This window comes from Pseudonocardia tropica (assembly GCF_040105315.1).
GTDB classification, from domain to species: Bacteria; Actinomycetota; Actinomycetes; order Mycobacteriales; family Pseudonocardiaceae; genus Pseudonocardia; species Pseudonocardia alni.
On record NZ_JBEDNP010000011.1, the window covers coordinates 1 to 57,671 of the forward strand.

The window sequence follows — 57,671 nt, forward strand, 5'->3', positions numbered from 1 at the left end:
ACCGAGGCCATCAACGGCCGACTCGAAGCCCTCCGCCGCAACGCCATGGGCTTCCGCAACCTGATCAATTATCGGATCCGGTCGCTACTGCACTGCGGAGCGCTCGCACTCTAAATCCGGAAGAGCCCCTAAATTGGGCGTGACTGGTAGTTCGGCGACTGCACCGAATGCTGACGATCTGACACCCATCCTCAAGCACGTGGCGACAGACAAGCTTGCAAGCACCCGAGCGAAGATCGCCAACACGGCGGCCACTCGCGACTTTCTTGAACTGGGCCTTCAGCTGCTCCGGCAGGATTTCCTCGGATTCGAAGGCAGCGAAATCGATACCGTGGACCACTGTCGACTATTCGAATCCGTGTCAGTCAAGCGACTCCTTGAGCTATCCGAGACTGCAGATCTAGCCCGATCCCAGCCTCGACAACTAACGCCGGCAATGTTTAAAGAACGATGGGCGCTGAAGAACCGATTCACGGAGGACCTGATCGCCTACCTCTTCCGCGCTACACCACAGGCCGCCTACATGGACACGGTGCGGCTCGTCACAGAGTCGCTTATTGAGAGCGAGAGCTTTGGCGGCCTCATACGTAAACTGGCGGCGAGCGAGATCGAGTTGGTCCTCTCCGACCCACTATTTGGCCTCCACTCCCTAGTGGAAGCCGCCCTTCCCAGTCACCCGAAGGTTCGAGAGTTCTTAAAGGCCCAGGAAGATACACTACTCCCGCAGTGGGCGGCGATCTACGAGAGAATCGCGGAAGCATACGGCCTTCAGTTAGCCGACGGATTCACCTGGCTTGATATTGCCATAATCTTCAACACGGTGATCAACGGCGCTCTCATGCATGCTCGGAGTAACGGCGAGGGCTCTCAACGTCTGAGCTCCGGCCAGGACACTCTGACGGTCGCCATCTTCGCGATGCTCCCTGCAATCCTTATAGCCCCCACGACCGACTGGGACAGCCTCTACGTCATCGCAGTCCAGCGGACCCGCACCTGACCTGAGGCTGCAAGCGGGGATGACCTCGACGCGCCTCACACGGGCGGGACCCGCTGACATTGCGGCTACTATGTGAGATGTTGGCGGGCATGCCAGGACGCCCCCGCCGTACAGCGAAGGCCGAGTCAGCCGCGCAGACACGTCTCGATCTCCTCGAAGCCGGTGCCAGCATCCTCCACGATCAGCCAGCAGGGGCGATCTTTTCGCAAGTGAAGGCATCCGAGGTCGCGCGACGCGCAAACCGGACGATTGGAGCCTTTTACCATCATTGGGATGACCAAGAGTCCTACCACCACGATCTCGTCTCGTACGCTTTGTCTGCTGAACGTCTATCGAGCACGTCCAGCGCCAGCAACTCCGTTATGGCCAGTATGGCCAGTGAACTCCCGATGGAGGAAATCGTGCGCCGCGGTGCACGCACCAATTTTGAGGGCCTTCGGGAGAGTTCATTCGTCCCACTATTTCTGACCCTTTGGGGAAGGCAGGCCAGCGACGACCACGTAAGACAACAGCTCAAACGGCACTACGAGTCGGTCACAGATCACCTCGTCGGCGTGTACGCCGATTTTTTCGAGTCCCAAGGGTGGGATCCTCGACCACCATTCACGATCAGAGACTTCGCAGTTACTCTCACCGCGCTGGTCGAGGGGCTGACAGTCAGATGGGCCGTAGACCCTGACGCAGTGCCACTAGAGATGCGTTCGGTCCAATCAAGCATGAGGGTTGAGCGCCAAGATGATCTTGATGCGGGCCCCTGGGACCTCTTCGGCATCGTCGTACTCGCACTGATCCCGTCGATGACGGTGCCCAGGATCAAACGCGACTCGGAACTCTGGGCGGATCATGAGGACGTGCGTGGCCTCGTCCGGCGACTGCGCGAGACGTGGGAGTCGATGGTCGGGCTGTCGCCACCCGCCGAGGCCCCCGACCACACCGCGCCAGAATCGGCTGACCACTGCGGCGCGGAGCCGCGCAGGACATAGACCTGCTAGTCACGAAATCTGGTCATAAACGCCAACGCAGAAGGCCCCCGGGACAAGTCCGGGGGCCTTCTGGCCGTTGTAGCGGGGGTAGGATTCGAACCTACGACCTCTGGGTTATGAGCCCAGCGAGCTACCGAGCTGCTCCACCCCGCGCCGTCCGGGACCGCGTGCGATCCCGTCTGTGTTGTGTCCCCACCGTACACCGGACGTTCATCGACCCTCCGAGGGGGGTCGCTCCCGGCGACCGGGCCGGAACCGGCGAGAACGAAGGCCCCCAGGAGATCCTGGGGGCCTTCGTGGGTGGTAGCGGGGGCAGGATTCGAACCTGCGACCTCTGGGTTATGAGCCCAGCGAGCTACCGAGCTGCTCCACCCCGCGCCGAACGGAACCGCGTGCATTCCGTCTGTGTTGTGGGAACGACCCTACACACCGGGCCGGACCCCTCCCGCAGGGGGGTCCGGCCCGACGATGATCAGCCGCCGGCGCCCTGGAACGCCGCGACCGCGCGGTCCAGCGCGGCCAGCGCCTCGCCCTGTCTGGCGAAGTCACCGGACTGCTGGGCCGCCTTGAGCTCGTTCAGCGCCGCACGGATCTGCTGCGCCGCAGTCGCCTGCGCCGCGTTGGGCGCCGCCGGGGTCTGGGCGCCCTGCCCGTTCGGCGTGGCCGGCGTCGTGGGCGTCGTCGGCCGGGCGGGCTGCCCGGTCGTCGGGGCGGCTCCGCCCGCGGCGGCACCGGCTCCGGCGCCGAACACCTCGTCGAGGGCCCGGGACAGGCTCGCGTCGTAGCCGAGCCGGTCGCCGTAGAACACCAGGACGCGGGCCAGCTGCGGGTAGGTCGAGTTGTCCTGACCGCCCGCACGCTCGATGTAGACCGGCTCGACGTAGAGCAGACCACCGGCCACCGGCAGCGTCAGCAGGTTGCCGTAGTCGATCGTGGTCTGGTTCTGCCGCAGCAGGTTCAGCTCGGAGGACACCTCGGGCGAGCCGAGGAACCGGGCCTGGACCTGCTGCGGGCCGAGCGTCTGGGTCTCGTTCGGCAGCTGCAGCACGGTCAGCTTCCCGTAGGTGTCCGGGTCCGAGCTGGCCGAGACGTACGAGGCGAGGAACTGCCGCCGCAGGCTCACCAGCGCGCTGGTGAGCTGGAACGACGCGCCCTGCTGCCCCGGCAGCCCCGCGTAGATGTAGTACGGCGGCTGCGCGTCCTGGCTGCCGCCGTTCCCGCCCTGCACGGTCGGGTCGGACGGGACGTCCCAGAACGACACGGTGGAGAAGAACTCGTTCGGGTCGTCGACGTGGTAGCGGGTCAGCAGCTCACGCTGGACCTTGAACTGGTCCTCCGGGTAGCGCAGGTGGGCCTGCAGGTCCGGAGTGATCGCCGAGCGCGGCTCGACCGTGCCCGGGAACGCCTTCTCCCAGGTCTGCAGCACCGTGTCGGACTCGTCGAAGGCGAAGAGCTTCACGGTGCCGTCGTAGGCGTCGACCGTGGCCTTCACCGAGTTGCGCAGGTAGCTGATCGTGTCGTTCGGCAGCTGCTGCCCGTTGGGCCCGAGCCGCGAGTCCGACGTGGCGTCACCCAGCTGCACGCGCTCGGCGTAGGGGAAGTTCTGCAGCGTGGTGTAGCCGTCGACGATCCACTGCACACGCCCGTCGACGACCGCCGGGTACGGGTCGTTGTCCAGCGTCAGCCACGGGGCCACCGCCTGCACGCGGTCCCGCGGGTTCCGGACGTACATGATCCTCGAGTCGGCGTTGATCGAGTTGTTGAACAGGATGTTCCGCTCGCCGTAGGCCAGCGCGAACACCGAGCGGTTGAACAGCCCGCCGATCGGGACGCCGCCGGCACCGGTGTAGGTGTACTGCGCCTCGTCGGAGTCGTACTCCCGCGGCGCGGTACCCGGCTCGGCACCGACGATCGAGTACTGGTTGTCGAGCAGCTCGCCGTAGTAGATGCGGGGCTGCTGGACGGGCACGAAGCCCTGCTGCTGGGTGTCGGAGACCTGGAAGTTCGGCAGGCCGCCGGAGCCGCCCGCGTCCTCCAGCGCCTCGTTCACCTGGTTCGCCGGCGCGGCCACGATCCCGTTGCCGTGGGTGTAGACCAGGTGCCGGTTGATCCAGTCCTGCTGGTTGTTGACCAGGCCGTTGGCGTTCATCTCGCGCGCCGCGACGACGTAGTCGCGGGTCGTGCCGTCGACGGTGTAGCGGTCGATGTCCAGGTTGGGCGAGAACCCGTAGAAGTTCCGCCGCTGCTGGAGCTGGGTGAACGTGCGGTTGAGCTTGCCCGGGTCGAGCAGCCTGATGTTGGGGATGGTGTCGGTGTCGGCCCGGACCTGGGCCGGTGTCGCCTCGGACGTGCCCGCGTAGGGCGTGATGTCGACCTTGTCCGGCCCGATGCCGAAGGCGTCCCGGGTCGCCGCGATGTTGCGTTCGATCGACGGGGCCTCGTTGACGTTCGCGTTGGGCGCGACGACGAACTGCTGCAGCACCAGCGGGAACGCCGTGCCGACGAGGATCGAGGAGACCACCAGCATGACCACGGCGACGGCCGGGATCTGCAGGTTCTGGCGGAACGCGGCGACGAAGAACGCCAGCGCGCAGATCACGGCGATGACCAGCAGGATCAGCTTGGCCGGCAGCACCGCGTTGAGGTCGGTGTAGGTGGCGCCGTAGAACGTCTGCGCGTTGCGGTTGGACCACAGCAGGTCGTAGCGGTCGAACCAGTAGGCGACGGCCTTGAGCAGCACGAACACCCCGGCGAGCACGGCCAGCTGGGCGCGCGCGGCGGTGGAGACGAAGCCGGAGCGGCCGGACAGCCGGATGCCGCCGAAGATGTAGTGGGTCACCAGCGCGAGCACGAAGCAGATCGCGACGGCGACGAACAGCCAGTTCAGGCTCATCCGCAGGAACGGCAGGGTGAAGGCGTAGAACCCGATGTCGTTGCCGAACTCGGGATCGGCGCGGCCGAACGGGGTGCCGTGCAGGAACATCTGCACGGTCTGCCACTGCGTCGGCGCCGCGAGCCCGGCGATCAGACCGATCACGACCGGCACGCCGACGGCGAACAGGCGCAGGCGCTGGATGATCGTGGTCCGGTAGCGCGCGACCGGGTCCTCGGGGCCGGACACCGGCACGAAGACCGGGCGGTACCGGTAGGCCAGCCACAGCGTCAGCGCGACCAGGCCGCCCACCACCAGGGCCACGACCCCGAAGAGCACGATCTGGGTGAACAGCCGGGTGAGCTGGACGCTCCGGAAACCGACCTCGCCGAACCACAGGTAGTCGACGTAGAAGTTCAACAGCCGTGAGCCACCGAGCAGAAGCACTACGAGGACGCCCGCGGCGACCAGCAGGATCCGGGTTCGGCGGGTCAGCGACGGCGCTCCCACAGGGGGCCGCATGGACGACACGGGCACACTCCACAGTTCGGGTACGACACGTGGAGAGCGCGGCCGGCTGGGGGGACGGCACGGTTCTCCGAGGGCAACTGTACGGAGGTTCGGTGAAGTCGCGGTCGGGTCCCGGCGTGTCGGGACGAAAACGACACATCGGACGGCTCTCCACCGGCGCCCCGGACCGCATCGTCGCAGGACGGACCGGGGTCGGGCGCGCCGTCGCCCTCGCACGATCGTAGGGTTCCGTCCCGTGGGCGTTCGATCTTCGACGTGGGTGACCGCGGTCCTCGTACTGCTGGCCCTCACGGCGGTCGGGACCGTGGTCCCCGCGCCGGTCGTCGCCCTCGGGCCGGGGCCGACCTTCGACACCCTCGGCGAGGTCGAGGGAACGCCCGTCGTCTCCGCGGAGGGGCTGCCGACCTACCCGACGACGGGGCACCTGAACATGACCACCGTCGGCGTCACCGACGGGATCTCGACGCTGCGGGCGCTCGGCCTGTGGGCCTCGGGCACCTACCGGCTCGCACCGCGCTGGTCGCTGTACCCGCCCGGCGAGTCCACCGAGCAGGTCACGCAGGCCAACCAGCAGGAGTTCGACGGCTCGATCGCGAACGCCGAGGCCGCGGCGCTGAACCACCTGCGCCTGCCGACCCGGGTCACCGTCGGCGCGCTGACCGACGACTCGCCGTCGGCGGGGGTGCTGGAGCCCGGCGACGAGATCCGCGCCGTGGGCGCCACCCCGGTGACCTCGGTCCAGGGCCTGCTCGACGCCATGGGGGCCGCGCGCCCCGGGCAGCCGGTCACCCTCACGGTCCGCCGCGGGGACGCCGCGCCGCGCCAGGTCACCGTCACCCCGGCCGCCCACCCGGACGACCCGGCGCGGGCCTTCCTCGGCATCACCCCGGCCACCTCCCCCGCCGAGGGGCAGGAGCTGGCCATCACCCTGGGCGACGTCGGCGGCCCCTCGGCCGGTCTGATGTTCAGCCTGGCGCTGGTCGACAAGCTGACCCCGGGTCCGCTGACCGGCGGCCGCTTCGTCGCCGGCACCGGCACCATCGACGCCGAGGGCCGGGTCGGGCCGATCAGCGGCATCCGGTTCAAGATGCTGAAGGCCCGCGAGGTCGGTGCGCAGACGTTCCTGGTGCCCGCCGCGAACTGCACCGAGGCCGCCGAGGACGCGCCCGACGGGCTCCAGCTCGTGCGGGTCGGGACCCTCGACGAGGCGGTCGGCGCGCTGACCACCCTCGACACCGGCGGTACGCCCGCCGGCTGCTCCTAGTTCCCCGGTCCGCTCGCAGCGAACACCGCCCCACCAGGCCCGATCCACCGGCTCTCGGGGCGGCGGCCACCCCCCGGGCCCGCGTACGGTGGACGCCATGAGCGACGTCCCCTTCGGCTTCGGCCCCGCCGACCGTGACCGCGACCGCGAGCCCGGCGACCAGCCCGACTCGGGTTCCGGCGACGCCTCCGGCACGGACGGGGGCGCGTCGGGCAAGGACGGGAAGGGCGAGCCCGAGGGCCCGAAGGACCCGTTCGGCTTCGGGTCGCACCCCCAGTCCGACGATCCGTCGGGTGCCTCCGGCGGCGCGGGCCAGAACCCGTTCGCGGCGTTCGGCACGGGCGGGATCCCCGGCATGCCGGGTATGCCCGGCGGGGGTCAGTTCGACATGAGCCAGCTCGGGCAGATGCTGTCCCAGCTCGGCCAGATGCTCTCCGGCAGCGGCTCCTCCGACGGCGGCCCCGTCGACTACGACCTCGCCGCCCGGATCGCCACCCAGCAGCTCGCGCAGTCGACGTCGTCGCTCACCGACGCCCAGCGCAGCGGGGTGGCCGAGGCCGTGAAGCTCGCGGAGCTGTGGCTCGACCCGGCGACGTCGTTCCCCTCCTCCGGCGGCGAGGTGAAGGCCTGGACGCCGTCGGACTGGGTGCGGGCCGGCATGCCGACCTGGAAGCGGCTCTGCGACCCGGTGGCGACGCGGCTGTCCTCGGCCTGGGTCGAGGGTCTGCCCGAGGAGGTCCGCGGCGCGGCGGGCCCGATGCTGGGGATGCTCGGCAAGATGGGCGGGATGGCGTTCGGCAGCCAGCTCGGCCAGGGTCTGGCCCAGCTCGGCAAGGAGGTGCTGACCTCCACCGAGCTCGGCATCCCGGTCGGCCCGGAGCGCACCTCCGCACTGCTGCCCGAGGCCGTCGCCCGGTTCACCGAGGGCCTGGACCGCCCGGCCGGCGAGGTCACGCTGTTCCTCGCCGCGCGCGAGGCCGCCCACCAGCGGCTGTTCACCCACGTGCACTGGCTGCGCGAGCGGCTGCTCGGCGCCGTCGAGGAGTACGCCCGCGGCATCACCGTGGACACCTCGCGGATCGAGGAACTCGCCCGCGGCATCGACCCGTCGAACCCGGAGTCGATCCAGGAGGCCATGCAGTCCGGCATGTTCGAGCCGGAGGACACCCCGCAGCAGAAGGCCGCGCTGGCCCGGCTCGAGACCCTGCTCGCCCTGATCGAGGGCTGGGTGGACACCGTCGTCGCCGAGGCGCTGACCGGCCGGCTGCCCGGGGCCGAGGCGATGCGCGAGACGATGCGCCGCCGCCGCGCCTCGGGCGGGCCCGCGGAACAGGCGTTCGCGACGATCGTCGGGCTGGAGCTGCGGCCGCGGAAGCTGCGGGCCGCGGCGGACCTGTGGAAGCTGCTGGGCGCCGAGCGCGGCGTCGAGGGCCGCGACGCGGTCTGGGCGCACCCGGACCTGATCCCGTCGGCCGACGACCTGGACGACCCGGCCGCCTTCGTACGCGGTGGCGCGGGCGGCGGGGCCGTCCCGGACGACCCGATCGCCGAGCTGGAGCGCCAGATGGCGGCCGACGCGGAGAAGAAGGCCGAGTCGTCCGGGACCCCGGAGGAGCCCGGGACCCCGGAGAAGCCCGCGGCGGAGGACACCGACGGCGAGGACGGGACGGACCGGAAGGACTCCTGAGCCCGGCTCAGGTCCCGGTCGCGCGGACCGGCTCCATCCCGGGGCCGAACCCACCGACCCCGCCGTCGGCGTCGGCGACCCCGTCGGTCTCGTCGGCGGTGGCCGGATCGCCGTCGACTCCGGTGATGCCGAGTTCCGCGGCCGCGTTGAGGCCCTCCAGGTAGCCGATGGCCCGCTCGGTGCGCGGGTAGCGGCGCACCCAGGACCAGAAGGCGTCGTCGTGCGCGGCGGACAGCAGGTGGGCCAGCTCGTGCACCAGCACGTAGTCGACGACCCAGCCCGGCGCGTCCCGCAGGCGCTCGCTGATCCGGATCGTGGCGTCGTCGGGGGTGCAGGACGCCCAGCGGGTGCGCATCGTCGGCACCCACCGGACCGACGACGGCCGCGCCCGCCCCTCGAGCCAGCGCTTCGACAGCTCCTGGCCGCGGCGCATCAGGGCCTCGTCGTTGTCGCGGCCCGGTGAGCGACGGCGGGCCTCGCTCGCCTCGACGCGCCGCACCATCTCCGCGACCCAGTCGCGTTCCTGCTCGGCGGACATCCAGCCGGGGATGAACACCACGAGCCGTTCCCCCTCCCGCCGGGCACTGACCATGCGCTTCCGGCGGGCGCTGCGTCGGACCTCTACCGGGGGACTCGCCATGGGTCCAGGGTAGGCCGCCCCGGTTCGCGGACGCGAACGGCGCGGACGCGTTCCGGCCCCGTCGCCGCACGGACCGGGCACCGTGGCGCCGGTGACCGGACTGCCCGCACGGCTCGCGCTCGCCGCCCACCTCGCCGTCCTCCCGGCCGGGCCGCGCGCCCGCCGGATCGGGTCCGGCCCACCGCGGGCCCGGCTGCTGGAGGAGCTGTCCCCCGCCGCGGTCGCCGCGCTGGACCGGCTCGCCGACGGCCCCAGCCCGACCGGTGCGCTCACCGGGGGCGACGACGAGGTCGCGGTGCTGCTCGCCGTCCTGTGGCGGGCGGGGCTGCTCACCGACCCGGACGTCGACGACCGGGTCCGGCGGCGCCGTGAGGGCACGCTCGTCGGGGTCCGCGGCGACGGCGCGCTCGCCGTGGCGGTCGTCACCGGGCTGGCCCGGGCCGGGATCGGACAGCTGTACCCGCAGGTCGGCGGCGTGACGGGCGCCGACGACGTACTGGCCGGGCTGCCGGTGGGGCCCGGCCGGGACCGCGGTCACGAGCTGTGCGCGTTCCTGCGCGACGCCGGTGTCGACACCGATCCGCCCCGGCGGGTGCCCGCGGACCTGGTGGTGCTCGTCGGCGACGGGCCGGTGCCGCCGGAGGCGCCGTCGGAGCACCTGTTCGTGGCCCTGCGCGACGGCCGCGGCGTGGTGGGGCCGCTGGTCCTGCCGGGCCGGGGGCCGTGCCCCGGTTGTGCGGGGGCGGCCGGCGCGGTCGGCGGGCCGTCGTCGGCGTCACCGCACGTGCTGGTCGCGACGGCGGCGGTGGCGGTCGGCCAGGTGCTCGCCGCGGTCGACGGGCCGGTGCGCGGCGGCCGCCCGCCCGCGTCGTGGGGAGCGGTGCTGGAGGTCGACGCGGACGCGGCGACGGTCGTCACCCGACCGGGGTTCCGACGACCCGGTTGTCCCTGCGGCACAGCGGCTGCGGCGGTACCGGACAGCGCACCGGGACCGACCGCGCCGTGCGGGACTCCCCCGGCCGGGTGGACAATCACCGTGTGAGCGACATTCCCCGAAGAACCGCCTCGCGCACCGCCAAGCTCGCCGGCCTCCCGCTCGGCGTCGCCGGACGTGCCGCAGCAGGGTTCGGGCGCCGTCTCACGGGTGGTGACCGCGACGAGATCGCGGCCCAGCTCGCGGCCAAGAGCGCCGAGCAGCTGTTCGAGGTGCTCGGCGAGCTCAAGGGCGGCGCGATGAAGTTCGGGCAGGCGCTGAGCGTGTTCGAGGCGGCCGTGCCCGACGAGTACGCCGAGCCCTACCGCGAGGCGCTCACCAAGCTGCAGTCCGCGGCGCCGCCGATGCCCATGGCCGACGTCGACTATATGCTCACCCAGCAGTTCGGGCGGTCCTGGCGGTCGCGGTTCGCCGACTTCGACGAGACGCCCGCCGCCTCGGCCAGCATCGGCCAGGTGCACCGCGCGGTCTGGAAGCGCGACGGCCGCGAGGTCGCGGTCAAGGTGCAGTACCCCGGCGCCGAGGAGGCGCTGCGCTCGGACCTGCGTCAGCTCGGGCGGATGAGCCGCATCCTGCAGCCGCTGGTCCCCGGCATGGAGATCAAGCCGCTGGTCGCGGAGCTCAAGGACCGCATGGAGGAGGAGCTCGACTACCGCGACGAGGCCGCGTACCAGCGCGAGTTCGCCGCGTTCTACGAGGACGACCCGGACGTGAAGATCCCCCGCGTGGTCGGGTCCGCGCCCAAGGCCGTCATCACCGAGTGGGTGCAGGGCCGCCCGCTGGCCTCGATCATCCGCGACGGCACCCGCGAGGAGCGCGACCACGCGGGCAACCAGCTGGCCCGCTTCCACTACTCGGCGCCGGACCGCGCGCACCTGCTGCACGCCGACCCGCACCCCGGCAACTTCGGGATCCTCGACGACGGCCGTCTGCTCGTCCTCGACTTCGGTGCCGTCGCCCGGATGCCCGACGGCATGCCCCCCGAGCTGGTCACGATGACCAAGTACGCGCTCGAGGGGCGCAGCGGCGACCTGATGGCGCTGATGCGCTCGGCCGGGTTCGTCCGCGACGGCGCCCGGATCGAGTCCGAGCAGATCCTCGGCTACCTCGCACCCTTCACCGAGCCGCTGGGGACCGAGAAGTTCCACTTCAGCCGCCGGTGGATCCAGAAGCAGGCCGAGCGGGTCGGTGACCTCCGCAGCCCGGAGGCGGCGATCGGCCGGTCGCTGAACCTGCCCCCGCGGTTCCTGCTGGTGCACCGGGTGACGATGGGGACCGTCGGCATCCTGTGTCAGCTCGACTCCCACGTGCGGCTGCGCGAGATCGTCGCCGAGTGGCAGCCGGAGATGTTCGAGCCGGACGCCCCGACCGGCTGACCCCTCCCCTCCGGTACTCCGGTCCTGCGGGACGGGGGTGTCCTGTCGTCGCTTTGCTCTGCTCACCGATACGCAGCAGCGCAGGTCGGCGCCGCGTGCGGGGCCGTCGGGGGCGTCGAGGGGTCAGGGGCGGACGCGGAGCCCGTCGAGCACCCGGTCGAGCGCGGCCCGCGCCGCGGCCCGGTCGTCGTCGCGCTCCGCGGTCCGGTCGTCGTCCCGCCGCCCCGTCGTGGTTCCGGTCCGCCGGTCGGTGGCTCCGCACCGATCCCGGCCGGTGACACCGGGCCGCTCCCGGTCGGCGCCGGCTCCGGGTCGCTCCCCACGGGCCGTGCCGGGTTCCGCGAGCCACATGGCGAGCTCGTTCATGGCTCCCGACAGCAGTCGGGCCAGCGGCTCGACCGGCTGCGCCGCCAGCTCCCCGCGCTCGACGAGATCGGTCAGCGCCTCGACGAGGTGCCGCCCCGACGACGCGGCGTCCAGCTCACGCCAGCGCGCCCAGCCCAGCACGGCGGGCCCGTCGACGAGCATGATCCGCGCCGCCGACGGCTCGGTGCTGGCGTCGAGGAACGCCCGGCACCCGGCGACGAGCCGTCCCCACGGGTCGGGCACCGCGTCCGCCGCGGCGACCACCCGGTCCGCCACGCGGCCCGCCACCCGCTCCAGGACCGCGGCGAACAGCGCCGTCTTGCCGTCGAACTGGTGGTAGAGCGCACCCTTGGTCACCCCGGCCCCGGCGACGACGGCCGGCAGCCCGACCGCGCCGTACCCGTCGCGGGCGAACAGGCGCTCCGCCTCGTCCAGCAGCGCCTGCCGGGTCCGCGCGCGTTGTTCGGACCGAACTCCCATGCCACCTCCCCGATTGACGTACCGAGGGTACGTCGGTACGTTTCACATACCGATGGTATGCGAAACGGGAGGGTGCTGTGCTCCACAGCTGCTATCCGGTCCTCGCGACGGCCGACGTCCCGGTCGCCCGCACGTTCTGGACCGGGCCGATGGGATTCGAGATCGTCTTCGACACCGACTGGTACGTCAGCCTCCGTCGCGGGCGCTTCGAGCTCGCCGTCCTCGACCGGGACCATCCGACGATCCCGGCGGCGTACCGCGGGCGGTCGGCCGGCAGGATGCTGGTGAACCTCGAGGTCGACGACGTCGACGCCGAGTGGGACCGTCTCGTCGTCCGCGGTGGGCTGGAGGCGCTGCTCCCCGTACGCGACGAGGACTTCGGGCAGCGGCACTTCGTCGTCGCCGGACCGGACGGCGTGCTGGTCGACGTGATCACCGAGATCGCGCCGTCGGCGGAGTTCGCCGACGCCTTCACCGGGTCGTCGGCGCCCTGACCTGCGGTGCTGCGTATCGGTGAGCAGAGCAAAGCGAGCAGGCACCCTCCCACCGGCGGACCGGCAGGTCCGGACACGACGGTGCCCCGCCCGGACGCGGGGTCCGGACGGGGCACCGATCGCATCGGTCGGCGGCGGGATCAGCCGGCGCGCAGCCGCGCCCGCTCGGCACGGGAGGCGGCCCAGGCCGCGACCCGGGACCAGCCGCGGCCCGCGGTGAGCCGGCGTGCGAGCCGGTGCTCGGCCGCAGCCCGTTGCGCCTCCTGCTGATGGGATCTCGCCAGCGCTTCCTGGATGAGCGTCATCACGTTCTCCTGGTTCACGAGGTGGGACGAACGGTCGGTGCGGGGAATCGGTCGCACGGCCGGTGCCGGCTTCAGGTCGTTCATGTCTCGGTCTCCTCGGGTCTGGTGGGTCGGCGGCGCCGCGGCGCGGGTCGCGCCCGAACGGCTGTGGTCAGCGGCTCGCGGCCAGGGCCAGTGCCCGGTCGCGCTCCAGGTCGGCCTTGCGGGGACGCCCCCTCGGGCGCTTGCGCGGGATCACCCGACCGTGGTCGAAGATCTCGCCTCCCCACACGCCCCACGGCTCGGCGCGCTCCAGCGCGCCGTCCAGGCAGGCCTGCCGGAGCGGGCAGCCGCCGCAGCGGGACTTCGCCTCCTCCAGCTCGGCCGGGGCCTCGGCGAACCACAGGTCCGCGTCGCCGTTGCGGCAGGGCAGGGCCGAGCCCACGCTCGGCACCGACCGCAGCCGCACCCCGTCGGGTCCGGCGCCGCCGCCGGACTGCTCGGTGATCATTCCGCCGTCACACGGAACGGATCGCACGTACACGATCGACCTCCTCGATCGAACTTCTCTGCAACTGGTCAGACCGGTCTGGTCAGGATCTGTCATCTCTCGGGACGGAATCGGGGACAAAAAAATCGGGGCCGCGGAACCCGTGTGCGTGGGTTCCGCGGCCCCGATGGGACTCGCTGGGTGCCGAGGGTCAGGTACCCCCTCGGCGTCCGGGAACGAACGCAGCTGTGCACTTGTCATCGAAGATCGGGCCGGCGACCGCGACCGGCATGCCGCCCAGCGGGTACACCTCACCCGTGGCGCGGAGCGTCGACGGCGCGATCAGCGCCACCCCCTGGTGGCGACGACGGACGCCGGACCCCGCGGTGACCGCGATGCCCGCGTGAGCGACGTCGTGCGCGACGACGGTCTGCTCCGGGACGCACACCGGGGCCGGGACGGACAGGGTGGTGCCGATCAGGTCGGTCGTGTCGATCGTGCCCATCTCGTCACCTCCTCCGGTTCCGCCCGCGGTCTCCCGCGCGACGCGCCTGTGTCGGGAGCATGGCGCTCCACCTGGTGCCGACGACACTAGAAGTGCTGCGCACGGCACTGCAACCGATTATTCGAAGTCTCGCCGGAAGTTCACGCCGATCCCTACCGAAGAGGGGGTCGTGCACCCTCCGCCGCGTGCTCGGCGAGCACCCGCAGCACGTCGTCGCCGTAGCGGTCCAGCTTGGCCGCGCCGATCCCCGGGATGCCCACCAGGGCCGCCGGTCCGGCGGGCCGCTGCTCCGCGATCGCGGTGAGCGTGGCGTCGGTGAGCACGACGAAGCCGGGCACGTCCTGCGCCTTCGCCGCCGCCGACCGCCACTGCTTGAGCCGGTCCAGCAGCTCCAGGTCCACATCGGACGGGCAGTCGCCGCAGCGCAGGAGCTTGGTGGCGGTGGCCCCGAACAGCGGGGTCCCGCAGACGCGGCACGTGGGCCGGGCTCCCCCGGGCCGGCGCTCGCCGGCCACCCGGGACGCCGGGTGCGAGTCCGGGATCAGTCCGTACAGGAACCGCGATCGGCGTCGCTTCGGCCCGCGCCCGGAGGCACGGGACAGCGACCAGGACATCGTCAGCACCCGCCGGGCGCGGGTGACGCCGACGTAGAACAGCCGGCGTTCCTCCTCGACGGCGGCCTCGTCGTCGCCGGCGTGGCCGATGGGGAGGGTGCCGTCGGCGAGTCCGACGAGGAACACCGCGTCCCACTCCAGGCCCTTCGCGGCGTGCAGCGACGCCAGCGTGACGCCGTTGACGACGGGCGCCTGCGCGTGGTCGGCGCGGGTCTCCAGCTCCCCGCACAACCGGCGAAGGTCGGCCTGCGGCTCGACCGCGGCCAGCTCCTCGGCCACGCCGACCAGCGCCAGCAGCGACTCCCACTGCGCGCGCAGCGTCGCACCCTTCGGCGGCTCGTCCGTCAGCCCGGCGCGGGCGGTGAGTACCGCGCGGGTGACGTCGACGAGGTCGGTGCCCGGACGCTGGTCCGGCGCCGCGGTGCGCAGCGCGAGCATCGCCCGGCGGATCTCGGGCCGGTTGAAGAACCGCTCGCCGCCGCGGATCTGGTGGGGCACGCCGGCGTCGGACAGGGCCTGCTCGAACGCCTCGGACTGGGCGTTGATCCGGAACAGCACCGCGATCTCCGACGGCTCGGTGCCGTCGTTGATCAGGGTCAGGATCCGGCCCGCGACGGCGGCGGCCTCGCCGGCCTCGTCGTCGTGCTCGGAGAAGTCCGGGTCGGGGCCGGGCGGGAGCTGCCCGATGAGCTGCAGCCGGGACCCGGCGGGCCGGTTGCGGGCGGCGCCGATCAGCTGGTTCGCGCAGCCGACGATCTGCGGGGTGGAGCGGTAGTCGCGCTGCAGGCGCACGACCGCGGCGTCGGGGAAGCGGCGCGGGAACTCCAGCAGGTACCGCGGTGAGGCCCCGGCGAAGGTGTAGATCGTCTGGTTGGCGTCGCCGACGACGGTGAGGTCGTCGCGGTCGCCGAGCCAGGCGTCGAGCAGGCGCTGCTGCAGCGGGGTGACGTCCTGGTACTCGTCGACGACGAAGCACCGGTAGCGGGACCGGAACTCCTCGGCGACGCCGCCGTGCTCCTCCAGCGCGATCGCGGTGTGCAGGAGAAGGTCGTCGAAGTCGAGCTGCTCGCTCGCGTTCTTCAGCTCCTCGTACGCGGCGTAGACCGCGGCCACCTGCTCGGCCGGGCCGGGGGTGTCGCGGCGACGACGGGCGACCTCGGCGGCGTAGTCCGACGGGGCGACCAGGGTCGACTTCGCCCACTCGATCTCGGAGGCGAGGTCGCGCAGCGCGTCGGAGTCGGTGCCGGCCCGGGCGCGGGCGGCCGCCTGGCCGACGAGCCGCAGCTTGCCGTCGAGCAGCGGCCACGGGCTGCCGCCGACCATCTGCGGCCAGAAGTAGCGCAGCTGACGCAACGCCGCGGCGTGGAAGGTGCGTGCCTGCACCCCGGAGGCGTCGAGCGCGCGCAGCCGGGTGCGCAGCTCCCCCGCGGCGCGGGCGGTGAAGGTGACGGCGAGGACCTGGGTGGCGGCGACGTGGCCCGAGGTCACCAGGTGGGCGATCCGCCGGGTGATCGTGCGGGTCTTGCCGGTGCCCGCTCCCGCGAGGACGCACACCGGGCCGCGCGGCGCGTGCACCGCGGCCCGCTGCTCGGGGTCCAGACCGTCCGCGCCGATCGGGGCCGCCGGGTCCGGCACGGCGCGGGTCGCACGGGCGGGGCGGGCGGTGGATCGGGACGGCACCCACCCATCCTGACACCCACCCCCGACGGTCACGGGTCGCCCGTCCCGCCCGTCCGGATGGCGGGCAGGTCACAGCGGGGCGGGAAGAATCCCGCGGGCGGGCCCGTTGCACCCGGTATGGCGGACCTGACGATGTACACGACCAGCTGGTGCGGCTTCTGCCGTCGTCTCAAGCTGCAGCTCGACCAGGCCGGCATCGGCTACCACGAGATCGACATCGAGCGCGAGCCGGACGCCGTGGCGTTCGTCGAGAAGGCCAACGGCGGCAACCGCACGGTGCCGACCGTCGTCTTCCCGGACGAGTCGGTCGCGACGAACCCCAGCTTCTCCGAGGTGAAGACCCGGCTCGGGGTCTGACACCTCCCCCGACCCCCACCACGGAGCGCGGCGGCCCGCCACCGGTACCTCACCGGGGGCGGGCCGCCGCGACGCGAGCGGGGTCAGCCCCCGGCGGCCGCCCAGGACTCCAGCATGGTGCGCGCGATCGAGACCTTCCCCGGCAGCATGACCACCGGCCCGCCGGTGGGGTCGGGCTCGTCCCGGGTGCCCCAGTCGCCGCGGGCCAGTGCCGCCCGCAGCGTGTCCCGGGTGATCCACAGCGCGTCGGCGATCTCGCCGTCCTGCGGGGTCAGTGACACGTCCGGGTCCCCGATCGCGTGGAAGCCGACCATCAGCGACCGCGGGAACGGCCACGCCTGGCTGCCGAGGTACCGCACGTCGGACACCGCGATGCCGACCTCCTCGGAGATCTCGCGGTGCACGCACGCCTCCAGCGACTCGCCGGACTCGACGAACCCGGCGAGCACCGAATAGCGCCCGGCCGGCCACACCGGCTGGCGGGCGAGCAGGACGCGGTCCGCGCCGTCGTGCACCAGGCAGATGATCGCCGGGTCGGTACGCGGGTACTCCTCGTGGCCGTTGTCGCAGACCCGGGCCCAGCCCGCGTCGTGCGGGCGGGTGCGGGTGCCGTCGATCGCGCAGAACCGGGCACGGTCGTGCCAGTTCAGCGTGGCGACCGCGCCGGTGAGCAGCCCGGACCCGAGCGGGTCGAGGAACGCGCCCGCGGCGCGCAGGTCGGCCCACTCCCCCTCGCCGGTGAAGATGTCGCTGTCGGCGGTGCGCTCGGTCCCGACCCGCACCGCCCAGTACGGGACGCCCTCGCGCTCGCCGAGCAGCACGGCCTCGGCCGGCGGCTCCGCGGCGACGTCGGTGCCCGCGCGGGTCCGGACGTGCCCGCCCCGGCCCGCCGCGTCGTCCCAGGCGGCGGCGTCGACCTCGCGGAACTCGCGGCCCGGCTCGACCTCCCAGTCCACCGGGGTCCGCCCGGACTCGTCGACGACGACCACGCGCGCCTTCGCCCAGGTGTCGCGCACGTAGCCCGGGTCCAGGCGCCGGTTCTCGTCGCGGGACAGCGCGTTGCGCGACAGCACCGGCTCCTCGGTCAGGGAGAAGTCCCCGGGGCTCATCGCCCGCCTCCGCGGACCACGCCGCCGAGCGCGGCGAGCGACGGCCCGACCACGTCGGCGTCACCGACGACCACCCCGGTGAACCGGGTCGGCGCGAACAGCGCGGTGGCGGCCGCGGCGACCTCGTCGACGGTGACCTCCTCCAGCCGGCGCGGCCGGTCCCGGAGCCAGTCGACGTCGAGCCCGGCGGCGTGCAGCGCGGACAGGGTGCCGGCCAGCGCGGACTGGCTGTCCAGCGAGATCAGCAGCGAGCCGATCGCGTAGCGACGGGCCGAGGTGACCTCCTGCTCGGTCGGCGGGACCGCCACCATGCGGCCGAGCTCGTAGCGGGTCTCGAGCAGGGCGGCGGCGGTGACGTCGGAGGCGACGTCGGCGTCGAGACCGAGCACCGCGCCACCGGGGACGAACTCCTGCCCGGAGTGCGCGCCGTAGGTGTAGCCCTTGTCCTCGCGGATGTTCTCCATCCAGCGCGAGGAGAAGTAGCCGCCGAACACGAGGTTCGCGAGCTGGAAGGCGGTGTAGCGCTCGTCGGTGCGGTCCAGGCCGGGCGCGGTGAGGCGCAGCTGGGACTGCACGGAGCCGGGCCGGTGGACCAGCTCCAGGTCGCCCGCCCGCGGCACCGGCGGGGCGGACAGCCACCGGGCGGGGTGGTCGCCGGTCCACCCCCCGAGCCGGCGGGCGACCTCGGCGATCGCGGCCTCGGGGTCGATGTCGCCGACGAGGACCAGGCTGGCCCCGTCCGGGACGACGACGTCGGCGTGCAGCTCCCGCACGCGCTCCGGGGTGACCGCGGCGACGGCCTCGGCGGTCGGCATCTCCGAGACGATGGGGTGGTCGCCGAAGCGGCGGCGCATCAGCGCCTCGCGGGCGACGGTGCGCGGCTGCGCGCGGGCGACGGCGATCCGCTCGGTCAACCGGGACCGCTCGCGGGCGACCTCGGCGTCGGAGTGGGTGGCGGCGGTGAGGACGTCGGCCAGGACGTCGAGGACCGTCGGCAGACCGGTGGCCAGCGCGGAGCCGCCCGCCTGCAGGTACTCCGGGTCGACGGCGACGCCGAGCTCCCCGCCGACCGAGGCCAGCGCGTCGTCGATACCGATCCGGTCGCGGCCCGCGGTGCCGGTCAGGATGGTCTCGGCGAGCACCTCGGTGCCGGCGGTGCGGGCGGCGTCGGCGACCGGCTCCGGCGAGGCGGCCGGGATGCGCAGGACGGTCTCGACCAGCGGGACCCCGGGGCGGCGCGCGGCCAGGACGGTCAGCCCGTTCGGCAGGGTCTCGGTGAGCACGTCCGGCAGCGGCACCTCCTTGGTGCGGCCGAGCGCGGGCAGCGGGCGCGGGCCGCGCTCGGTGCGGCCGATCTCCTCCGCGCTGCGGTGTGTGCGGGCGGCGCTCACGCGGAGCCCCCTTCGGTGTGGTTCACGGTGCCGGGACGGGTCGGGTCGCTCACGCGTCGCCGTCCCCGGTCGGTTCGTCGGACGGCTCGACCCTCAGCACGGCCCGCCCGGCCGAACGCAGCCGGGCGGCCGCGGCGGCGACGTCGGCACCGGTCAGGGCGGCCAGCCTGCCGGGGAGCTCCACGGCGAGCTCGGCGCGGCCGTAGAGCAGCTCGCGGGCGCCGAGCCCGAGCATCCGGTACATGACGCGGTCGTCCTCGCGGTGCAGCGCGGCGACCCAGCGGGCGGTCTGGCGCTCCAGCTCCTCCGCGCCGGGGCCCTGCTCGGCGAGACGGTCCAGCTCCTCGTCGACCGCGGCGGTGACCCGGTCCGCGGACACCTCGGCCGGGTGCACCGCGGTGATCGTGAAGGTGTCGGGGTCGCGGGCGTCGAACGGGCCGCCCATCAGGCCGTTGGACGCCGAGACGTCGGTGACCAGCCCGGCCCCGTCGCCGCCGCCGTGGACCAGGCGGCGCTGCAGCCGCGAGGCCTCGCCGTCGGCCAGGACGGTGGCGAGCATGGCGTGGGCCAGGTAGGCGTCGGGCTCGGCGGCCGGGTCGGGGACGCGGTAGCCGAGCGCGAGGGCGGGCAGCGGGGCGTGGGCGTCGGTCACGGTCTGCCGCCGCTCCGCGCCGGGAGCGGGCTCGGCGAACGACGGCCGCTGCGGGACGGGCCGGGCCGGGATGTCCCCGAAGTGCCGCTCGACCAGGGCGAGGGTGCCGTCGACGCCGTGCTCGGACAGGTCGCCGTGCACGGTGACCAGCGCGTTGCCCGGCGCGTAGAAGGTGTCGAAGAACGCGGCCGCGTCGTCCAGGCTCGCCTGCTCCAGCTCGGAGAAGTCGCCGTAGCCGTTGTGCGCGTTCGGGAAGGTGTCGTAGAGGACCGGCGGCAGCAGGATCCACGGGAACCCGCCGTAGGGGCGGTTGTGGACGTTGAGCCGGATCTCCTCCTTCACGACGTCGACCTGGTTGCGCAGGTTCTCGACGGTGAGCTTCGGGGCGCGCAGCCGGTCGGACTCCAGGAACAGCGCCCGCTCCAGCGCCGCGCCGGGCAGCACCTGGAAGTAGTCGGTGTAGTCCTGGTGGGTCGAGCCGTTGAAGATCCCGCCCGCGGACTGGACCTGCCGGAAGTGCTCCAGCTTCTCCAGGCTCTCGCTGCCCTGGAACATCAGGTGCTCGAACAGGTGCGCGAAGCCGGTGCGGCCCTCCGGCTCGGAACGGAAGCCCACGTCGACGTGCACCGAGACCCCGACCACCGGGGTGGCCGGGTCCGGGACGACGAGCACGCGCAGCCCGTTGGCCAGCGTGGCCCGGTGCAGCTCGAGAGCGGATTTGTCGGCGATCACGGACACGGGGGCGAGGCTATCCCCCACCCCCGACAACCTGCCCGGTCAGGCGTGCTCGGGCGGCAGGATCACGAACTGGCGCAGCCCGAGGTCGCGGTAGGTGACCGGGCCGCGCGGGCCGGGGGTGTGGTCGACGTTGATGCCGGTCTCGGGCAGCCCGAGCAGCTTGTAGCCGTCGAGCAGCCGGGACGGGGCGTTCCAGAACACCCCGGTGCCGGTGTAGCGGTCGATGAAGCGCCGGGCGACCTGCTCGTCGGCGGCGCAGATCGTCGCGGCCAGGCCGGAGGTCTCCCGGGCGGCGGTGTCGGCCGCGTCGTCCGGCCCGTCGACGACCGCGACGGTCACGTGCGCCTCCGCGCCGGAGTCCAGGGCCCACTCGTGGCCGAGCGGGTGGTCGTGCGGGGGCAGCGACAGCGCGACGCCGCGGGCGTCGAGCGCGGCCTTCGCGACCGGCAGCAGGGTGTCGTAGACGGGCCGGTCGACGAGCAGCAGGTTCAGCCGGTTGCAGACGCCGAGCCGGTCGGTCGAGTCGGTGACCAGGCGGGTGACGTCGGCCTCGGTGGCGCTGGAGTCGAGGTAGAGGACGCCGCCGCCGTCGGCGTGGGCGAGCACCCGGGTGCCCGCGGTGGCGCCCAGCACGGACAGCTTGCGGGTGACGTCCCCGGACCCGCGGACGACGACCAGCGGCACCAGGTCGGGCAGCCCGACCAGGGCCTCGGCGCCGGCGTGGCCGGGCAGCGGGACGAGCTGCACGGCGGCCTCGGGGAGCCCGGCGTCGGCCAGCGCGGGACGCAGCACCTGCTCGACGAGCGCGGTGGCGCTGCCGAGCGCGGCGGACCCGGTGCGCAGGACGGCGGCGCTGCGGGCCTTGAGGACCTGCGAGGCGACGTCGACGGTCACGTTCGGACGGGCCTCGAACACCGCGCCGATGACGCCGACCGGGATGCGCCGCTCGAACACCCGCTCACCGGTCTCCAGCGTGCGGACCGGCCACTCGGTGGGCGGCTCGGGGGTCGCGGCGAGCACCTCGAGCTGGGTGGCGATGCCGGCGAGCCGCTCGGGGTCCAGACGCAGCCGGTCGAGCAGGCCCGCGGCCATGCCGTTCCGCTCGGCGGCGTCGACGTCGGCGGCGTTGACGTCGAGCAGCTCGTGCGCCCGGTCCCGGATCAGCGAGGCGGCGGCACGCAGGGCGTCGTCGATCCGCCCCTCGCCCGCGGCGCGGACGGCCGGGGCGGCGGCCCGGGCGCGCTGCGCGGCCTCACGGACGGCGGCGAACTCGGGCGCCTCGGTCGTCTGCTGCGGGGTGGTCACGGTGCTGCTCACGCAGGTCAGGGTAGGCGGTCGCCGTCGCGGGCCCGAGTGGGTATCCGGGGAGGACGGCTCAGGGCGCAGCGGTCGGCACGGCGTAGACGACGATGTTCGACTCGTAGCTCCCCGCGGCCGGGTCGAACACCCCGCCGCAGGTGACGAGGACGAGCTGCGGGTCGCCGTCGCGGCGGAACACCTCGCGCGGGAGGTCGTGCTTGCCGTACTCGCGACGCGCGACGACCCGGTAGGTCGCGGTGCGGCCGTCGGCGCCGCGGACGGCGACCGGCTCGCCCGCGACGAGCTGCGGCAGCACCGACAGGAACCCGATGCCCTGGGTGCGCGAGTCGACGTGGCCGGCGATCACGGCGCTCCCGGCCGCCCCGCCCGGGAGGACACCGGGGGCCCACCAGCCGACCGTGCGCACCCGGTCGGGGACGACCATCCCGCCGTTCGGGGCGGTGCCGACCGCGTCGACGGGGGCGGACAGCCCGCGGGCGGGGAGCTCCAGGACGGCCGGGACGACCGGCGGCGACGCGGCGCCGGGCTCGGCTGCGGGCGGCGGGTAGACCGCCGAGACGGTCCACGGCTCGCGCGGCGCGATCGGCGCCGGGCCGGTGGAGCGGGGCGGGGGGCCGGTGCGGTCACCGGGGCCGGGGAGCGGGCCGGCCGGGAGCGCGGCGGGCGGGGCGGCCGGCACCGCAGCCACACCGGGGGGACCCGGCGCACCCTCCCCCGGCAACGCCGCGGCGTCGGGCACCCCGGTCACCGGAACCGGGTCGGGCGGCGCCAGGACCGGCAGCGCCCGGGCCACCGGCACCGCACGCGTCGCGGCGGGGACGGGTCCCGCGGGCACGGCGCCGAGGTCGCTCGCCTCGACGCGGGCGTCGGCACCGAGTGCGAGACCGGCACCGGCGCCCAGCAGGGCGACGCCGAGGAGCAGCAGCGCGGCCGCTCCCCGGACGCCCCCGGCCGGGCGCCGGCGCTGCGGAGTCACGCGCGGGCGCGACGCAGCCGGACGGCACCGGCGACGAGCAGCAGCAGCCCGGCACCGCCGAGCGCGACGGGCAGCGCGGCGTCGGACGCCGACGCGGCCTGGCCGCCGGTGCCGGCGTCGACGGCGGGCGCGCCGGAGCCGCCCTGGCCCGCGGCGTCACCGGAACCGGAGGCCGAGCCGGTGCCGTTGCCGTTTCCGGTGCCGGTGCCGGTGCCGGTGCCGGTGCCGGTGTCCGCACCGGGCGCGGTCCCGTCGCCGGACCCGGCGGCGTTCCCGTCGGTGCCGCTCCCGGGGTTGTCCGAACCGGAGCCCGGGGTCGTGGCGCCGGCCTCGGCCGCGGCCTGGTCCAGCTTGGTCTTCAGCTCACCCAGGTTCGTGAGCTGCGCCCGGGCCTGGTCGAGCTGCTCCGGCGGCAGGCCGGGCACGTTCAGCAGCTGCTGGGCCTGGTCGCTGAGCTGTCCGACCTGCTCCTGCGCGGCCTGCAGCCAACCCTGGTCGAACTGCTCACCGGTGCGGGCCTTGAGGTCGTCGACCTGGGACTGGACCTCCGGGGAGACCTGGTCGGGCAGCGAGACGCCGACCGACGACGCCAGCCCCCGCAGCTTGTCGTCGATCTGCTGGCCCTCGCCCTGCACCTGCGGCGCGAGCTCCTTGACCGTGTCCCCGACGCCCTGCTCCAGGCCGATGCCGCCGAGCGCGGCGAGGCCGAGGGCCTTCTGGTGCGCGTCGCCGAACGCCTGGCGCGGGTCGCCGACGCCCGGGACCTGCGGGAGGTTGTCGGGCAGGTTCGGCACCTGCGGCGTCTCGCCACCGCAGGCGGTCAGCCCGACGAGCGCGGTCGCGGCGACGGCGGCACCGACGGTGCGGCTGATCCGGCGCGGGTGGTTGGTGGTCGTACGCATCATGCGAGTCATCCCCCGGAGGTAGCGGTGTACACCTTATGGGCTATCGACTTAGTCCGAAGGTTGCAACCCGAACCACACGACGGGTCGCACACGGGCGGCGAGTGGCTATCGCGGACGGCTGAGCGGCGCCGGAGCCGACGGCGGCGGGACGACCGGGCCGACGTCGCCGTCGGGGGCCTCGTCGAGGTCGAGGACGACCGGGGCGTGGTCGCTGGGCGACTTCCCCTTGCGCGCCTTGCGGTCCACCCACACCGCCGCGCGACGGTCGGCCGGGCCCGACCCGGCCAGCACCAGGTCGATCCGCATCCCCTGGTCCTGGTGGAACCGGCCGGCCCGGTAGTCCCAGTAGCTGAACACGCGCTCGTCGGGCCAGCGCTCGCGCAGGACGTCGCGCAGCCCGGTCCCGAGCAGCGCGGCGAGCGCGGCCCGCTCGTCGGGGGTGACGTGGGTGGCGCCGTCGAACAGGGAGCGGTCCCAGACGTCGTCGTCGGTGGGGGCGATGTTGACGTCCCCGGCCACCACCGTCGAGTCCGGGTCGCCCGCCGCGACCTGGTCACGCAGCGCGGCGAGCCAGCGCAGCTTGTAGGCGTAGTGCGGGTCCTCCGGGCTGCGGCCGTTCGGCACGTAGACCGAGGTGATCCGCAGCCCGCCGCAGGTGGCGGAGACGGCGCGCGCGTCCGGCTCCGCCAGCCCGCCCTCGGTGAAGACGGGCTCGTCGGGCAGGCCGCGCACGACGTCGTCGAGCCCGACCCGCGACAGCAGTGCGACGCCGTTCCACCGGCCCCGGCCGTGGTGCGCGCTCGCGTAGCCGCGCTCGGCCAGGGCCTCGGCGAAGCCCGCGGCGAAGTCGTCGTCGGAGAGCTTGGTCTCCTGCAGGCAGACGACGTCGGGTTCCCGTTCGTCGAGCCACGGCAGCAGCCGCGGCAGCCGGGACTTCGCGGAGTTCACGTTCCAGGTGGCCAGACGCACGACCCGACCCTACGAGAGGAACCGCGTCACCGATCGCCGGATGCCCGCGACGTCCAGGCCGTGCGCCGCGTCGTGGTCGTCCGGGCTGCCGTAGCGGCGCAGCTCGGCGACGCCCACCCCGAGCCCGAGCACCCGGTGCCGCACGTCGTGCAGCGCCTCGGCCACCGGCCGCACCGAGGTGCCGGCCAGGTACGGCTCGACGAGCACGACGTCCGGCTCGGACAGCGTGGCGCGCAGCGTGGCCGCGTCGAACGGGCGCACGGTGGGCGCGTAGAGCACGGTGACGTCGAGCCCCTCGACGGCGGCCAGCGTCCGGTCCGCCAGCGGCCCGACGGCGACGACCGTCCCCCGGCCCCCACGGCGCAGCACCGTCATCGACGGCCCGGAGCCGTACGGCCGAGCGTTGGACGCACCCGACAGCCGGACGTAGACCCGGTCCTCGCCGGGCAGGGCGGCGCGCAGCTGCGCCTCGGCCTCGTCGGCGTGCCCGGGCACGTGCACGGTCCAGCCCTCGAGGGTGTCGAGCAGCGGCACGTCGCGCGGGCCGAAGTGGGTCTCCCCCGCGCCCGCCATGTCGTAGGACCCGCCGGCCGACACCAGCAGCGCCCCGACACCCTGATGGCCGAGGTCGAGCTTGAGCTGCTCGTAGGGCCGTTCGACGAGGAACGGCGCGAAGGTGTGCACGACCGGGCGCATCCCGGCCAGCGCGAGCCCGCCGGCGGCGGAGACGAGCAACTGCTCGCGGATGCCGACGTTGATCACGCGGTCGGCGAGCCCGGGCGGGACGTCGACGTAGCCGGCGCCGATGTCGGCCAGGAGCGCGACGGCCCGCGGGTCGGAGGCGATCAGCTCGGGCAGCAGGCCGTAGAAGCGTTCCCGCTGGTCGGGAGGGGTCACGGGCTCGGAGGTGCTGGCGTGCTGCGTATCGGTGAGCAGAGCAGAGGCACTCATCGCGGGCTCCCCTTCGGTTCGACGTGGGCGACGACCGCGAGCGGCCGGTCGGGGTGTGCGGTGCGGAAGGCGCGTTCGAGGTCGTCGTGGTCGCGGCCGTCGGCGTCGACGGCGGCCCAGCCCTCCGCGGCGAAGCGCCCTGCGATCCCGCCGGGCCAGCCGTGCGAGGCCGAGCCGTTGTCGACGACGACGGCGCTCAGCCCGGACAGCCCGGCGCGGCCCGCGTACTGGATCGCCTCGAAGTTGGAGCCCTCGTCGAGCTCGGCGTCGCCGACGAGGACGACGGTGCGCGCGTCGCGGCCCTGCAGCCGCAGTCCCGACGCGGTGCCGACGGCCAGGCCGAGCCCGTGGCCGAGCGAGCCGGAGGAGATCTCCACCCCGGGCACGAGCGTGCGGTCGGGGTGGTGCCCGAGGGTCGAGTCGTACCCGGCGAACCGGTCGAGCAGGTGGTCGTCGAGGAACCCGCGGGCGACGAGGACGGCGTAGAGCGCCATCGGGCCGTGCCCCTTGGAGACCAGGAAGCGGTCGCGGTCGGGGTCGTCGGGGTGCCGCGGGTCGACGCGCAGGATGCGGTCGTAGAGGACCCACAGGACGTCGAGGGTGGAGGTGGCGGCGGGTTCGTGCTTCTCGTCGCCGGTCATCCGGGTCATCAGCCCGGCGAGGTCGGCGTAGCCGGTCGGTGATCGCATGGTCACCACCGTGCGACCTGAAGTTCGGTTCAGGTCAAGGCCCGGATCGAGGGGCGGGCTACTCCTCGTCCGGCGGGGTCGCCTTGCGGACGTAGAGCAGCTGGTCACCCCGCTCCAGCGCGTCGACGGCGGCCGAGTCCACCCGGTGGAGCTGCTCGCCGCGCACCACGCCGAGCACGATGTCGGGCAGGTGCCGCGGGGAGCCGCCGACCTCGGTCGGCTCGACCTGGCGCTGGGAGATCGCGAAGCCGGCGTCCGGGGTGAGCAGGTCCTCCACCACCTCGACCACGGCGGGCGAGCGGGTCGCGACGCCGAGCAGACGCCCGGCCGTCTCGTCGGACACGATCACCGAGCTGGCGCCGGACTGGCGGAGCAGGTGCACGTTCTCCGCCTCGCGCACCGCGGCGACGATCGAGATCGACTTGGACAGCTCGCGGGCGGTGAGGGTGACCAGCACCGCGGTGTCGTCGCGGTCCAGGGCGACGACCAGCGTCGTCGCCAGCTGCACCCCGGCGATGCGCAGCACCGCGGAGCGGGTCGCGTTGCCGGACACGGTGACCAGGCCCAGCCCGGAGGCCACGTCCAGCCGCGCCCGGTCGGTGTCGACGACGACGATCTTCCCGGGGTCCACGTCGTCGCCCAGCAGCGTCTGCACCGCCGCGCGACCCTTGGTGCCGTAGCCGACGACGACGATGTGCTCGCGCACGCGCGACCTCCAGCGCTGGATCCGGAACGACTGCCGCGAGCGCTCGGTGAGCAGCTCGACGGTCGTACCGACGAGGACGATCAGGAACAGCACCCGCAGCGGGGTGATCACCGCGATGTTGATGGCACGGGCCGTCGGGCTGACCGGGACGATGTCGCCGTAGCCGGTCGTCGACAGCGACACCGTCGCGTAGTAGAGCGCGTCGAGCAGCGAGAGCTCGCCCGCACCGTTGTTGTCGAGGTAGCCGTCGCGCCCGAAGAAGACGATCAACGTCGTCGCGCCGAGCGCGAACACCGCGATCCCCAGACGGGTCATGAGCGAGCGCACCGGGCCCGACCGCGTGTCCGGCATCCGCAGCGCACCCTCGACCTGGGGATCGAGTGCGCCGAGCCGGGTGGAGCCGATCACGTGCGAAGGCTAGCGCCCAGGTCGCACCGCACCGACCGCGCGGGCCCTATCCTCACTCAGGTGTCGGCCGAGGGGGACCACGAACGTGCGACGCCGGTTGCGCGCACGTCGCTGCGGCCGCGGCTGAGCGCGCGCCGGTTCCGCGGCGCCGCCGCACCCGGGCCGGACCCGACCGAGGTCCTCGAGACGGGCGTCGCCGTCGCCGCCGGCCTGCGCGAACCGGCCGGGTCCGCCGCCGCGACCGAGGCGCTGCGCCGGCTCGCCGGGCTCTGTGGCGCCGAGGCGGCGGGGCTGGTCCGGCCCGGCCTGCCCGACTCGTGGTGGGGCCCCGGCCGCGCCGACGGCGTCGCGCTCGCCGGGCGGGCCCGCGGGCGACGGCTCACCGAGGCCGGCCGCACCGCGCTGCCCGTCGGCGACGGGCCGGTGCTCGTCCTGGCCGGTGGGGTCGGGACGGCCGCCGCCCGCCGGGCCGCCGCCTTCGTCGCCGACGCCCTCGAACGCGCCCGCCTGGCCGACGGCGAGGCCGAGGCCGAGGCCGCCCGGCTGCGCGCGCTGCGGGCCCAGATCTCGCCGCACTTCGTCTACAACGCGCTCACCACGATCGCCTCGTTCGTCCGCTCGGACCCGGCGCGCGCCCGCGACCTCCTGGAGACCTTCGCCGAGTTCATCCGGCACTCGCTCGCCGCACGCGGGGACTACGTGCCGCTGGCCGGGGAGTTCCGCTCGGTCGAGGCCTACCTGACCCTCGCCCGCGCCGTGCTGGGCGAGCGGCTGCGGGTGCAGGTGCGGGTGGCGCCGGAGGTGCTGCCGGTGCCGGTCCCGGTGCTGGCGCTGCAGCCGCTGGTGGAGAACGCGGTGCAGCACGGCGTGGAGCGCTCCCCCGACGGCGGGCTGGTGCAGGTCAGCGGCGAGGCCGAGGGGGACGTCTGCGTGATCACCGTCGACGACGACGGGCCGGGCATGAGCCCCGAGCACGCCCGTGCCGTGCTGGCCGGCACCGCCGAGGGCGCCGGGCTGGCGCTGGTGAACGTCGACCGCAGGCTGCGCGCGGTCTACGGCTCCGACCACGGCCTGGTCATCGAGACCGCGCCCGGCGCGGGCACCCGGATCGTGCTGCGGATCCCGCGGTTCCAGCCCGGGGTGGTGATCTGAGGTGACACCCTCCGCCGAGCCGCTGCGCGTGCTGGCCGTCGACGACGTCGCCCCCGCCCTCGACGAGATCTGCGCGCTGCTGGCCGACGCGCCCGACGTCGCCGAGGTCGCCCGGGCCGGCGGCGCGGTCGAGGCGTTGCGCGCGATCCCCACCGGTCGGTTCGACGCCGTCTTCCTCGACATCACCATGCCCGGGATGGACGGCCTGGAGCTGGGCGGTGTGCTGGCCGCGATGGCCACGCCGCCGGAGATCGTCTTCGTGACGGCGTTCGAGGAGCACGCCGTCGCCGCGTACGGCCTCGGCGCCGTCGACTACCTGCTCAAGCCGGTCGGCGCGGACCGGCTCGCCGACGCGCTCGGCCGGGTGCACCGCGCCCGGGCCGGCCGCTCGGCCGCCGGGCCGGGCACGCCGGGGGCGACCGCACCGAAGCCGGCCGGGCCCGCGCTCCCCCGCGTCGACGAGCTCGCCGTGCTGCCGGTGGAGGCCGCCGGGCGCACCCGCTACGTCCGCCGCGAGGACGTCCGCTTCGCCGAGGCCCACGGCGACTACGTGCGGCTGCACCTGCCCGGGGGCTCGCACCTGGTGCGGATCCCGCTGTCCCGGCTGGAGGAGCACTGGGACCCGCACCGCTTCGTCCGGGTGCACCGCAGCTTCCTGCTGCACCTGCCCGCGGTCCGCGAGCTGCGCAGCGACGCCGGCGGCGGACTGCTCGCCCACACCGACGCCGGTGACGTGCCGGTCAGCCGTCGCCACGCCCGGGACCTGCGCGACCAGTTGCTCGCCGCGGCCACCTCCGGGGCGCTCGACGGCCCGGGAAGCGGCCGGGGGCGGCCGTGACCGCCCGCCCGCGCCGGGTCGCGGTCAGCGCACCGCCCGAGCGGGGTACGTCCGTACCGCGCCCGCAGCAGGCCGCGGCGCTCGACCCGGGACTGACCGAGCGGGCCCGCGGTCTGCGCCGGGCCCAGCTGCGGCGTGCCGTGGTCACCCTCGCCTGCGCCGCGGTGCTGCTGTTCGGGCTGCCGGTGCTGCTGCGGCTCGCGCCGGACCTGGCCCAGTGGCGGGTCGGGGGGCTCCCGCTGAGCTGGATCGCGGTCGCCTGGCTGCCGTACCCGCTGCTCGGCGCGCTGGCGTGGTGGCACCTGCGCCGGGCCGAACGCGCGGAACGCCCGTGACGGCCGCCGCGGTCGTCGCCCTGCTGCTGGTCACGGTGCTGATCGGGGCACGTGGCGTCGCGGCGATGCGTACCACCTCGGACTTCCTCGTCGCGTCCCGGCGGACCTCGCCGATGCTCAACGCGGCCGCGGTCTCCGGGGAGTACCTGTCGGCGGCGTCCTTCCTCGGCGTCGCCGGGCTGGTGATCAAGGAGGGCACCGGTGCGCTCTGGTACCCGGTCGGGTTCGCCGCGGGCTACCTGCTGATGCTCGCGCTGGTCGCCGCGCCGATGCGCCGCTCCGGGGCGCTGACCGTGCCCGGGTTCGCCGAGGCCCGCCTCGGGTCGCGGTCGCTGCGCCGGTTCTGCGCGGTGGTCGTCGTGGTGATCGCGGTGCTCTACCTGGTGCCGCAGATCGTCGCGGCCGGGCAGCTGCTCACGCTGGTGTCGGGCGTCGACTACTGGGTCGGGGTCGTGGTGTCCGGGCTCGCCGTCGGGCTGACCCTGGCGCTGGGCGGGATGCGGGCCGCCACCTACGTGCAGGCGTTCCAGTTCGCGCTCAAGCTCCTGCTGTTCGCCGGGCCCGCGATCTGGCTGCTGCTGCTCGCCGGGCCGCAGCTGCGCGCCGACATGGCCGCACCGCCGGAGTTCACCCGGTTCACCGCCGAGACCCCGGTCGACTTCCGGCTCGACACCGAGCTGGTGCTGACCGAACCGACCGTCGTCGTCGTCGACGGGTCGCCGGTCCCGCTGGCCCCCGGCCCGCACCACGCGGCCGCCGACGCCGTCTGGGTCTTCCCCGACGGCGCCGCCGTGCCCGAGCTCGGCGGCGACCGGGCGAGGCTGCCGGTGCCCGGCGGCGCCGAGTGGGCGCTGCCGCTGCTCGGCACCGCCGACACCTCGCCGCTGCTGACGACCTGGTCGGTGCTGGTCGCGACGGCGCTGGGGACGATGGGGCTGCCGCACATCATCGTGCGCTTCCACACCAGCCCGGACGGGCGCGGCGCCCGGCGCACCGCGGCGATCACCATCGCGATGCTCGGCGCGTTCTACCTGTTCCCGATCGTCTACGGGCTGCTCGGGACGGTGCTCACCCCCGAGCTGTACCTCTCGCAGGGCACCGACACCGCGATCGTCACGCTGCCCGGCCGGGTCACCGGCGGCGGCACCGCGGCGGCACTGACCGCGATGCTCACCGCGGGGGCGTTCGCCGCGTTCCTGGCCACCTCGCTCGGGCTGCTGCTCGCGCTGTCCGGCGCGCTCGCGCACGACCTCATGCCCTCAGGGCTGCGCCGGCTGCGGCTGACCGCGCTGGCCGCGTCGGCGGCCGTCGTACCGGCGGCGCTGCTGATGGTGCGCGTCGACGTCAGCGCGGCGGTGACCTCGGCGTTCACCGTCGCGGCGTCCACGTTCTGCCCGCTGCTGGTGCTCGGCCTGTGGTGGAAGGGACTGACCGCGCGCGGCGCCTACGCCGGAATGGTCACCGGGCTGCTCGCGACGGTCGGGTCGATGGCGCTGGGCGCCGCACTCGGGCTCGGCGGGACGGCGGGCATGCTGCTCGCCCAGCCCGCGCTGTGGTCGGTGCCCTGCGCGTTCCTCGTCATGATCGCCGTGTCACTGGGCGATCACGTTCCGTCGGACGCGGAAGCTACGATGCTGCGGCTCCATCTGGCCGATCGGGAGTGAAGGCTCTAGCGTAGCGGCGACATCAGCGTCAAGACCGCTCGTCGTTCGGTGCCGCGCTCGATCGTCCGGTCGTCGGCCGCTCGCATCTTGGGCCGCCCGGAGCGTGCATGTGGGGTTCCGCACACGGCCCGAAGGCCCTTTCCTGGGTCCGGTCCCGTGGCCGTGCGTGGCTTGTGCAAGGAGGCATACACGTGAGTACGACCGAGTCCGACGAGCAGCCCGGCGGTCCGACGCCGGACACTCCCGACTGGGGCGCCGTACAGGCGAGCCCCGATTTCCAGGAGCTGCGCAGGCGGTTGCGTGGGTTCGTGTTCCCGGTGACCGCCGGGTTCCTGGCCTGGTACCTGCTGTACGTGCTGCTCGCGACCTTCGCGACGGACTTCATGGCCACCCCGGTGCTCGGCAACATCAACCTGGGGCTGATCCTCGGGCTGCTGCAGTTCGTGTCGACCTTCGCGATCACCGTGGTCTACATCCGCTACGCCGACCGCGTGCTCGACCCGCTGTCGTCCAAGCTCCGCGGCGAGATCGAGGGGACCCGATGAGCCCGACAGTCCTGGCGGCGACGGCGGACAGCAACCCCGCGCTGAACATCTCGATCTTCCTGGCGTTCGTCATCGTGACGCTGGGCATCGTGTTCTACGTCAACAGCCGGCACGCGAAGAAGACCGCGGCCGACTTCTACACCGCCGGCGGAGGCTTCTCCGGCACCCAGAACGGGTTCGCGATCGCCGGTGACTACCTCTCGGCGGCGTCGTTCCTGGGGATCGCCGGCGCCATCGCGATCAACGGCTACGACGGCTTCCTCTACTCGATCGGGTTCCTGGTCGCGTGGCTGGTCGCGCTGCTGCTGGTCGCGGAGCTGCTCCGCAACACCGGCCGCTTCACCATGGGCGACGTCCTGGCGTTCCGGATGAAGCAGCGCCCGATCCGCGCCGCGGCGGCCACCTCGACGCTCGCGGTGTCGTTCTTCTACCTGCTCGCGCAGATGGCCGGTGCCGGTGCGCTGGTCTCGCTGCTGCTCGGTATCTCGGGCGGCTTCGCCCAGGGCGTCGTGATCGCGGTCGTCGGCGTCGTGATGATCGCCTACGTCCTCATCGGCGGCATGCGCGGTACGACCTGGGTCCAGATGATCAAGGCGGTGCTGCTCATCACGGGCGCACTGGTCATGACGATCTGGGCGCTGGCGCTGTTCGGCTTCAACTTCTCGTCGATCATGCAGGCCGCCGCGGACGGCTCGCCCAAGGGCGAGGGCCTGTTCGCCCCCGGCCAGCAGTACGGTGCGTCGCTGACCTCGCAGATCGACTTCATCTCCCTCGGGATCGCGCTCGTCCTCGGCACCGCGGGTCTGCCGCACGTCCTGATGCGCTTCTACACGGTGCCGACGGCGAAGGAGGCCCGGAAGTCGGTCGAGGTCGCGATCTGGCTGATCGGCCTGTTCTACCTGTTCACCCTGGTCATCGGCTTCGCCGCCGGTGCGATCGTCGGGCCGGAGGCCATCCAGGCCGCGCCGGGCAAGGTGAACTCCGCCGCCCCGCTGCTCGCCGCCGCCCTCGGCGGACCGGTGCTGCTCGGTACCATCGCCGCGATCGCGTTCGCGACGATCCTGGCGGTCGTCGCCGGGCTCACGATCACCGCGTCGGCGTCGTTCGCGCACGACGTCTACATCAACGTGATCAAGCGGGGCGAGGTCGCGGACACCGAGGCCACCCAGGTCCGGGTCGCCCGGCGGACCGCGATCGTGATCGGCGTGGTCGCGATCGTCGGCGGCATCCTCGCGAAGGACCAGAACGTCGCCTTCCTCGTGGCGCTGGCCTTCGCGGTGGCGGCGTCGGCGAACCTGCCGACGATCCTCTACTCGCTGTTCTGGAAGCGGTTCAACACCACCGGCGGCCTGTTCTCGATCTACGGCGGCCTGATCAGCACCCTGGTGCTGATCGTCTTCTCGCCGGTGGTCTCCGGGAAGGAGACCTCGATCTTCCCGACCGCGGACTTCGCCTGGTTCCCGCTGGCCAACCCCGGCCTGGTCTCGATCCCGCTGTCGTTCCTGCTCGGCGTGGTCGGTACCTACATCGGGCAGAAGCGCCACGACGGCAGCAAGTACGCCGAGATGGAGGTCCGGTCCCTGACCGGTGCCGGCATCGCCAAGGCCGAGTCGCACTGACCCGAGCCACCCCACGCGGAGAGCCCGCGTCCCCGCCGGCGGGGGCGCGGGCTCTCCGCGTTCTGCGGCTACACCTCGGCGGCGGAGACGGTCGGCACCCCGGCGACGAGGTCGTGCAGCGCGCGGGCGTCGAGCAGGTCGGCCGGGCGGAGGGTGACGCCGGCGCGGACGTAGTGGAACGCCGCCCGCACCCGGTCCGGCTCGACGCCCTGCAGCGCCGCCCACGCCAGCCGGTACGCGGCCAGCTGCACCCCGACCACCTGCCTGCGGTCCTCGGCGGGCAGGCCACCGGTCTTCCAGTCCACGACCGTCCAGCCGCCGTCGGGGTCGGCGAACACCGCGTCCATCCGGCCGCGCACGGCGACCCCGGCCAGCACCGTCTCGAACGACACCTCGACGTCGACGGGCCGCCGGTCCGCCCACTCCGACGCCTCGAACGCGGCCTGCAGCTCGGCGAGCTCGGTCGCGTCGGTCTCCGAGGAGACCGACTCGTCGGCGGCGCCGGGCAGCTCGTCGATGTCCAGCAGGCGTTCCGCGCCGAAGCGCTGCTCCAGCCAGGCGTGGAACGCGGTGCCGCGGCGCGCGTGCTGGTTGGGCGGCATCGGCACCGGGCGACGCAGCCGCACGGCGAGCGCGTCCGGGTCGTCGGCGAGCTCGACGAGCCGGCTCACCGACAACCGCCCGGGCAGCGACACCGTGGGCCGCAGCGCGGCGGCGGCCCGCTCCGCGAGCAGGACGTCGACGTCGGCGGCCCAGCCCTCGGGGTCCCCCTCGGCGTCGACCACGCCGGCCGGGGGCTCCGCGTCGGGAGCCGCCGGCAGCTCCAGAGCGAGCTGGGCGGGCGCGGCGCGGCGCGGCCGCTTCGGGCGCCGGGCCCGCAGCGCGGCGCGGACCAGGTCCGCCCCGGAGCGCACGTCGTCGGCGCGGTCGCCGAACGGGTCCGGCGGCCACTGCGCGGTGCGTTCGACGCCCAGCGCCGGGTTGCCGGTGTCCAGGTCGGGCGGCGGTGCCCACTGCGCCAGCACGCCGACCTCGGAGCCGCCGGGGCCCTCCAGGATCTCGGCGAGCTCGGTCAGGAACACCGACGGCTCCTTCGGCTTCTCCCCCGTCGCGGGCCAGCGGTGCCCGGACACCAGCAGCACCCGTTCGGACCGGGTGAGCGCCACGTAGAACAGCCGGCGCTCCTCGGCGAGACGGCGCTCGTCCAGAGCGTCGTCGTGGTCGTCGAGCGCGGTCTCGACCTGCTTGCGGTCGGCGCCGGGCGGGGGCAGGTGCAGGCCGGGCAGGTCGTCGGCGTCGCCGCGCAGTGGCACCGGCAGCGCGGCCGGGTCCTTCAGCCAGGAGCCGGACATCTTGCGGCCGGGGAAGACCTGCGCGACCAGGTGCGGGACGGCGACGACCTCCCACTCCAGCCCCTTGGCCGCGTGCACGGTCAGGATCTGCACCCGGTCCGGGGCGACCTCCACCTCGCCGGGGGTCAGTCCCTCCTCGGCCTGCTCGGCGGTCTCCAGGTAGTCGAGCAGCCCCGGTAGCGACGACACGTCCGCACCGGCGGCGAAGTCGGCGACGACGTCGGCGAACGCGTCGAGGTGCGCCCGCCCGGTGGGGCCGGGGCGGGCCATCGTCTCGACGTCGAGCAGCAGGGTCCGTTCGACGTCGGCGACCAGGTCGGTCAGCGGGGCCGCGGTGCGGGCCCGCAGCTGGGCGAGCTCGCGGCCGATGCGCCGGATCCGGTCGAACCCGGCCGGGGAGTAGCGCTCCGGGCCGCCCGGGTCGTCGAGGGCGTCGACGAGACCGGCCTGCTCGGCCTGCTCGCCGGGCAGTGCGCCGAGGGCCAGGTCGGCGGCCGACAGCGGCCCGGGGCGGGCCGGGCGGTGCGGGACGAGCTCGCGGGCGCGCTGCCACAGCGCGGCCAGGTCGGCGATCCCGAGCCGCCAGCGCGGGCCGGTCAGCAGCCGGACGGCGGCCGGTCCGGCGAGCGGGTCGGACACCACCCGCAGCGCGGAGACGAGGTCGCTGACCTCGGGGGTGGACAGCAGCCCACCGAGCCCGACGACCTCGACCGGAACCCGCCGGTCGCGCAGCGCGGCGGCGAGCGCGTCCATGTCGGAGCGGCGCCGGACCAGTACGGCCGCGGTGGGCGGGGTGCCCTCGTCGTGGCCGGCGTGCCAGCGCTCGGCGATGCCGTCGGCGGTCCAGGCCACCTCGGCCGCGACGTCGGGGAGCAGGGCGGCCCGGACGTCGCCGGGGCCGGCGCCGTCGAGCGGGCGCAGCTCCCCCACCCGGACGGTGCCGGGTGCGGTCCGCAGCGGCTCGGAGACCCGGTTGGCCAGGACGAGCACCTCGGCCGGGTTCCGGAAGCTGGTGAGCAGCCCGTGCACGGGCGCGGGGTCGCCGCCCGCGGCGGGGAAGTCGGTGCGGAAGCGCGCCAGGTTGCCGGCGCTCGCGCCCCGCCAGCCGTAGATCGACTGGCAGGGGTCGCCCACCGCGGTGACCGAGCGGTGGTCCGGGCCGTCGTCCGGCTCCGGGGCGAGCCCGGGCGGCACGCCGAACAGGGCGCGGAGCAGCACCCGCTGGGCGTGCCCGGTGTCCTGGTACTCGTCGAGCAGCACGGCCCGGTACTGGGACCGCTCGATCCGCCCGACCTCCGGGTCGGCCTCGGCGATCCGGGCCGCGAGGGCCATCTGGTCGGCGAAGTCCATGGCCTGCTCGGCCTGCTTGCGCCGGGCGAACTCCTCGACCAGCGGCAGCAGCTCGCAGCGCATCCGCTGCCCGGCGATGCGGGCCTTGTACCCGGCCGAGGGCTCGGCGCGCTGCCGCTTGCCGGGCGGGGCGTGCTCCAGCACCAGCAGCATCCGCTCGGCGAGGCGCCGCACCTGGTCCGGTGCGACGAGGTGCTCCCCCAGCTCCCCGGCCAGCGACAGCAGATAGCCGGTGACGGTCGCGGGGACCCGGTCGATCTCCAGGTCCGCGGCCCAGGTGGAGACGACCCGGTGGGCCAGCTGCCAGGCCGCGGTCGGTCCGAGCAGCCGGGCGGCGGGCTCGGCGGGCAGCCGCAGCGCGTGCTCGCCGACCAGGCGCCCGGCGTAGGCGTGGTAGGTCGCGACGGTGGGCTCGCCCGCCAGCAGCGCGGCGCGCCGGGCACCGGAGGGGTCCAGGTCGTCGAGCAGCCGGGCCCCGGCGAGGCGCCGCAGCCGCGACCGGACGCGGGTGCCCAGCTGCTGGGCGGCCTTGCGGGTGAAGGTGAGCCCGAGGACCTGCTCGGGCAGCACCCGGCCGGTCGCGACCAGCCAGACGACGCGGGCCGCCATGGTCTCGGTCTTGCCGGCCCCCGCCCCGGCGACGACGAGCGCCGGCCCGGCGGGCGCGGCGATGACCGCGGCCTGCTCCTCGGTCGGCGGGTGCAGACCGAGCGCGTGTGCCAGCTCGGCGGGGGTGGGGTCCACGCGGACCGTTCTACCCGGCGGCACCGACAGCGTCGTCACCCGGCGCCGTCCCGGCCCGGCGGCGGGTCACCGTCCGGCGTCGTCGACCGGTGCGAAGACGCGGGCCCAGTCGACCTGCAGGCGTACCGCGTCGGGGGTGCTCGCGTCCGGGCCGGGGATCCACTTCGCCGCCGGGCCCTGGTCGAGCTGGACGGCCAGGTGCATCGGGGTGGTGGGGATCGCGCGGCGGTCGGTGACCTCCCACTTCTTCACCCCGTCGACGTACCAGGTGATCCGGTCCGGCAGCCAGTCCAGGGCGAAGGTGTGCCACTGGGTGAAGTCGCCGGGGGTGTCGGTGGACAGGATGTGGTTCTGCGCGCCGTAGTGCACGAAGGCGGTGGCCGCGTGCCGGTCGCCGAACGGGATCTCCATCATGTCGAGCTCCCCGTCGTCGGGGAACCGCTCGGAGTCCGGCCAGAGCAGGATCGCGGGGCTGTAGCCGTTGCCGACATCGGTGCGGGCGCGGAACTCCCAGCGGCCGTGGAGCTGCCCGGCGTGCATCGCGACGCCGCCGGAGACGCCCCCGCCCGCGGCCCGGGGGCGCGCGGTCACGGTGAGCAGGCCGTCGCCGACGCCGACCGCGGACGGGCGGCGCAGGCCGTTGCCGAACCCGCCGGGCGAGTTGTAGACGCTCCAGGTGGAGCGGTCGACGCGGGAGCCGTCGAACTCGTCGCCACCGACCTGGCGCCACTGCTGCGGCGGGGGTGGGGGCGGCGGGGGCGGCAGCTGGTTGTCCAGTGCGGAGGTCGCCGGGTCGGCGGCGACGGCCGTGCCGTCCGGCGGGACGAGCACGGTCCAGGTCAGCCCGGCGACGGCGACGAGCACCAGCGCCATCGCGCCGGCGCCGTGCGCGATGCGGCGGCGCAGGCCGGTGACGGCGCGGTCCGGGCGCTCGGCTCGGATGACCGTGGCCCGTGCTCCGTGTTCGGTGGGGCGGATGCGGGAGGTCGTGGCGACCGGCTCCGGCGTCGCGGAGGCACGCGCCGCAGGGGTCCTCGCCGCAGGGGTCCTCGCTACGAGGGTCCGGATCACGGGGGGCTGCGCTACGGGCGACTGTCCTACGGGCGACTGTCCTACGGGCGACTGTCCTACGGGCGACTGTCCTACGGGCGACTGTCCTACGGGCGACTGTCCTACGGGCGACTGTCCTACGGGCGACTGCGCTGCGGGTCCCTGCGCTGCGGGTCCCCGCGCTTCCGGGGTCCGGGCCGAAGGGCGCCCGGGCGGGGGGTTCTGCGCGGCCGGGGCCCGGCCCGTAGCCGGGGTCCGGACCGCGGGGGCCGGTGCTGCCGCAGCCGGCGGCCGGGGCGCCCGGCGTGGGCCGGGGACCGGGTCCGGGGCGGTGAGCGTGCCCGGGGCGGGGCGCGACGACCCGGGCGCCGACCGTCCGGGGCGGCGGGACTCCGGGACACGGCCGACGGGGGTGCGGTCCGCGGCGTGGAGGGCGGCGGTCGACGCCACGATGTCCTCGGGGCGGGCGACGGGTCCGCGGGTGGTGGGCCGGGCGGGTTCGGAGACGGCTTCCGGCGACGCCCGCCGGGCCGACGTCACCGACCCGCGGCGGCCGGCGGTCGGCCACGCGGCGTCCACCGGGCCTGCCGCCGCGGTCGCCGGGGCCACCGTCCGGTGGACGGCCTGCGGTGCGGGCCGGGTCGCGGGTACCGCCGTCCGGGGCGTGGACGACGCGGCCCGCCGCCCGGTCGGCCACGGAGCGGCGGCACGACGTCCGTCGGCGGCCGGCTCGGCCGCGCGGTGCCGACCGGAGTCCGCGGTGTCGGGCCGGTCCGCCCCGGAGCGGTGGGAGCCGGGACGGCGGGCGTCGGGCCCGGCGGGGGCGGCGGGGCGCGAGGTGCCCGGGCGCTCCCCGCCCCGCGACACACCGCTCCCCGGTTTCTCCACGCAAGCAGGACGCGCGGGCTCCCGTTCGGTTGCCCCGTCGCGGGGTCGCGCGCGTCACCCCGCCTGCGGTCCGGGATCAGGCCGGCGGGGTCCCGACGGTCGCGGGGGCACCGTGGGACCGCAGCACCTCCGGCACCGTGACCGTCCCGTGCGCGTCCTGGAAGTTCTCCATGATGGCGAGCATGGCGCGGGCGGTGGCGCCGGTCCCGTTGAGCGTGTGCACGTTCTCGGTCGGCGCGCCGGCCTCGCGGCGGAACCGGACGTTCAGGCGTCGTGCCTGGTAGTCGGTGGTGTTGGAGCACGAGGTGATCTCGCGATAGCGCTCCTGGACGGGGAACCAGGCCTCGATGTCGTACTTCTTCGCGGCCGGGTTGCCGAGGTCGCCGACGGAGATGTTCTGCACCCGGTAGGGCAGCCCCAGCTCCTGCACGATCGACTCCTCGTGGGCGAGCAGCTCCTCGTGCACGTCCCGGGAGTTCTCCGGCAGGCAGTAGACGAACATCTCGACCTTGTCGAACTGGTGCACCCGGAACATGCCCTTGGTGTCCTTGCCGGCCGCGCCCGCCTCACGGCGGAAGTTCGTCGAGAACGCGACGTACCTCGCGGGCAGCGTGTCGAGCTCGACGATCTCGTCCATGTGGATCCCGGCGAGCGCGACCTCGGAGGTACCGGTGAGGTAGAGGCCGTCCTTCTCCAGCTCGTAGAGGTTCGACGCCTCCGTCGGCAGGAAGCCGGTGCCGTACATCGCCCGCTCGTTCGCCAGGACCGGGCCGAGCACCGGGACGAAGCCCTCGCCGGCCAGCTTGTCCATGACGTAGCGGAACAGCGCCATCTCGAGCCGCGCGACGTCGCCGAAGCGGTAGGCGAACCGCGACCCGGACAGCCGCGCACCGCGGGCCATGTCGACCCGGCCCGTCGACGACGCCAGGTCCAGGTGGTCGCGCGGGGTGAAGTCGAAGACCGGCGGCTCGCCCCAGGTGCGGACGGTGACCGCGTCCTCCTCCGCCATGCCGTCGGCGGCGGTCGGGTCGGGCAGGTTCGGGATGCGGGCGAGGAGCTCGGAGCGCTCGACGTCGGCGGCGGCGAGGGCGTCCTCGGCGGTGCGCAGCTCCTCCTTCTCCTGCTTGAACCGCTCGACCTGCTCGGGGGTGGGCTTGCCCTTGGGCCGCTGCTTGGCCGCGGCGCGCAGGCCGCCGACGCGATCGGTGGCCTCGCGCCAGCGGGCGTCGACCTCCAGCAGGGCGTCGAAGTCCGCGGACGCACCGCGACGGGACAGCGCCGTGCGGAAGGTGTCCGGGTCCTGTCGGGCCGCCTTGAGGTCGATCACTGCTGTTCCAGCCTCTCGGGTAGTGGAGGGGCCATCGTAGGACCGGGAATGATCCGGCCCGCGCGGTGGTAGTCGACGGACATGACTGTCTCCCTCGGCCGGTACGGCGTCTGGCGGCACGAGACCGGGTTGTCCCCCGAGCTCGCCGCCGAGATCGAGAAGCTCGGGTTCACCGCGGTGTGGATCGGCGGCTCCCCGCCCGGGGACCTCGCCCTGGCCGAGTCGCTGCTGGACGCGACGACGTCGCTCGCGGTCGCCACCGGCATCGTGAACATCTGGGCCACCCCCGCCGACGAGGTGGCGGAGTCCTTCCACCGCATCGAGAAGAAGCACCCGGGCCGCTTCCTGCTCGGGATCGGCGTCGGGCACCCGGAGGCCACCAGCGACTACACCCGCCCGTACGCGGCGCTCGTCGCCTACGTGAGCCGGCTCGACGAGCTCGGCGTCCCGACCGAGGCTCGCGCCCTCGCGGCGCTGGGCCCGAAGATGCTGGACCTGGCCCGTGAGCGGTCCGCCGGGACGCACCCGTACCTGACCACGCCCGCGCACACCCGCTCGACCCGCGAGCGCTACGGCACCGGACCGCTGATCGCGCCGGAGCAGAAGGTGGTGCTCGACGACGACCCCGCCGCCGCCCGCGCCCTGGGCCGCCCGGCCGCCGCCCCCTACCTGGACCTGGTCAACTACCGGAACAACGTGAAGCGGCTCGGCTGGGCCGAGTCCGATCTCGACGACGGCGGCAGCGACGCCCTGATCGACGCGCTCGTCGCGCACGGCACCCCCGAGCAGGTCGCGGCCCGCCTGGACGAGCATCTCGACGCCGGCGCCGACCACGTCTGCGCCCAGGTCATCACGCGCGGGATGGCCGAGCCGGAGGGCGACCTGCGGCGGCTGGCGAGCGCGTTGGGGCTCGGCAGCGCGGGCTAACCTGGGCCGGGTGCGCCCCACTCCCGACGACCCGTCCCTGCTGGGACCGCTGCGACGGCCGGCGCCACTGATCGTGGCGGCGGCCGTCGCCGTCTTCGCGGTCCTGGCGTGGGCCTACCGCGGCGATGCGAGCGCCGGGCGGATCGACCGGGGCGCCGACACCGCGGTGGACGCGCTGGGGCACCGCTCGGGCTCCCTGCTCGCCGATGCGGTGTCCTTCGGGTCCCCGCCGACGGTCGTGCTGTGCGCGCTGCTGTTCGCCGGGCTGGCCCTGTGTCTGCGACGACGGCGGCTGGCCGTGCTGGCCGTCGTCGGCCCCGGCCTGACCGGCGTCGCGACGACGGTGCTCAAGCCGCTGATCGGCCGGACCATCGGCACCGCCACCGCGGACGGCTACGCCTTCCCCTCCGGCCACACCGGCGGCGCGGTGTCGATCGGGCTCCTCGTCGCACTGCTGCTGGTGGGGCTGCTGCCGGTGGCCCGCACCGGCCCCGCCGTCGCCACCCTGGCCGCGACGGCGTTGCTGGCCGGCGGCACCGTCGGCGCGGGCATGGTGCGGATCGGGGCGCACTACGCCACCGACACCGTCGGCGGGTTCTGCGCCGCGGTCGCGCTCGGGCTGGGCGCGGCACTGGTCATCGACCGGGTCGCCGACCGCCGGGTCCGGCCCGTCCGCACGACCTGACCGCGGGTCCGGCACGACGGGGTGCGTGGCCGGTCCCGGTACGCGGCCGGACCCGCTCACCCGTCCACCACCGTCCGGCCGGTCTCGACCGCGGGGCAGCTGGTGCGGACCGGGCACCGGTCGCAGTCCGGCCCGGCGCGGGCGACGAACACCGCCCCCGCCGAGTCCTCGGCGCAGGTCATCAGCACGTCGCGCCAGTGCCCCATCTCCTCCGGGCGCAGCGCCGCCTGCCGGGGCTCCTTCGCCTCCCCGTTCGCCTTGCGGTCGGCCAGGAACAACAGCCGCGCCCCGCCCGGCTCCACCCCACCCCCGACCAGCTGGTCGAACGCGCCGAGCGAGGCCGCGAGCTGGTACACGGCCAGCTGGTGGTGCTCGGCGGTGGCCCGGGCCGAGGTGGCCGTCTTCCCTGTCTTGACGTCGACGACGACCGGGCGCCCCTGGTCGTCGCGTTCGAGCCGGTCGACCCGCCCGCGCAGCCGGACCCGCCGGGCCGCCCGCGCGGCCCCGCCACCGCGTCCCCCGGCGCCGGCGCCGTCGGTGTCGACCGGCAGGAGCGCGGCCCCCGCCGGGTCGTCGTCGCGCGCGCCGGAGCCGTCGGGAGGCAGGCCCGGGTCGTCCCCCTCACTGTCGCCCTCGCCGCCGAGGTCCAGCTGCACCGGCTGCTCGACGGCCACCAGCTCCAGTCCCTCGGTGCGGCTGCGGCGGACCCAGTCGTCGAAGGCGGCGAGCATCTCGCGCACCCGGCCCAGCTCGCGGCGCCCGAACCACGGCGCCCCGGAGTCCAGCCGCCGCCACGCCGAGCGCAGCGCCTCCTCCAGCTCCACCGGGTCGGCCCCGGCGGCGCGGGCCTGGACCAGCGCGTGCACCAGGGACCCCGTGACCGCCGACAGCGCGCCGGTCTCGTCGCCGCCGTGCCGGGACAGGACCCAGCGCAGCGGGCAGCCGGCGATCGTCTCGACGTCGGACGGGGAGATCGGGACGAGCTCGCCCTCGGCGCGCAGCGGGGCACCGTCGGACAGGTCGGCGACGCCGTACCAGTCGTCGGGGTGGGCCCCGGGGACGCCGTCCGCGGCGAGCCGGGCCAGCTGGGTCGCCGCCCGGTGACGACGTGCGGCGCGCCCCGGGTCGCCGTGGTCGGGCTCGGTGACGGCGCGCCGCAGCTCCCCGACCAGCTCGGCCATCACCAGGGACCGCTCGGGCCGGTGCACCGGGCGGGCCTCGGCGGCGTCGGCGGGGCGGGGGTCGAGCTCGTCGAGGAACCGGGAGGGCTGCTCGTCCTCCCCCTGCACGGCGCTGACCAGCAGCGTCGTCCGGGCACGGGTGCAGGCGACGTAGAACAGCCGCCGCTCCTCGGCGAGCAGTGGCGCCGTGCGGGAGACCGCGTCGTCGGGGGCGGCGACCCCGCCGACGAGGTCGACGAGCCGTTCGTGGCCGAGCAGGCTGCCGCGCAGCCGCACGTCGGGCCACAGCCCCTCCTGCACCCCGGGCACGGCCACGACCGTCCACTCCCGGCCGCGGGCGCCGTGTGCGGTGAGCAGCTCGACCGCGCCGCCCCGGGGCGCCTGCGGGGCCAGGGTCTCCCCCGGCAGCTGCTGGTCGAGCAGGTACTCCAGGAACCCGCCGACGTCGGCGCCGGGCAGCCGGTCGGTGTAGCGGGCGGCCGCGTCGAACAGGGCCAGGACCGCGTCGAGGTCCCGGTCGGCGGCCGCGCCGCCGGGGCCGCCGCGGGCGCTGGCCTCGCTCCAGCGCTTCGCCAGGCCGGTGCGCCGCCACACCTTCCACAGCGTCTCCTCGACCTGCTCGCCCGCACCGATCGAGCGGGCGGCGGTGTCGAGGAGCCGGCCCACGTCGCGCATCGGGGCGGCCTCGGCGGGCGAGAGCATCGACAGCGGGTCGGGCCGGCCCGCGACGGCGTCGCGCAGCATTCCGACCAGCAACGGGTCGCTGCTCGCCGCGGCCGGGTCGACCTCGCCCGCCTCGACGCGCTCGTCGTCGGCGAAGGTCCGCACGTCGTGCCCCGCGGCGGCGTGCATCCGCAGCAGGCCGCGGCGCAGCCGGCGCATCCGCATCGGGTCGCCGCCGCCGAGCGGTGAGGTGAGCAGGGAGGTCGCGAGGTCGGCGTCGACCGCGGACGGACGCCACGCCGCACGCAGCACCAGCAGCAGCGGCACGACGGCGGGCTGGCGCGGGAGCGGCACCTCGTCCGGTGGCGCGGCCAGCGGGACCCCGGCCGCGGCCAGCGCCCGGCGCAGCGCGGGCAGGGTGCGCCGCGCGGACCGGGACAGCACCGCCATGTCCGACCACGGCACCCCGTCGACGAGGTGTGCGCGCCGCAGCCGGTCGGCGATCCAGCCCGCCTCCGCGGACGGCGACCCGAACACCCGGACCTGCAGCGCCTCGCCCACCCCGGCCCCGTCCGGGACCTCGGGGGCCGGGTCGTCCTGCTCCGGGCCGCGCCGGGTCCGGGTCACCCCGGAGCCGGGCAGCTTCTCCGCCACCCGCAGGCCCGCCGCCCGCACCCCGGGACGCTGGCGGTGGTCGACGGTGAGGACCTCGGTGGGCGCGTCGAGCACGGTCAGGCCCTGCGGGTCCGCGCCACGGAAGGTCAGGACCGCCTGGTCGGGGTCGCCCGCGAGCAGCGTGGACCCGGCGTGCTCGGCCAGGGCCGCGACCAGCTCCATCTGCTGCGGGTCGAGATCCTGCGCGTCGTCCACCAGGAGGTGGCGCACCCGGCGCCGCTCCTGTTCACGCAGGTCCGGGTCCGCGGCCAGGGTGTCCAGCGCGGCGGCGACGAGCTCGGCCGAGTCCAGCGCCGGGGCCGTCGCCTGCGGCGCGCCCCGCCCCGCCGCCCCGCGGAGCAGCGTGACCTCCTCGTAGGTGCGGAAGAACCGGGCCGCGGCGACCCACTCCTCGCGCCCGTGCTCGCGCCCCAGCCCGGCCAGCTCGCGTGGCCCCAGGCCGCGCTCGGCCGCCCGCAGCAGCAGCTCCCGCAGCTCCGCGGCGAAACCGGGCAGCCCGAGGGCCGGGTCGAGCCGTTCCGGCCAGCCCGAGCCGGGGACGGTGCCGCCCCAGCCGTCGATCTCCCCGGCGAGCAGCTCGCGGACCACCACGTCCTGCTCGGCCGAGGCCAGCAGCCGCGGCGGCGGGTCCTCGTAGCGCGCGGCGTGCAGCCGCAGCACGCCGAACGCGTAGGAGTGCACCGTCCGCACCAGCAGCTCGCGGGTGGTGCGCACCCCGAAGTCCCCGGCGAGCTCGCCCCCACCCGCGGTCAGCAGCGACGTGAGCCGGCCGCGCAGCTCCTCCGCGGCCCGGCGGCTGCCCACCAGCAGCAGCACCGACCCCGGCGGCTCCCCGGCCCGGATCCGGCGGACCACCGCGTCGAGCAGCAGGCTCGTCTTGCCCGTGCCCGGCCCGCCCAGCACCCGCAGCGCACCGCGCTCGTGCGCGAGCACCCGCGCGGCGGCACCGGACCACTCCCGCACGGGAGCGGGCCGGGGGTCCGCACGCACCAGGCGCGGCGACGCCTGCTCGGTGGCTGTTCGGCTCATGGGGCGATGAGACCACGGGGCACCGACAACGTCAGACTGCAGACGTGGACGAGGAGACCCTGGAACGGGTGCGTGAGGTCGTCCGGTCGATCCCGCCCGGGCAGACCCTCAGCTACGGCGAGGTGGCCGAGCTGGCCGGGATCCGCTCGGCACGCCTGGTCGGCCGGGTCCTCGCCGAGGACGGCCACGACCTGCCGTGGCACCGGGTGCTGCGGGCGGACGGGCGCTCGGCCCCGCACCTCGCCGCCGAGCAGTCGGCCCGGCTGCGGGCCGAGGGGATCCTGATGGTCGACGGCCGGCTGCCCCGCGAGCACCGCAGGCGCTGAGCCGCCCCGGCGCTCCCCGATCCCGGAGACGATCGCCTCCACCCCCGGTGACGGTCTCGCCCGGGGGCCGCGGTTCCCGCCGGGGGGCGGGGCCGGGCGACGTGGAGCGGGCCGGGACCGCGGACGGCCGGGACGCCTGGCGGGTCACCACAGGGTGAGCGCTCTGCTCACCATGACGCAGCAGCCGCCGTCGCTCGAACGAGGCGCACGTTCTCGCCCTCCCCAGGGCGGAGACGTGCGCCTCGCTGCGGCGGCTGGTGCGCGACGGTGCCCGGTGTCGCGACGTTCGACGGGGCTGCCGGGGTGCTGCGTATCGGTGAGCAGAGCACAGGGACCCCCGCTCAGGGCGCAGCGCGGCCTTCCACCCAGGTCGCGTCGCGGTCCTGGTCGTGCCCGACGTGCGCGACGAGGCCGTGCCCGCCGAACACCGCCGCCAGCACCGGAGCCTGGGCCGTGCCCGTCTCGATCAGCAGCGTCCCGCCCGGTGCGAGCCACTCCCCCGCCCCCGCGGCCACCCGGCGGGCCGGGTCGAGGCCGTCGCGGCCGCCGTCGAGCGCGGTGCGGGGCTCGTGGTCGCGGGCCTCCGGGGGCATCGAGCCGATCGCGCCGCTGGGCACGTAGGGGGTGTTCGCGACGAGCACGTCGACGCGTCCCCGCAGCTCCGACGGGAGCGCGGCGAACAGGTCACCGGTGTGCACCGTGCCGATCCCGGCCAGGTTCTCCGCGGCACAGGCGGTCGCGACCGGGTCGGCGTCGGCGGCGTGGAGGTCGACGGCGGCGCGGCGGGCGACGGCGAGCCCGAGCGCCCCGCAGCCGCAGCACAGGTCGACCACGAGCGGCCGGTCCTCGGCCGGGGTGGGCAGTGCGGCGACGGCCGCGTGCACCAGCGCCTCGCTGCGACGGCGCGGCACGAACACCCCGGGGGTGACCCGCACGGTCAGCCCGTCGAAGTCCACCCGGCCGAGGACGTGTTCGAGCGGCTCCCCGGCGACCCGGCGCCGGACCAGCACCTCCAGCTCCGGCCCGTCGGCCGCGGCGGCGAGCAGCGCGGCCTCGTCCTCGGCGAACACGCAGCCCGCCGCCCGCAGCCGGGCGACCAGGTCCGGGTCGGGACGGGGCACGGTCAGGCGGCGAGCACCGCGGCGGCCCCGGCGGCGTAGCGCTTGATAACGGCGGTGACCACGTCGTCGTGCACGCCCAGCGGGTGGGCGACGACGTCGGCCCCCGACCCGAGCAGCCGCGTCTGGAAGACCCCGGGGGCCAGCAGCCAGGACGCGACCGCGACCCGCTGCTCCCCGGCGTCGTGCAGCCGGGCGACCAGCTCGGTCACCGACGGGCTGCCGGTGGCGACGAACCCGACCGGGACCGGACGGCCGACCCGGCGGGCGAGCATCCCGGCGCTCGCGTGCACCTGGGCGACCGCGGACGGGTCCGACGAGCCGGCTGCGGCGAGGACGACGGCGTCGCCGTCGCGATAGCCGGCCGCGCGCAGCCGGTCCAGGGCCGCGGCGGCGAGCAGCGGGTCGGGCCCCATGGAGCGGGTGACCGGGAACCGGGCCGGGTCGGCGCCGGCCTCGGCGAGCTGGGCGGGCAGGTCGGTGCGCACGTGGTAGCCGGCGGCGAGGAACGCGGGGACGACGACGGCACCGTCGTGGCCGCGGTCCTGCAGCCCGATCACGGCGTCGACGACCTTCGGGCCGCGGACGTCGACGTAGCAGACCTCGACCTGCGGGCCGCGTGCGGCGACGGCCGCGGCGAGCGACCGGATCACGGCGTCGGCGGCGTCGGAACGCGACCCGTGCGCGACGAGGAGCAGCGGGAGCCCGGTCACCGGGTCACCTCCGGGTCCTCGGCGCAGTGCGCGCCGTGCTCGGGTTCGAGCGCGAGCCGGTAGCCACGGCGCACCACGGTCTGCACCAGGCCGGGGACGCCGAGCGCCGCGCGGAGCCGGGCGATCGCGTTCTCGACGGCGTGCTCGTCGCCCGCCCCACCGGGCTGCGCGGCGAGCAGCTCGGCGCGGGACACGACCCGGCCGGGGCGCTTGGCGAGCAGCCGCAGCAGCGCCATGGGCGTCGGCGGGAGCGGGCACAGCGTGCCGTCGACGAGCACCGCGTGTCCACGCAGCTCCAGCTGGTGGCCACCGACCGGGAGCCTGCGGGCGCGGGCCGGGGCGACGGACTCGCAGGTCCGCACCATCGCGCCGAGCCGGGAGCGCTGCGGCTGCACGGTCGGCACGTCGAGCGCCTCCAGCGGTGCCGCGGTGACCGGTCCGACGCACAGCGCCAGCACGGGGCCGCGCAGCGCGGTGAGCAGGTCCTCGCGCAGACCGCGCTCCCCGGCGCGGGCGAGGATCCCGGCCGCGGCGGGCGCGCTGGTGAACGCCAGGACGTCGATCCCGCCGGCCAGGGTGGTGTCGATGAGCCGGTCCAGCGGGGCCAGGTCCAACGGCGGTGCCCACCGGTAGACCGGGATCGTGACGACCTCGGCGCCCGCCATCTCCAGGGCGTCGACGACGTCGGGCAGCGGCTCGCCGTGCAGCTGCACCGCGATCCGGGTGCCCTCGACGCCGCGGTCGAGCAGGTGCTCCAGTACCTCGGCGGTGGACTCCGACTCCGGGGACCAGGCGTCGACCAGACCCGACGCGCGGATCGCGCCGCGCGCCTTGGGGCCTCGGGCGAGCATCTCCGAGCGGCCGAGCGCGGCGAGCAGGTCCTCGCCCAGCCCCCAGCCGTCGGCGGCCTCGATCCAGCCGCGGTAGCCGATCCCGGTGGTCGCGACGGTGATGTCCGGCGGTGCGGCGACGAGCTCGCGGGTGCGGTTCTCCAGGTCGGCGTCGTCGGCGAGGGCCATGATGCGCAGCGCGGGCCCGTGCTGGATGCTCGCACCGCGGCGCTCCAGCATCGTGGCGAGCTCCTCGGCGCGCCGGGCGGCGGTGATGCCGACGGTGAACCCGGCCAGCGGTGGCGCCGCGGCCGCGTCGGGCGCGGCGGCGGTGTCTCGTGCGGCGGATCGGGTCACCGGTTCTCCGTTCCTCCGATACCCCGGCCGGCCGGCCGGCGCGGAGGACGCGCGGAGGTCGCCGGGAGCGTCGCGGATGGTGGTGGGCACGACGGCGCGGGAAGGCCCGTTCACCGTAGCCCGACCTGCAGTGCGTCGCCCATGGCCCGGACGACGAACGCGGGCAGGCTCACAGCGTCGCCGTCCTCGGCGCCGTCGAGGCAGCGGCCGTCGCGCAGGGAGAAGACCTGCTTGTACAGCGGCGCGGCGACGGTCGGCTCGCCCCCGCGGTCGCCGACGATGCCGCGCGAGACGACCGCGGCCCCGGTGAACGGGTCGATGTTGCCCAGGGCGTGCACCGAGCCGTCGGCGAGGCGGAACAACGCGACCTGGGTGTCGCCGACGAGTGCGGCGGCCCCCCGGCCGGGCTGCAGCCGGTCGATCGGGCAGACGGTGAGCCAGCCGGTGGGCTCGGTCCCGGCCGGGGCGGGCGCGGCGGTCGCGCCGGTCGTGGTCGTTGTGGTGGTCGCGTCGAGCCGGGTGGTCATCGGGAGGACACCTCCGGGAGGCCGATCAGGACGGGCTCGTCGGGACGGCCGGGGGCCGGGACGTTCTGTCCCCGCTCCTCGACGAACCGGACGGTGGGGTCGGGGGTGTCGGGCGCGTTGACGAAGGAGACGAACCGCTCCAGCTTCTGCGGGTCGGCCAGGACGCCGGCCCACTCGTCGGCGTAGGAGTCGACGTGGCGGGCCATCGCCGCGTCGAGCTCGCCGCAGATGCCCAGCGAGTCGTCGACGATCACGGCGCGCAGGTGGTCCAGCCCGCCCTCCATCGCCTCGATCCACGGCGCGGTGCGCTGCAGCCGCTCGGCGGTGCGGACGTAGAACATCAGGAACCGGTCGATCGTCCGGACCAGCGTCGCGGTGTCCACGTCGGACACGAGCAGCTCGGCGTGGCGCGGGGTGAAGCCGCCGTTGCCGCCGACGTAGAGGTTCCAGCCGTGCTCGGTGGCGATCACGCCGAAGTCCTTGGAGCGGGCCTCTGCGCACTCGCGCGCGCAGCCGGAGACGCCGGACTTGAGCTTGTGCGGGCTGCGCAGCCCGCGGTAGCGCAGCTCCAGCTCGACGGCGAGGCCGACCGAGTCCTGCACGCCGTAGCGGCACCAGGTCGTGCCGACGCAGGACTTCACGGTGCGCAGCGACTTGCCGTAGGCGTGCCCGGACTCGAACCCGGCGTCGACCAGGCGCCGCCAGATCGCGGGCAGGTCCTCGACGCGGGCGCCGAACATGTCGATCCGCTGCCCGCCGGTGATCTTGGTGTAGAGCCCGAAGTCGCGGGCGACCTCGCCGATGACGATCAGGCCCTCGGGGGTCACCTCGCCACCGGCTATCCGCGGCACCACCGAGTAGGTGCCGTTGCGCTGCATGTTCGCGAGGAAGTGGTCGTTCGTGTCCTGCAGGGTCGCGCGCTCGCCGTCGAGGACGTGCTCGTTGTAGAGCGTCGCGAGGATCGAGCCGACGACCGGCTTGCAGATGTCGCAGCCCGCCCCGCGGCCGTACCGGGAGATCAGCGCGGAGAACGAGGTGATTCCCGCCCCGGCGACGATCTCGAAGAGCTCGGCGCGGGAGTGGTCGAAGTGCTCGCACAGGGCCTTCGAGACCTCGACGCCCTGCTGGGCCAGGATCCGGGCGAGTGCCGGGACGCACGAGCCGCAGGTCGTCCCGGCGCGGGTGCAGGCCTTCAGCTCCGGCACGGTGTGCGCGCCGTCGTCGACGGCCGCGCACAACGCGCCCTTGGTGACGGCGTTGCACGAGCAGATCTGCGAGGAGTCCGGCAGCGCGGACGCGTCCGGTTCGGCGCCGCCCTTCGAGATCAGGGTGACCGGGTCGGCGGGTAGCCGGGCCCCGACCAGCGGGCGGAGCGAGCCGTAGCGCGAGGCGTCGCCGACCAGGACCCCGCCGAGCAGCGTCGACGCGTCGTCGGAGACGACCAGCTTGGAGTAGGTGCCCTCCACCGGGTCGTTGACGACGATCTCCAGCGCGCCCTCGGTGCTCGCGTGCGCGTCGCCGAAGCTGGCCACGTCGACGCCCAGCAGCTTGAGCCGGGTCGACATGTCCAGCTCCTCGGGCGTCATCCGGGCCTGCCCACCGAGCAACCGGTCCGCGACGACCTCGGCCATCGCGTAGCCCGGGGCGACCAGACCGTAGGTGCGGCCCTCCAGGGCGGCGCACTCCCCGATCGCCCAGACGGCGTCGTCGGAGGTGCGGCAGCGGTCGTCGACCCACACCCCGCCGCGCTCGCCGACCGGCAGGCCGCAGTCGCGGGCGAGCCGGTCGGACGCGCGGATGCCGGCCGAGAACACGACGAGGTCGGCGTCGAGCTCGACGCCGTCGGACAGCGTCCCGACCAGCCGGCCGCGGTCGGTGGACACGCCGGACAGCGACACCCCAGTACGGACGGCGATGCCCTGACCGGTGACGAGACGCTCGAGCAGGGCGCCGCCGCCCTCGTCGACCTGGACCGGCATGAGCCGCGGTGCGATCTCGACGACCTGCGGCGACAGCCCGAGCAGCCGCATCGCCCGCGCCGCCTCCAGGCCGAGCAGCCCGCCGCCGACGACGATCGCCGACGGCCGTCCCTTCCGGGCCGGGTCGTCCGCGGCGGCCGCGGCGGCGGCCTTGATCGCGTCCAGGTCGTCGAGGGTGCGGTAGACGAAGCAGCCGGGCAGGTCCTTGCCGGGGACCGGCGGGACGAACGGGTACGAGCCGGTGGCGAGCACCAGCGCGTCGTAGGTCAGGGTGCGGCCGGACGCGGTGGTGACACGGCGGGCGTCGCGGTCGATCGACGCCACGGCGTCGCCGAGATGGTAGGTGACGAGCGGGTCGCCGCGCAGGTCGTCGTCGTCGAGGCGCAGCTCCTCCTCCGACGTGCCGTCCACGTAGGACGACAGGGCGACCCGGTCGTAGGCGCGGCGGCTCTCCTCGCCGAGGACGGTGATCGCCCAGTCCCCCGCCGTGTCGCGGTCCCGCACGGCCGCGACCAGGCGGTGGCCCACCATGCCGTTCCCGACGACCACCAGACGACTCATGCTCTGCTCCTTCATGCCGCGCTCTCCTGCGGCGGGTCGATGTCGGCCAGCCAGTCCCGGATCCCGCAGACGACGTCGCGGCAGCTCCCGCAGCCGGTGGCGGCCCGGGTGCGTCGCGACAGCGCGTCGACGTCGTGGGCGCCCGCGCGCCACGCGGTGACCAGCGCGTTCTTGGTGACGCTGTTGCAGCGGCAGACCACGGCACTGCCCGGCATCCGGCCGGGGTCGGTGGCGGGCGACGCCTCCCCCGGCAGGGCCCGGCCGAGCAGCAGCGCGAGCCGGTCCTCGGGGGCGGGGGCGCCGGAGTCGTAGAGTCCGGTGATCATGGCGGCGGCGTCGGGCAGTCCCATGAGGACGGCCCCGACGACGCGGTCCTCGCGCAGCGCGAGGACGCCGTAGCGGCCGCGGCGGGGGTCGGAGACGCGCAGCTCCTCGTCGCCGGCGGTGGGGTCGCCGAGGGCGGCGAGGTCGATGCCGCGGGCCTTGAGCCGGGTGACCGGGCGGGTGCCGCGGTAGCGCGCGGCCGGGTCGGTGCCGGTCAGCAGGTCGGCGAGGACGACAGCCTGCTCCCAGCCGGACTGCACGAGCCCGCCCGGGGCGCCGACGTGCTGCGCGCAGTCGCCGAGGGCGTGCACCCGGCCGTCGCCGGTGGCGAGGCGGTCGTCGACGAGGATCCCGCGGTCGACCGCGAGCCCGGCGTCGGCGGCCAGCCCGGTGTTCGCGCGCACCCCGGCGGCGACGACGACGTGGTCCGCGGCGATCCGGGAGCCGTCGTCGCAGTCCAGGCCGGTCTCGGGGTCCCATGCCTTGGCGCCGACACCGCAGCGGACGTCGACCCCGAGCCCGCGCAGCGCGGTCGCGAGCACGTCGCCGGCACCCGCGTCGAGCTGACGCTCCATCAGGTGGGTGCACGGGTGCACGAGGGTGACGGCGACGCCGCGTCCGGCGAGCCCGCGGGCGGCCTCGACCCCGAGCAGCCCGCCCCCGACGACGGCGATCCGCGCGCCCGGCACGGCCGCGTCGAGGATGCGCTCGCAGTCGTCGAGGTCGCGGAACAGGCTCACGCCGCGGGCGGGGACGTCGCGGTCGCCCACGTCGGCGAGGCCGTCGACCGGCGGGAGCCAGGCGCGGCAGCCGGTGGCGAGGACCAGCTCGTCGTAGGGGTGGGTGGTGCCGTCGCCGGCGTGGACGACGCGCGCGGTCCGGTCGAGGGCCGTCGCCGCGACGCCGGTGTGCAGGGCGATGCCGTCGACGTCGGGCAGCGCGGCCATCGCGGGCTGCAGCCCGCCGGCGAGCACGGTGGACAGCAGCACCCGGTTGTACGCGGGGCGGGACTCCGCGCCGAGGACGGTGAGCGTCACCCGCTCGCCGTCCGGGTCGCGCCGGCGGACCTCCTCCACGAAACGGGCACCGACCATGCCGTGCCCGACCACCACCACGCGCCTGCTCATGACACCGACGGTAGGAACGGGGGGTTACGGGCAGAACGCCGGCCATTGCACGGGCGTTACGAGGTCCTCATTCTCGGCGGGCGCCGTCCGTGAGCCGGGACCTCGCAGGGGTTCCTCCCACCTCGCAGCCTCTGCAGGGTGTGCGAGGTCGGAGGAACCCGTGCGAGGTGCGCCTGCGGCGTGCGGGGTGCGCCTCGCGGCGTGCGGGGTGCGCCTCGCGGCGTGCGAGGTGCCGCGGAGCCCGTGCCGGGTGCTGCGTCAGCGGTCGAGCACGGCGGCGACCCGGGCCGACCAGCGCTCGTGCGCGGACTGGCGGGTGATCCCGGCGGCGCGGCCGATCGTCTCCCAGCTGATCCCGATGCGGCGGAGTCCGACCAGCTGGGGCAGCGGGTCGAGGCCGGCGGCCAACGCGATCCGGAACGCGGCGAGCTGCCAGGCGGTCTCGCGCCGCGCCGGGCCGTCGGTGCCCTGCTCCGCCTCCCACTCCGGCGTTCCGGGCAGCGGCGGGACGCCGGCGACGGCGTCGGCGCGGCGGTCCAGCTCGGCGACCGCCGCGGCGGTGACGGCCCGGGCCGCCTCGGTGACGTCGACGACGAGGGCGTGGTCGACGGGCGTGCGGTGCTCGGATGCGGACATGCCAGTCAGGGTATCCCTGACACGGCGCGACGGCTGCACGATTTCCCGCTGCGGGCCCGAACGGCACCTCCGCAGCGGGCGCGGCGCCGCACGGCCCGCACGATGACCCGCGGCGCGCGCGGTGGTCCACAGGCCGCGCGGTGATCGACAGGCCGCACGGTGATCCACAGTGCGCGCGGTGATCCACAGGCCGCGCGGTGATCCGTGTCCCGCGCGCGTCCGGACGCGCGCGGGACACGGATCAGCGCGCGGACCGACCCGCGCCGGTGGGGCTCAGCTCGGCGGCGGTGCCGTCCCCGGCTCCGTCGGACGGGTTCGGGCCCGTCGAGGCGGGTTCCAGCCGCACCGCGGCCACCTTGAACTCCGGCATCCGGCTCACCGGGTCCAGGGCCGGGTTGGTGACGTTGTTCGCCGCCCCCGCCCCACCGAAGTGGAAGGGCAGGAACACCGTGTCCGGGCGCAGCGAGGCGACGCAGCGGACGCGCGCCGTCGTCGTCCCGCGCCGGGACACGACGTCGGCCAGGTCGCCGTCGGCGAGACCGTGCCGGGCGGCGGTGTCCGGGTGCACCTCGACGAACACCTCGGGCGCGACGTCCGCCAGCTCGGCGACCCGCCGGGTCTGCGCACCGGACTGGTAGTGCACCAGCACCCGCCCGGTCGTGACGGTCAGCGGGAAGCCGCCGTCGACACCCTCGTCCGGTTCGACGTGGTCGACCGGCAGCATCCGGGCGCGTCCGTCGGGGTGGCCGAAGCGCTCGATGAACAGCCGCGGGGTCCCGGGGTGGTCGTCGGCGGGGACCGGCCAGTGCAGGGCCTCGCCCGCGTCGAGCCGGTCGTAGGACACGCCGGCGTAGTCGGCGATGCCGCCCGCCGAGGCGCGGCGCAGCTCGTCGAACACGGTCCGCGGGTCGCCGGGGAACTCCCCCGGCGCGTCGAGTGCGGCGGCCAGCCCGGCGATCACCTCGAGGTCGGTGCGGACCCCGGCCGGCGGGGCGAGCGCGCGGCGGCGGCGCAGCACCCGTCCCTCCAGGTTGGTCATGGTCCCCTCCTCCTCGGCCCACTGGGCGACGGGGAGCAGGACGTCGGCGCGCAGCGCGGTCTCGCCGGGCAGCACGTCGGCGACGACGAGCAGGTCCAGCGCGGCCAGCCGCTCGGCGACGGCGCGGGCGTCGGGCGCCGAGACGAGTACGTTCGAGCCGAACACCAGCAGCGCCTTCGGTCCGCCGGGGCGGCCGAGGGAGTCGAGGAGCTCGACGGCGCTGCGGCCGGGCCCGGGGATCGAGGTCTCCGGCACCCCCCACACCCGTGCGACGTGCGCGCGGGCGGCCGGGTCGGTGATGTGCCGGTAGCCGGGGAGCTGGTCGGACTTCTGTCCGTGCTCGCGCCCGCCCTGGCCGTTGCCCTGCCCGGTGATCGTCCCGAACCCGGAGCCGGGGCGGCCGGGCAGGCCGAGCGCCAGCGACAGATTGATCCACGCGGCGACGGTGTCGACGCCGTGCGCGTGCTGCTCGGCACCGCGCGCGGTGAGCACGTAGCGCCGCGTGGCCCGGGCGAGCCACCGCACGACGGTGTGCATGTCGGTGGCGGCGACCCCGCAGACCCGCTCCGCGCGCTCGGGCCACCACTGCGAGGCGATCGCCCAGACGTCGTCGAATCCGGTCGTCCGGTCGTCCACGTAGGACAGGTCGAGGTGCCCGTCGACGACGGCGGCGTGCAGCATCCCCAGCGCCAGGACCAGGTCGGTACCCGGGCGCGGCGCCAGGTGCAGCCCGCCGGAGGCGAGCGCGCGCTCCGCTGTCGGGGTGCGCCGCGGGTCGACGACGACCAGGCGCGCCGCGGTCAGGTGTGACATCAGGGGCGGCATGGTCTCGGCGACGTTCGCGCCGGCGAGGACGACCAGCTCGGCGTCGTCGAGGTCGGTGACGGGGAACGGCAGCCCGCGGTCGACGCCGAAGGCCCGGTTGCCCGCGGCGGCGGCCGAGGACATGCAGAACCGTCCGTTGTAGTCGATCTGGCTGGTGCCCAGCGCGACCCGGGCGAACTTGCCGAGCAGGTAGGCCTTCTCGTTGGTCAGCCCGCCCGCACCGAACACCGCGACCGAGTCCGGGCCGTGCTCGGCACGCAGTGCGGCGAGCCGCGCGGCGACGCCGGTGAGCGCGTCGTCCCAGCCGGTCTCGACGAAACCCGCCTTCCGCGAGGTCCTGACCAGCGGCGACGTCAGGCGTTGCGGATGGGTGAGCAGAGCGCCGGAGGTCCAGCCCTTCTGGCACATGCCCCCGGCGTTGGTCGGGAAGTCACGGGCGTCGACCTCGCCGGACGGGCCGACCCACTGCCCGCACTGCAGGGCGCAGTACGGGCAGTGGGTGGCGGTCCGGTCGTCTGTAGCCACCGCTCAGACCCGGGCCATCGCGGCGGCCTCGGTGCTCCCGGCCGGTGCCGGGCGCGGCCGCAGGTACACGGCCCAGGTGACACCGATGCAGAGGACGTAGAAGGCCAGGAAGCTCCAGAACGCGGGCGTGCCGGACTGCACCGTCATGAACGACTGGCGGAAGGCGAGGTTGATGAACAGCCCGCCCAGCGCGCCGACCGCACCGGCGATGCCGATGACGGCGCCCGACAGCCGTCGCGCGGTGTCGAACGAGGTCACACGGTCCGCGCCCCCGGCGATCGCGACGCGCGCCCGCCCGGTGAAGATCGCCGGGATCATCTTGTAGGTCGACCCGTTGCCGACACCGGAGAGCGTGAACAGGGCGATGAAGCCGATCGTGAACAGCGTCAGCGACCCGATCCCCGAGGCGAAGATGATCACCAGCGTGGCGACGGCCATGCCGGCGAAGTTCCACAGGGTGACCACCGCGCCGCCGAACCGGTCGGCGAGCTTGCCGCCGTAGGGGCGGATCAGCGAGCCGATGAGCGGGCCGATGAAGGTGACCGCGGCCGCCTGCAGCGGGGTCCGATCGAACTGGTTCTGCAGGACCAGTCCGAAGGCGAACGAGTAGCCGATGAACGACCCGAACGTCCCGATGTAGAGGAACGACATGATCCAGGTCTGGCGGTCGCGGCAGGCCTCGGCGAAGGCGCCGGTGTCGTTGGACATCGCGGCGATGTTGTCCATCCGCTTCCAGGCCAGGAACGCCGAGATCACGATGAACGGCAGGTAGAACGCCAGCAGCACCCGCGGGGAGCCCGCGCCGAGGGTGGCGATGACGAGCAGGCCGAGCAGCTGCGCGACCGGCACGCCGAGGTTGCCGCCGCCGGCGTTGAGCCCCAGCGCCCAGCCCTTCTCCTTCTCCGGGAAGAACGCGTTGATGTTCGCCATCGACGACGCGAAGTTGCCGCCACCGACGCCGGCGACCGCGGCGACGACCAGCAGCGTCGTGTACGACACCCCCGGCTCCAGCACGACCATCGCCAGGGTCGTGGGCACGATCAGCAGCGATGCCGCGAAGATCGTCCAGTTGCGGCCGCCGAAGCGGGCGACGGCGAAGGTGTAGGGCAGCCGCAGGATCGACCCGACCAGCGTCGGCACCGCGACCAGGAAGAACTTCTGCGCCGCGGTGAACCCGTACTCGGGCCCCATGAACAGCACCAGGACCGACCAGATGGTCCAGATCGAGAAGCCGATGTGCTCGGAGAAGATCGACTGCCACAGGTTGCGACGGGCGATCGCCGAGCCGGTGCGCTGCCAGAACCCCTCGTCCTCGGGGTCCCAGTGGTCGAT

The 57,671-nt window shown here is 74.8% G+C and carries 48 protein-coding genes and 2 tRNA genes (1 of these 50 running past the window's edge); 18 read left to right on the forward strand and 32 right to left on the reverse strand.

Features of this window, described 5'->3' with window-relative positions:
* From WHI96_RS18455 to WHI96_RS18465, 3 genes are all read left to right on the forward strand, one after another.
* On the forward strand, window positions 1-114 hold a 114-nt coding region (locus tag WHI96_RS18455), incomplete at its 5' end, for a transposase (protein WP_349302426.1).
* Between the two features lie 85 nt (window positions 115-199).
* Complete coding sequence (locus WHI96_RS18460) at window positions 200-997, forward strand: hypothetical protein (RefSeq protein ID WP_345653365.1); 798 nt, start codon at window positions 200-202, stop codon at window positions 995-997.
* 371 nt (window positions 998-1,368) lie between these two features.
* Window positions 1,369-1,980: a TetR family transcriptional regulator C-terminal domain-containing protein gene (locus WHI96_RS18465; protein WP_345653362.1), complete on the forward strand. Its 612-nt coding sequence runs from the start codon at window positions 1,369-1,371 to the stop codon at window positions 1,978-1,980.
* Between the two features lie 79 nt (window positions 1,981-2,059).
* Here WHI96_RS18465 and WHI96_RS18470 read toward each other — a convergent pair.
* From WHI96_RS18470 to WHI96_RS18480, 3 genes are all read right to left on the reverse strand, one after another.
* Window positions 2,060-2,133 (reverse strand) — tRNA-Met (locus tag WHI96_RS18470).
* Window positions 2,134-2,281: 148 nt separating this feature from the next.
* Window positions 2,282-2,358 (reverse strand) — tRNA-Met (locus WHI96_RS18475).
* 94 nt (window positions 2,359-2,452) lie between these two features.
* Window positions 2,453-5,374 (reverse strand): UPF0182 family protein, encoded by a 2,922-nt coding sequence (locus WHI96_RS18480; protein WP_345653359.1) that lies wholly within the window; start codon window positions 5,372-5,374, stop codon window positions 2,453-2,455.
* 268 nt (window positions 5,375-5,642) lie between these two features.
* Here WHI96_RS18480 and WHI96_RS18485 point away from each other — a divergent pair, with 268 nt between their 5' ends.
* Together WHI96_RS18485 and WHI96_RS18490 are read left to right on the forward strand one after the other, a co-directional pair.
* Entirely contained in the window at window positions 5,643-6,647 is a 1,005-nt protein-coding gene (locus WHI96_RS18485; protein WP_345653356.1) for a YlbL family protein, read from the forward strand.
* 97 nt (window positions 6,648-6,744) lie between these two features.
* On the forward strand, window positions 6,745-8,334 hold the full coding sequence (locus WHI96_RS18490; RefSeq protein ID WP_345653353.1) for a zinc-dependent metalloprotease: 1,590 nt from the start codon (window positions 6,745-6,747) through the stop codon (window positions 8,332-8,334).
* A gap of 7 nt (window positions 8,335-8,341) precedes the next feature.
* Here the strand turns inward: WHI96_RS18490 and WHI96_RS18495 are convergent, their stop codons facing one another.
* A complete protein-coding gene (locus WHI96_RS18495; protein ID WP_345653349.1) occupies window positions 8,342-8,974 on the reverse strand; it encodes a M48 metallopeptidase family protein in 633 nt (210 codons plus the stop codon).
* Window positions 8,975-9,065: 91 nt separating this feature from the next.
* Here WHI96_RS18495 and WHI96_RS18500 point away from each other — a divergent pair, with 91 nt between their 5' ends.
* Together WHI96_RS18500 and WHI96_RS18505 are read left to right on the forward strand one after the other, a co-directional pair.
* A complete protein-coding gene (locus WHI96_RS18500; RefSeq protein WP_345653346.1) occupies window positions 9,066-10,016 on the forward strand; it encodes a hypothetical protein in 951 nt (316 codons plus the stop codon).
* Complete coding sequence (locus WHI96_RS18505; protein ID WP_345653343.1) at window positions 10,013-11,344, forward strand: ABC1 kinase family protein; 1,332 nt, start codon at window positions 10,013-10,015, stop codon at window positions 11,342-11,344. Before WHI96_RS18500 ends, WHI96_RS18505 begins: the two co-directional genes overlap by 4 nt.
* Window positions 11,345-11,467: 123 nt before the next feature.
* On the opposite strand, the gene WHI96_RS18510 is transcribed toward WHI96_RS18505, so the two are convergent.
* Entirely contained in the window at window positions 11,468-12,190 is a 723-nt protein-coding gene (locus tag WHI96_RS18510; protein ID WP_345653340.1) for a TetR/AcrR family transcriptional regulator, read from the reverse strand.
* Window positions 12,191-12,267: 77 nt separating this feature from the next.
* Between WHI96_RS18510 and WHI96_RS18515 the strand changes: the two genes are divergently transcribed.
* Entirely contained in the window at window positions 12,268-12,684 is a 417-nt protein-coding gene (locus WHI96_RS18515; RefSeq protein WP_345653337.1) for a VOC family protein, read from the forward strand.
* A gap of 140 nt (window positions 12,685-12,824) precedes the next feature.
* Here WHI96_RS18515 and WHI96_RS18520 read toward each other — a convergent pair whose 3' ends face one another.
* The 4 genes from WHI96_RS18520 to WHI96_RS18535 form a co-directional block, all read right to left on the reverse strand.
* On the reverse strand, window positions 12,825-13,073 hold the full coding sequence (locus WHI96_RS18520) for a putative WhiB-interacting protein (RefSeq protein ID WP_345653334.1): 249 nt from the start codon (window positions 13,071-13,073) through the stop codon (window positions 12,825-12,827).
* Between the two features lie 67 nt (window positions 13,074-13,140).
* Window positions 13,141-13,479 (reverse strand): WhiB family transcriptional regulator, encoded by a 339-nt coding sequence (locus WHI96_RS18525; RefSeq protein WP_345653380.1) that lies wholly within the window; start codon window positions 13,477-13,479, stop codon window positions 13,141-13,143.
* A gap of 190 nt (window positions 13,480-13,669) precedes the next feature.
* Window positions 13,670-13,963, reverse strand: coding sequence for a hypothetical protein (locus WHI96_RS18530; protein ID WP_345653332.1), 294 nt, complete (start codon window positions 13,961-13,963; stop codon window positions 13,670-13,672).
* A 152-nt stretch (window positions 13,964-14,115) separates the two neighbouring features.
* Window positions 14,116-16,212, reverse strand: a complete 2,097-nt coding sequence (locus WHI96_RS18535) for an ATP-dependent DNA helicase UvrD2 (RefSeq protein WP_345653377.1) — start codon at window positions 16,210-16,212, stop codon at window positions 14,116-14,118.
* A 177-nt stretch (window positions 16,213-16,389) separates the two neighbouring features.
* On the opposite strand from WHI96_RS18535, the gene WHI96_RS18540 reads away from it, so the two are divergent.
* Window positions 16,390-16,614, forward strand: coding sequence for a glutaredoxin domain-containing protein (locus WHI96_RS18540; protein ID WP_345653329.1), 225 nt, complete (start codon window positions 16,390-16,392; stop codon window positions 16,612-16,614).
* An 83-nt stretch (window positions 16,615-16,697) separates the two neighbouring features.
* Here the strand turns inward: WHI96_RS18540 and nudC are convergent, their stop codons facing one another.
* From nudC to WHI96_RS18590, 10 genes are all read right to left on the reverse strand, one after another.
* On the reverse strand, window positions 16,698-17,723 hold the full coding sequence (gene nudC, locus WHI96_RS18545) for an NAD(+) diphosphatase (RefSeq protein ID WP_345653326.1): 1,026 nt from the start codon (window positions 17,721-17,723) through the stop codon (window positions 16,698-16,700).
* Complete coding sequence (locus tag WHI96_RS18550) at window positions 17,720-19,114, reverse strand: M16 family metallopeptidase (RefSeq protein WP_345653323.1); 1,395 nt, start codon at window positions 19,112-19,114, stop codon at window positions 17,720-17,722. Before WHI96_RS18550 ends, nudC begins: the two co-directional genes overlap by 4 nt.
* A 49-nt stretch (window positions 19,115-19,163) precedes the next feature.
* Window positions 19,164-20,504, reverse strand: coding sequence for a M16 family metallopeptidase (locus WHI96_RS18555; RefSeq protein ID WP_345653320.1), 1,341 nt, complete (start codon window positions 20,502-20,504; stop codon window positions 19,164-19,166).
* 39 nt (window positions 20,505-20,543) lie between these two features.
* Window positions 20,544-21,821, reverse strand: coding sequence for an aldehyde dehydrogenase family protein (locus WHI96_RS18560; RefSeq protein WP_345653317.1), 1,278 nt, complete (start codon window positions 21,819-21,821; stop codon window positions 20,544-20,546).
* A 58-nt stretch (window positions 21,822-21,879) separates the two neighbouring features.
* The gene (locus WHI96_RS18565) at window positions 21,880-22,800 is read right to left on the reverse strand and encodes a class F sortase (RefSeq protein WP_345653314.1); all 921 of its coding nucleotides are present in this window, start codon (window positions 22,798-22,800) and stop codon (window positions 21,880-21,882) included.
* On the reverse strand, window positions 22,797-23,705 hold the full coding sequence (locus tag WHI96_RS18570; RefSeq protein ID WP_345653312.1) for a DUF4142 domain-containing protein: 909 nt from the start codon (window positions 23,703-23,705) through the stop codon (window positions 22,797-22,799). Before WHI96_RS18570 ends, WHI96_RS18565 begins: the two co-directional genes overlap by 4 nt.
* A gap of 105 nt (window positions 23,706-23,810) precedes the next feature.
* The gene (locus tag WHI96_RS18575) at window positions 23,811-24,674 is read right to left on the reverse strand and encodes an exodeoxyribonuclease III (RefSeq protein WP_345653309.1); all 864 of its coding nucleotides are present in this window, start codon (window positions 24,672-24,674) and stop codon (window positions 23,811-23,813) included.
* Between the two features lie 9 nt (window positions 24,675-24,683).
* Window positions 24,684-25,625, reverse strand: a complete 942-nt coding sequence (locus WHI96_RS18580) for a transketolase family protein (RefSeq protein WP_345653306.1) — start codon at window positions 25,623-25,625, stop codon at window positions 24,684-24,686.
* Complete coding sequence (locus WHI96_RS18585) at window positions 25,622-26,314, reverse strand: thiamine pyrophosphate-binding protein (protein ID WP_345653303.1); 693 nt, start codon at window positions 26,312-26,314, stop codon at window positions 25,622-25,624. The genes WHI96_RS18580 and WHI96_RS18585 overlap by 4 nt, the downstream gene beginning before the upstream one ends.
* Window positions 26,315-26,372: 58 nt before the next feature.
* Window positions 26,373-27,371 (reverse strand): potassium channel family protein, encoded by a 999-nt coding sequence (locus WHI96_RS18590; RefSeq protein WP_345653374.1) that lies wholly within the window; start codon window positions 27,369-27,371, stop codon window positions 26,373-26,375.
* 117 nt (window positions 27,372-27,488) lie between these two features.
* On the opposite strand from WHI96_RS18590, the gene WHI96_RS18595 reads away from it, so the two are divergent.
* The 6 genes from WHI96_RS18595 to WHI96_RS18620 all read left to right on the forward strand — a co-directional run bounded on the left by WHI96_RS18595 (window position 27,489) and on the right by WHI96_RS18620 (window position 33,581).
* Entirely contained in the window at window positions 27,489-28,580 is a 1,092-nt protein-coding gene (locus WHI96_RS18595; RefSeq protein WP_345653301.1) for a sensor histidine kinase, read from the forward strand.
* A gap of 1 nt (window position 28,581) precedes the next feature.
* The gene (locus WHI96_RS18600) at window positions 28,582-29,418 is read left to right on the forward strand and encodes a LytR/AlgR family response regulator transcription factor (RefSeq protein ID WP_345653299.1); all 837 of its coding nucleotides are present in this window, start codon (window positions 28,582-28,584) and stop codon (window positions 29,416-29,418) included.
* Window positions 29,415-29,753 carry a hypothetical protein gene (locus WHI96_RS18605; protein ID WP_345653297.1) on the forward strand — a complete coding sequence of 113 codons (339 nt, stop codon included), beginning with the start codon at window positions 29,415-29,417 and terminating at the stop codon, window positions 29,751-29,753. Before WHI96_RS18600 ends, WHI96_RS18605 begins: the two co-directional genes overlap by 4 nt.
* Window positions 29,750-31,417 (forward strand): sodium/solute symporter, encoded by a 1,668-nt coding sequence (locus WHI96_RS18610; RefSeq protein WP_345653294.1) that lies wholly within the window; start codon window positions 29,750-29,752, stop codon window positions 31,415-31,417. Before WHI96_RS18605 ends, WHI96_RS18610 begins: the two co-directional genes overlap by 4 nt.
* 191 nt (window positions 31,418-31,608) lie before the next feature.
* Window positions 31,609-31,962 carry a DUF485 domain-containing protein gene (locus tag WHI96_RS18615; protein WP_345653291.1) on the forward strand — a complete coding sequence of 118 codons (354 nt, stop codon included), beginning with the start codon at window positions 31,609-31,611 and terminating at the stop codon, window positions 31,960-31,962.
* Window positions 31,959-33,581 (forward strand): monocarboxylic acid transporter, encoded by a 1,623-nt coding sequence (locus tag WHI96_RS18620; protein WP_345653288.1) that lies wholly within the window; start codon window positions 31,959-31,961, stop codon window positions 33,579-33,581. The genes WHI96_RS18615 and WHI96_RS18620 overlap by 4 nt, the downstream gene beginning before the upstream one ends.
* Before the next feature lie 68 nt (window positions 33,582-33,649).
* Here the strand turns inward: WHI96_RS18620 and WHI96_RS18625 are convergent, their stop codons facing one another.
* From WHI96_RS18625 to serS, 3 genes are all read right to left on the reverse strand, one after another.
* Window positions 33,650-37,027 (reverse strand): ATP-dependent helicase, encoded by a 3,378-nt coding sequence (locus tag WHI96_RS18625; RefSeq protein WP_345653285.1) that lies wholly within the window; start codon window positions 37,025-37,027, stop codon window positions 33,650-33,652.
* A gap of 66 nt (window positions 37,028-37,093) precedes the next feature.
* Window positions 37,094-38,098: a glycoside hydrolase family 16 protein gene (locus WHI96_RS18630; protein ID WP_345653282.1), complete on the reverse strand. Its 1,005-nt coding sequence runs from the start codon at window positions 38,096-38,098 to the stop codon at window positions 37,094-37,096.
* 943 nt (window positions 38,099-39,041) lie between these two features.
* On the reverse strand, window positions 39,042-40,292 hold the full coding sequence (gene serS, locus WHI96_RS18635) for a serine--tRNA ligase (RefSeq protein WP_345653279.1): 1,251 nt from the start codon (window positions 40,290-40,292) through the stop codon (window positions 39,042-39,044).
* 81 nt (window positions 40,293-40,373) lie between these two features.
* Here serS and WHI96_RS18640 point away from each other — a divergent pair, with 81 nt between their 5' ends.
* Together WHI96_RS18640 and WHI96_RS18645 are read left to right on the forward strand one after the other, a co-directional pair.
* Window positions 40,374-41,219: an LLM class F420-dependent oxidoreductase gene (locus tag WHI96_RS18640; protein ID WP_345653277.1), complete on the forward strand. Its 846-nt coding sequence runs from the start codon at window positions 40,374-40,376 to the stop codon at window positions 41,217-41,219.
* A 10-nt stretch (window positions 41,220-41,229) separates the two neighbouring features.
* Complete coding sequence (locus tag WHI96_RS18645; RefSeq protein ID WP_345653275.1) at window positions 41,230-41,904, forward strand: phosphatase PAP2 family protein; 675 nt, start codon at window positions 41,230-41,232, stop codon at window positions 41,902-41,904.
* Window positions 41,905-41,960: 56 nt separating this feature from the next.
* Here the strand turns inward: WHI96_RS18645 and WHI96_RS18650 are convergent, their stop codons facing one another.
* Window positions 41,961-45,452: an ATP-dependent helicase gene (locus tag WHI96_RS18650; RefSeq protein ID WP_345653272.1), complete on the reverse strand. Its 3,492-nt coding sequence runs from the start codon at window positions 45,450-45,452 to the stop codon at window positions 41,961-41,963.
* 44 nt (window positions 45,453-45,496) lie between these two features.
* Between WHI96_RS18650 and WHI96_RS18655 the strand changes: the two genes are divergently transcribed.
* Window positions 45,497-45,778 (forward strand): MGMT family protein, encoded by a 282-nt coding sequence (locus WHI96_RS18655; protein ID WP_345653269.1) that lies wholly within the window; start codon window positions 45,497-45,499, stop codon window positions 45,776-45,778.
* Between the two features lie 341 nt (window positions 45,779-46,119).
* Here the strand turns inward: WHI96_RS18655 and WHI96_RS18660 are convergent, their stop codons facing one another.
* The 9 genes from WHI96_RS18660 to WHI96_RS18700 form a co-directional block, all read right to left on the reverse strand.
* Window positions 46,120-46,899: a putative protein N(5)-glutamine methyltransferase gene (locus tag WHI96_RS18660; RefSeq protein WP_345653266.1), complete on the reverse strand. Its 780-nt coding sequence runs from the start codon at window positions 46,897-46,899 to the stop codon at window positions 46,120-46,122.
* A gap of 2 nt (window positions 46,900-46,901) precedes the next feature.
* A complete protein-coding gene (locus tag WHI96_RS18665) occupies window positions 46,902-47,609 on the reverse strand; it encodes a sirohydrochlorin chelatase (protein ID WP_345653263.1) in 708 nt (235 codons plus the stop codon).
* Complete coding sequence (locus WHI96_RS18670) at window positions 47,606-48,796, reverse strand: uroporphyrinogen-III synthase (protein WP_345653260.1); 1,191 nt, start codon at window positions 48,794-48,796, stop codon at window positions 47,606-47,608. Before WHI96_RS18670 ends, WHI96_RS18665 begins: the two co-directional genes overlap by 4 nt.
* Before the next feature lie 110 nt (window positions 48,797-48,906).
* A complete protein-coding gene (gene nirD / locus WHI96_RS18675) occupies window positions 48,907-49,323 on the reverse strand; it encodes a nitrite reductase small subunit NirD (RefSeq protein WP_345653257.1) in 417 nt (138 codons plus the stop codon).
* A complete protein-coding gene (nirB, locus tag WHI96_RS18680) occupies window positions 49,320-51,863 on the reverse strand; it encodes a nitrite reductase large subunit NirB (RefSeq protein WP_345653371.1) in 2,544 nt (847 codons plus the stop codon). Before nirB ends, nirD begins: the two co-directional genes overlap by 4 nt.
* An 11-nt stretch (window positions 51,864-51,874) precedes the next feature.
* Window positions 51,875-53,314: an FAD-dependent oxidoreductase gene (locus WHI96_RS18685; protein ID WP_345653254.1), complete on the reverse strand. Its 1,440-nt coding sequence runs from the start codon at window positions 53,312-53,314 to the stop codon at window positions 51,875-51,877.
* A 258-nt stretch (window positions 53,315-53,572) separates the two neighbouring features.
* The gene (locus tag WHI96_RS18690) at window positions 53,573-53,950 is read right to left on the reverse strand and encodes a hypothetical protein (protein ID WP_345653251.1); all 378 of its coding nucleotides are present in this window, start codon (window positions 53,948-53,950) and stop codon (window positions 53,573-53,575) included.
* Window positions 53,951-54,191: 241 nt separating this feature from the next.
* Complete coding sequence (locus WHI96_RS18695) at window positions 54,192-56,339, reverse strand: molybdopterin oxidoreductase family protein (protein WP_345653248.1); 2,148 nt, start codon at window positions 56,337-56,339, stop codon at window positions 54,192-54,194.
* A gap of 3 nt (window positions 56,340-56,342) precedes the next feature.
* Window positions 56,343-57,671, reverse strand: partial view of a nitrate/nitrite transporter gene (locus tag WHI96_RS18700; protein WP_345653246.1) — the 3' portion only. Its footprint extends 45 nt past the window's final position; 1,329 of the gene's 1,374 nt are visible here — the last part of the coding sequence; its start codon lies beyond the right edge, outside the window; it ends in the stop codon at window positions 56,343-56,345.

Bases quoted from the DNA above. Each gene is read 5' to 3' on its own strand.
- WHI96_RS18465 (WP_345653362.1), top strand. From the start codon at position 1,369: ATGGCCAGTGAACTCCCGATGGAGGAAATCGTGCGCCGCGGTGCACGC.
- WHI96_RS18480 (WP_345653359.1), bottom strand. From the start codon at position 5,374: ATGCGGCCCCCTGTGGGAGCGCCGTCGCTGACCCGCCGAACCCGGATC.
- WHI96_RS18490 (WP_345653353.1), top strand. From the start codon at position 6,745: ATGAGCGACGTCCCCTTCGGCTTCGGCCCCGCCGACCGTGACCGCGAC.
- WHI96_RS18495 (WP_345653349.1), bottom strand. From the start codon at position 8,974: ATGGCGAGTCCCCCGGTAGAGGTCCGACGCAGCGCCCGCCGGAAGCGC.
- WHI96_RS18510 (WP_345653340.1), bottom strand. From the start codon at position 12,190: ATGGGAGTTCGGTCCGAACAACGCGCGCGGACCCGGCAGGCGCTGCTG.
- WHI96_RS18520 (WP_345653334.1), bottom strand. From the start codon at position 13,073: ATGAACGACCTGAAGCCGGCACCGGCCGTGCGACCGATTCCCCGCACC.
- WHI96_RS18525 (WP_345653380.1), bottom strand. From the start codon at position 13,479: ATGATCACCGAGCAGTCCGGCGGCGGCGCCGGACCCGACGGGGTGCGG.
- WHI96_RS18530 (WP_345653332.1), bottom strand. From the start codon at position 13,963: ATGGGCACGATCGACACGACCGACCTGATCGGCACCACCCTGTCCGTC.
- WHI96_RS18540 (WP_345653329.1), top strand. From the start codon at position 16,390: ATGTACACGACCAGCTGGTGCGGCTTCTGCCGTCGTCTCAAGCTGCAG.
- nudC (WP_345653326.1), bottom strand. From the start codon at position 17,723: ATGAGCCCCGGGGACTTCTCCCTGACCGAGGAGCCGGTGCTGTCGCGC.
- WHI96_RS18570 (WP_345653312.1), bottom strand. From the start codon at position 23,705: ATGATGCGTACGACCACCAACCACCCGCGCCGGATCAGCCGCACCGTC.
- WHI96_RS18580 (WP_345653306.1), bottom strand. From the start codon at position 25,625: ATGAGTGCCTCTGCTCTGCTCACCGATACGCAGCACGCCAGCACCTCC.
- WHI96_RS18585 (WP_345653303.1), bottom strand. From the start codon at position 26,314: ATGCGATCACCGACCGGCTACGCCGACCTCGCCGGGCTGATGACCCGG.
- WHI96_RS18590 (WP_345653374.1), bottom strand. From the start codon at position 27,371: ATGCCGGACACGCGGTCGGGCCCGGTGCGCTCGCTCATGACCCGTCTG.
- WHI96_RS18620 (WP_345653288.1), top strand. From the start codon at position 31,959: ATGAGCCCGACAGTCCTGGCGGCGACGGCGGACAGCAACCCCGCGCTG.
- WHI96_RS18640 (WP_345653277.1), top strand. From the start codon at position 40,374: ATGACTGTCTCCCTCGGCCGGTACGGCGTCTGGCGGCACGAGACCGGG.
- WHI96_RS18650 (WP_345653272.1), bottom strand. From the start codon at position 45,452: ATGAGCCGAACAGCCACCGAGCAGGCGTCGCCGCGCCTGGTGCGTGCG.
- nirD (WP_345653257.1), bottom strand. From the start codon at position 49,323: ATGACCACCCGGCTCGACGCGACCACCACAACGACCACGACCGGCGCG.
- nirB (WP_345653371.1), bottom strand. From the start codon at position 51,863: ATGAGTCGTCTGGTGGTCGTCGGGAACGGCATGGTGGGCCACCGCCTG.
- WHI96_RS18685 (WP_345653254.1), bottom strand. From the start codon at position 53,314: ATGAGCAGGCGCGTGGTGGTGGTCGGGCACGGCATGGTCGGTGCCCGT.
- WHI96_RS18690 (WP_345653251.1), bottom strand. From the start codon at position 53,950: ATGTCCGCATCCGAGCACCGCACGCCCGTCGACCACGCCCTCGTCGTC.